The following is a 57,671-nucleotide window of genomic DNA, read 5'->3' on the forward strand; positions in this document are numbered from 1 at the left end:
AATCTGCCCTTTTGAAATGAGTTTTTAGCAGGATAATATAAATGTGTAATATCTAATCTTAAGTTTATGATGTTGAGCTTAGATGGTTCATCTGTCATCAGAACCACATCCGCAGCTTCAATGGCCGCATCTGAACCAAGACCACCCATTGCGATACCAACATCCGCACGAGCAAGGACAGGAGCGTCATTGATACCATCACCAACAAAAGCTAATTTGCTTCCCTGTCTCTTTTTACTGTCCAAAAGCTCAACCTTTTCCACTTTTTGATCAGGAAACAGTTGTGCATAATATTCATCCAACTGCAATTCTTCCGCAACAGCCTTTCCGATTTTTTCATCATCACCAGTAAGCATGACTGTTTTTTCCACACCGATATGTTTCAAATCAGAAATTGCTTTTTTGCTGTCCGGCTTTACTTCATCTGTTATCAAAATGCATCCGGCATATTGACCATCTACTGCTACATAAACCTTTGTACCAACTTTTTCACAGGCTGTGTACTCCACATGCTCTGAATCCATAAGTTTCGTATTGCCAGCATAAACTTTCTTCTTTCCTGCCATGGCACTGATTCCATATCCGGAAATTTCCTTGTAATCAGAGATAACTGATTGGTCAATTTCTTTTCCATAAGCAGAGAGAATGGATTTTGCAATAGGATGGTTAGAAAAGCTCTCTGCCTGGACCGCATACTCCAGAACCTGTTCTTTTGAAAATCCATTTGCAGGCAGAATATCAGTCACATTGAAAACACCCTTTGTAAGTGTTCCAGTTTTATCGAACACAATAATGCTGACATTATTAAGCGCCTCTAAATAATTACTTCCTTTTACAAGAACACCTCGTTTAGATGCCACACCAATACCTCCGAAGAAAGTCAGCGGGATTGAAATGACCAATGCACATGGGCAAGATACCACAAGGAAAACAAATCCTCTGCGAATCCACTCTGTCCAACCTCCACCAAGAAGGATCGGTGGCAGAATTGCCAGAATAGCTGCTAAGATTACAACAACAGGAGTGTAATAACGTGCAAATGTAGTAATGAAATTTTCTGTTGGTGCTTTTCTACTGGACGCATTCTCCACAAGATCAATAATCTTTGAAGCAGTAGATTCACCAAATGCTTTCGTTGTCTTAATCGTTAAAACACCCGTCTGATTCATACAACCGGAAAGTGCTTCGTCTCCTTTATGAACGCTTCTCGGAACCGATTCTCCAGTTAAAGCCCTCGTATCCAGCATAGAATCTCCATCCAATACCACACCGTCTAATGGGATTTTTTCACCAGGCTTTACAATAATAATCTCGCCAATGGCAACACTTTCAGGAGATATGGTAATCAATTCTCCGTTCCTTCTGACTGTAGCACAATCCGGACGTATATCCATTAAATCTGATATAGATTTTCTGGAACGCTCAACAGCCAATGACTGGAAAAATTCACCAACTTGATAGAACAGCATAACAGCAACTGCTTCCGGATATTCACCAATGACAAAAGCACCAATCGTAGAAACGCTCATCAGGAAATGTTCATCAAATACACGTCCCTTTGAAATATTCCTCACAGCTTGCCATACAACATCCCCGCCAAGAATAATATAGGAGACAATGAGAAAAACTAACTCGACAGGCAGTGGCACTTTCACAAAAACTGTCAATGCCATACCAATACCATAGATTGCTGCGCCAATCGCTAAACGAATCGTCAACTTCTTGTCCTCATTGTTATAGGATGTATTGGTATCCTGTTTTTTTGCAGGTATATAGTATTCCTGTGCAATTTCGGAAACTTCTACATCTGGCTCATGGCTGTGGACAATCGTTTCAATCTGACTGGCTATTGTATTTGCGGCAACTGGAGCAACATTGATTGTCAGCGTCTGCTTCATTAAATTTACAACTGAGGATTGTACTCCATCCAATTCTCCGACTTCTTTTTCAATTTTTGCGGAGCAGTTCGGACAGTCCAAGCCCTTTAACAAATAACTCTTTGTAACGGGGATAATTGTTTCTTCCTGAACCTCCACACCCGGCTCATGGCTGTGGACAATCGTTTCAATCTGACTGGCTATTGTATTTGCGGCAGCTGGAGCAACATTGATTGTCAGCGTCTGCTTCATCAAATTTACAACTGAGGATTGTACTCCATCCAATTCTCCGACTTCTTTTTCAATTTTTGCAGAACAATTCGGACAATCCAATCCTTTTAACGAATAACTCTTTGTAACATTCATAACGGTTTCTTCCTGAACTTCCACATCGGGCTCATGACTATGAACAATCGTTTCAATCTGACTGGCTATCGTATCTGCGGCTGTCTGAGTAACATTGATTGTAAGCGTCTGCTTCATCAGATTTACCACTGAGGATTGCACTCCATCCAACTCTCCGACTTCTTTTTCAATTTTTGCGGAACAATTTGGACAGTCCAACCCTTTTAATAGAAATATGCGTTTCATGATAATCTCCTTATAATTTGTTTAATTGTTCAATTACTCAACTATAATATTAAAAAATATTATTTCTGCCAAAGATGCTCAAATCCCTTGTCAATAATCTCTTTCACATGATCATCTGCCAGCGAGTAGTAAACTATCTGTGCTTCTTTACGGAATTTTACCAGATTCGCTAGGCGTAATGCCTTTAACTGATGCGAAATTGCAGATTTTGTTACCCCCAGTAGCACTGCAAGATCACATACACACATCTCACTCTGTTCTAGAGCGTGTAAGATTTGTACTCTAGTTCCATCTCCAAATAGCTTAAACAAAGAAGCCAACTGGATATAATCATCTTTTGGCTGCATCTTGGATTTCACATCATTCACAATATCCTCATGAATTACATCGCAATTACAAATATAAGACGTTTTTGACATATATTCACCTCCAAATAATAGTTGAACAATTACTCAACTATTATTATACTTATTTTTAAATTAATGTCAATAAGCTGATGTTAGTTCCCCATAAATTTTACAATTAAAACCAGCTCTTTATTCTTTTCTTAATCTTTTTTTCCCAGTATACCGTTTTGGCTTTCTTGTCACACTTCCTGTAAATTCCGATTGAGCTTTCCCTTATTGTTTCCCTTGTGTTATATCGTCCCGCCAGTGTTTACGAACTCTGATAAGGGAAAATACAAGACCAAGAAAATTATGTAAAACAGTATAACACAAAATAAAAGTGACATGGTGAACTGATTGAAATGCTTCTGATTTTTGTAGCAAATAATTGATTGAACGATAAGAAGATAAAATACGATGAGAACAATATTTGCAGAATATAATCCCGGACGAAACAGCATTGATGTTTATATCAGTGCAGGCTATATGCTTCGCATTGACTGCTGGAAAGCAGAAAAGAATTTGAGAACCACACCCGGATCAGATTGTGCATTAAACACACTTGCCATTGATGAACCACTAGAATATGCGAGACTGTATCTTGATGGAAATTTACAGATGTGGGGTAGATGCAGAAGATTCCTTGACATTATAGTAATGTTCAAAAAACGCTGAGAATAATTTCTTCTCAGCGTTTCTGACGACTATTCGGACTTATTTTTTCCAGTAATTCTATTGTTTATGTTATTCCTGCTATATTGGAAGAAGATATCAAAGCACTGATTTATTGATTGTAATTATATTTTTTTCACTCTGCAAACCCGGAAGTTATATCATCACTTTGCTGCCAGATACTATAGATCTGATACAACATTGATCGGATTTCCTTCCATAAACTGCTTTATATTATCCGCCAGAATAGAAACCAACCGCTGTCTTGTCTCAAGTCCTTTCCATCCCATATGTGGCGTCAAAAGGACTTGATCCATAGTATAAAGAGGGTTTGTTTCTTCAGGTGGTTCAGTTTCCTGAACATCAAGTCCGGCTCCTGCAATCATACCATTTTCTAATGCTTCTATAAGAGCAGCCTCATCAATAAGCGCACCTCTTGAAGTATTAATAATAAACGCTGATGGCTTCATAAGCGATAGAGTTTCTTTATTGATCATATGTTTTGTACTTTCTGTCAATGGACAGTGCATGGAAACATAATCACTATTCTTAAGCAGCTCCTCAAGCGATACATAGCAGATCCCCTTCTCATCCTCTTTCGGTGTCCTGGCATATACAAGTATGTTCATATCCAAAGCCTGTGCGATCTGGATAACTTTCCTGCCAATGTGTCCTGCACCTATAACACCAAGTGTTTTTCCATTTACCTCAACATGCGGAACCTGAAGATTTCTGGTAAAATTGTCATGATTTCCGCATGCCAGCATCTTCATCTGTACCTGCATTGCAGAACTCAGATTCAATATCATCATGATCGCAGTATGTGCCACACGTTCTGTGCTGTATGCCGGGATATTGCAGACTGTAATCCCCTTCTTTCGTGCTGCTTCAAGATCAATATTATTATATCCTGTACCTGCCTCGCAGATCAGTTTAACAGATTCCGGAAATTTCTGTATCATTTCTGCACTCACAGGCATCTCCTTTGTTACAATGATATCTGCACCCTGAATACGCTCTGACAGCTGCTGTTCTGTTGTATCATCATATACTGTAACATCAGAAGATAAAACGGAAAAATCCAGCTTCCCATCAAAATTCATTTTCTTTGCATTCAATACCACACATTTATCGTTCATACTATAAATTTCTCCTTTTAAATTACTTTAGGCTATCGAGATTGCACCTCTTTATCAGTCGGCCATGATCTCCGAAGAGCCACATAGGATATTAAAAAGTTTGCAAACCAACCTGCTGGTACAGCAAGCCAGACAAACACAATGCCAAAACGCGGTGCACAAATCAAAGCAACCGACAGACGGATCGCCAGATTCACCATATTTGCAATAAGGAACGGGCGCATGATTCCAAGACCACGAAGGACCCCATCGGTTGCCATTTTGATTCCCATAAAGATGAAGAAGTAACCGAGCCATCTCATATAACCCTCGGATACCTGATAAGCCAGGGCAGTTCCATCTTTACCAAGGAATAGTGAGGAAATCTGAGTATGCAATGTTTCAATGACTATAAAAGCAAGAACTGCAAAACATACATCTAACACCAGTGCAGCGTGATATCCTTTTTTGATCCGTTCAATTTTCTTTGCACCAAGATTCTGGGAAACATATGGGGAAACCGCATTGCCAATGGATACAAAAATCAATGAAAAAACATTCTCTACCCGCATCGTCGCCGCATAACCCGCAAGTGCCTGTGTACCGAAAGGATTTACAACAGCCTGTACGATCATCATACCGATGGACACTGTAGACTGCTGAAGAACCGAAGGTACAGCAATTTGAAGCATGGAATATAACTCCTGCCTGTCAAACCAGTCAAAGCGACTTTTATATCGACGCATCCGGCTAAGGAAAAGAAAAAGTGAAAACACCGCAGAAATCCCCTGTGCTATAAGAGTCGCAAGGGCTGCACCAAACACACCGAGACCAAGTCCTGCCACCATCCAAAGATCCATAAAAATATTTAAGATTGACGAGAATACCAGGAGCCCCAGTGGGATTTTTGATTCACCAATGGAAGTGAACATGTTGGAAAGAATGTTATACATAAACAGAAACGGAAAGCCCACAAAATAGACCCGCAGATATAACACTGCATCATTCAGTATATCGCCAGGGGTTTGTAATACTCTCATCATCGAGTGGGAAAAGCAAAAGCCAAAAACACCAAGGACTATGCTTAAAATTAAAAAGCTAAACAAGGACGTTGACACGATGGTCTTCATTTTTCCATACTCCCTGGCACCGAAATAGCGGCTCACGAGCACACCGGCACCGACACCTGCCCCCAGTGCCACACAAATGAAAACATTGGTCAGCGCTGCGCAGGCCCCGACAGCTGCAAGTGCAGAGGAGCCAACAAATTGGCCGACGATGATAGAGTCAGCCATATTGTATATTTGCTGAAAAAAACTGCCCAAAATCATTGGCATTGCAAAAACCGTCAACGCTTTAAGAGGCGTATCTGTGAGCAAATATTCATCTTTTGACATTATCATATTCCTCCAAAGCCTTTATAATTTCGCTTATTCTTTCCTTCACCAGAATCTATTCCATACATTCAAAACGCAAGTTTTAAATTACGTTATGAAACAATTATATGTAGCTACAGCTGCTAAGTCAAGCCCGCGTTTACTTTCAGCTAAATAAATGATATGATATTTAATATCCGGAGGATATTATTTTACAGGAGGGACACTTATGTACCTGAACGGTTTAGATGAACTGGATCAGAAAATCATCCAGTTGCTTATAGAAAATGCACGTATTTCTTACTCTGATATCGGTAAAGAAACCGGTATTTCCAGAGTGGCAGTAAAAGCCCGGATTCAGGCTCTGGAGAAACAAGGCATAATTGAAGAATATACAACTATAATAAACCCTCAAAAGATCAGCGGTGCTGTTTCATGCTATTTTGAAATCGAGATAAAACCAGACCATCTGTCGCAGGTGACAGATATATTACATAATAATGATACTGTCACGCAGATTTACCGTGTCACAGGAAGAGACAAGCTGCATGTACATGCCGTTGCTTCATCAAATGATGAAATGGAACACTTCCTGCACACAGTCATTGATACACTTCCCGGCGTTATCAGCTGCAGCTGCAATACGATCTTATCACGTATTAAAGATATTAAAGGATTACGGCTATAGAAGCCGACATAAAAGGCAATGATTTTTGCTAAGAAAATGCCGGTTTTGACTGGCAAATTTATAAGCTACTTTCATATTTTTAAACACGGACATAACCAGTAGATGGACCTGCACCAACTTTTGCGATATACCCACTCTTAACCAGATTCGTCAAAGTCCTTTCCACGGTAATTTTGCTTATATCAGGACAAAGCTCCATGATTTCTTTCTTTGTAATTTTGCCAACCTTGTTATCAATAACCGCTTTAATTCTATCAGGCTTAGAAAGACTCCGATGCTTCAAATACTCTACACGGCTTTCGAATTCATTGTATGCTTTCAACATGATACCCAGATAATATTTAACAAAAGGCTCATAGCTGTTTTCGCCCTCATGCCAGCCAGTAGAACTTGCTTGAAGGGCTTCATAATATGTTTCTTTTGTCTTTTCAATCAGCATTTCCATACTGACATATTTTCCAACGATGTATCCCGCCTTGTAAAAAAGCAGTAAAGTGAGCAAACGGCTCATCCTACCATTTCCGTCATTGAAAGGATGAATGCACAGAAAGTCCAGAATGAACATGGGAATCAAAACCAGTTTATCAATGCGGTCAGCTTCCCATGCTTCAAGGAAGCGAGCGCAAAGTTCTTCCATCGCTTCAGCAGTCTGAAATGCGGGAACTGGAATAAAACGTGCCTTCTGATGACCCTCGGCATCTGTTTCTGCAATTACATTATCGGAATTCTTATAACTTCCACCAGCAGATCCCTGTGAATAGGAGTACAGATCTCGATGTAACTGCAAAATAATGTTCGGTCTTGGGTTGATATATTCATAACCTTCGTAAATTGTGGAAAGTACTTCACGATAACCAGCAATTTCCTGCTCAGATCGGTTGCGGGGTTCTGCTTTTTGACTTACCAATTCTTCCAAACGCTTATCGCTTGTAAATATACCTTCGATTCGGTTGGATGCTCCCGTACTCTGAACCAATGCAACTTCTAAGAGTGTTTTCAATTCATCTACATTGGCTTCGAGAAATAATTCCTGTTTGCCTTTATGTTCATGAATGCTGCTAACCATCTGAACAATTTCAGGTGTTAACAATTTTTCAGGACTTACAATAAAATCAAAGTCTCTCATAGGAATCTCCTTCACTTCAGATTTATTTCCATCATTCTATCAACAAATGATGGAGATTTCAATAGATTTGATGGAGATAGAATATCCATATACACAATAAATATCCTCATTTCATCCATATATTATATCGTTTTATGGATTGTTTTTTCATTAAAATTACACTATTTTTTCACTATTTTTCATTACTTCATCGTTTTCGCCAACGAATTGAGCAACGCCCGCCTCTCTGGATTCAGATTCTTTTTCTCATAAAATGCTTCTTTAAAAAGCTCTGCATTTTTCCTTTGGTCATCATCCGGAATATGAGAGTACGCATCCGTAATCATATTGACCTGTGCATGGCCGGAATCACCCTGTACTGCTTTGATATCAGATAATGGTACACACAAGCACGGAAAACACTTTATGCAAAATCTTCCACAGTAAAATCTATAAATGATCCGCAAAGGCAAAGGAAACCGACAGTTTACCATGTTTGGAATTATGGCAGTTCTTTTAGGAAGTGGAGATGCATTCCATCTGGTTCCCCGTGCAGTAGCGCTTTGTACAACTGGACTTGAGAACTTTACTGTACAGATGGGGTTAGAAAAGTGGATTACCTCTATCACTATGACTATCCTAAAATCATCCCCGCCTCAGAATTTGCAACAAGTTGTTGCAAATTTTCTATATCCTTTTATTTTACAGAAGTACTTATTTTTAACTTTTTTCCTTCAGATTTTTATATTGCAAAAATCATATCACCATCTGCAGTATATCCTCTATATGTTCTGCATAATAATCAGCCCCATTCAGTTCCCCTTTCTCACCATATCCATACAGGCATCCTATAAAAGGGCTTTTGCAGGACCTGGCACATTCCAGATCCTGTCTCCTGTCTCCGACTACCAGATAAGGGCCACTATATTCCCGGATGATTTCCTGCACAATTTCTGTCTTTGGACGGAATCTGTATGATTCACAGTCATAAAAACGATCAAACCATCGTTCCATCCCAAATTCCTTCCAGTGTGCCTCACGATATGAAGCTTTACAGTTACTTAAGATCACAAGGTGATATCCCCGGTTCTTCAAAGCTGTTAGCATCTCCTCTGCTCCCGGATACCACACTGCCTTATGTTTCCTGATCTGTCTTACCATCAGATCTCCTACCATCCTGCTTGCCTGCTCTTTATAGCTCTGATCCAGTTCCGGCAAAAATGTATTCCACATCTCCTTACTGTTAAGTCCCAGCCAGCCGGCAATTTCCACCGAGCCTATCTCCCGTTCTTCGGTAACCTTCTGTTCTGTCAGCCACTGATAGGTTTCACGAAATGCCGGTTCATAGATTCCAAGGGTATGATGGATCGTTCCATCATAATCGAATATGATCGTTTTTGTCATCATTTATTTTCCTGTCTTTTAGAGCTGCTTCATCAGATTGACCATCTCAATCGCAGATAATGCACAATCATAGCCTTTATTTCCCGCTTTGCTTCCTGCACGCGCAATAGCCTGCTCGATATTTTCAGTCGTGATCACTCCGAATAAAACCGGGATTCCTGTTGCAAGTTCAACCTGTGCGATTCCCTTGGCAGATTCATTACACACCAGATCATAATGTGAAGTATCTCCACGGATGACAGCTCCAACGCAGATAATTGCATCATATTTTCCTGACTGTGCCATCTTCTGTGCTGTAATCGGAATCTCAAATGCTCCCGGTACCCATGCTGCAGTAATGTTCTCTTCTTCTACTCCATGTCTTACCAGTCCGTCGACTGCCCCTCCCAATAATTTATTCACAATAATTTCATTGAATCTCGCTGCCACGATACCAACCTTCATTCCCTCCGGTGCTACTACTTTTCCTTCTACTAAATTGATCTGTCTCATTTTTTCTTCCTCCTGATATTTGCTGTTTTTTATAAATTTATTTCTTTAAAAATATGACCCATCTTTTCCTGCTTCGTCTTCATATACTTCCGGTCATACTTTTGTGCCGGAATCTCCAGAGGTACTCTCTCATTGATCTTCAGTCCGAATTCGCCAAGTCCATAGACTTTATTCGGATTATTTGTCAGTAATCTTAATGATTTCACACCAAGGTCTGACAGTATCTGTGCCCCGACCCAGTACTCTCTGAGATCCGGTGCAAACCCTAACTTCACATTAGCCTCCACAGTATCGTATCCCTGCTCCTGAAGCGCATATGCTTTGATCTTATTGATCAGTCCGATTCCTCGGCCTTCTTGTCTCATATACAGAATAATTCCTCGGCCTTCTGCTTCTACCTGGCGCATCGCTGTCTGCAGCTGCAGGCCACAGTCACATCTGAGCGATCCGAATGCATCCCCTGTCAGACACTCCGAATGTACCCGGCAAAGCACATCCTCACCATCTCCCAGATCACCTTTTACCAGTGCCAGATGATGCTCTCCTGTAATATCATTGATATAACCATACATTTTAAAATCACCGTACTGCGTTGGGAGGTTTGCAACGGCTTCCTCCTTTACATGCTTTTCATGTATTCTTATATAATCCTGCAGATCACGGATCGTAATAAATGTAAGGTTATGCTCTTTTGCCATTTCCCATAGCTGTGATGTACGCATCATAGTTCCATCTTCTTTCATAACTTCACAGCACACGCCGCATTCTTTCAGTCCGGCAAGTCTCATAAGATCTGTTGTTGCCTCTGTATGGCCATTTCGTACCAAAACCCCGCCTTTTCTGGAAATAAGCGGAAACACATGTCCCGGTCTTCTGAAATCCTCCGGTTTTGACTGATCATCCACACACTTCATGATAGTATAGGAGCGCTCTTCCGCAGAGATACCTGTGGTTGTATCTGCGTGATCTACTGCCACGGTAAATGCTGTACTGTGATTGTCCGTGTTCTCCGCAACCATCGGCGGAAAGTTCAATCTCGCCGCAATTTCTGCACTCATCGGTGTACAGATAAGACCCTTTGCATAGGTCGCCATGAAATTAATATTTTCCCTGGTCGCAAACTCTGCCGCACATATCAGATCTCCCTCATTTTCTCTGTCCGGATCATCTGTGACCAGAACTATTTTTCCTTCCTTAAGATCCCTAAGTGCTTCTTCAATTGTGTTGTACTGATAATTTTGTGACATAGTGTATATCCTCCTGTTCTAAAACCCGAATTCTTCAAGAAACTCCATCGTAATTCCGGATTCTTTTTTCTCTTCTTCGTTTTTTCTGATGCCAAGCAGTTTTTCTACGTATTTTCCGATCACATCATTTTCCAGATTAACCAGATCCCCCGGCACCTTTTCCAAAAGAGTGGTTTCTTCTCCTGTATGTGGAATGACCGACACCTGAAAACCAGCTTCATCAACCCTTGCAACTGTCAGGCTGATCCCATCAATACAGACGGATCCTTTTTCCACGATCAGATGCAAAATCTGTGGCGATGTCTCAATTGATACCCAGATGGCATTTTCTTCCCGGAGCATGGAACGTATCACGCCAGTCCCATCAATATGGCCGCTTACTATGTGTCCCCCGAACCTGCCGTCTGCAGCCATTGCACGTTCCAGGTTTACCTGGCTTCCGGCCTTGCAGCTGCCAAGACTGCTTCTTCTGATCGTCTCTGCCATCACATCGGCAGTAAATCCGTCCGGCTGAATCGACGTAACTGTCAGACACACACCATTCACAGCGATACTGTCACCGATCCTTGTCCCTTCCAGGACTTTCCGGGCTTTCACTGCCAGGATCCCTGATTCCCCTGTCAGCTGTATATAACGGACTTTTCCTTTCTCTTCTACGATTCCTGTAAACATGATTCCTCCTGTTTTTTATCACACACCTGACATTTTATCCGGATATCCTTACCGATCTGACAGATATCTGTATATTTCAGTTCCACTGCTTCAGACGGCAGTTCAACTCCAATACCCTCTACCGGTGTCTTCCCAGCCACACCGCCAAACAGCTTTGGTGCCACAAAAGCCTGTACTTCCTTTACAATTCCAGCTCGCAGTGCACTGTCATTTAACGTACCTCCTCCCTCCAGGAGGATGCTGTCAATGCCTCTGTTTCCAAGATCTGCCATCAGCTTCTTAAGGTCTATCTGATTCTTTTCGTCGGGACAGTAAATGGTTTCAACTCCCATGGTATGTAATATTTTTATTTTCTCTTTTGCATTTTTCTGTTCTGCATAAGCCACGATCGTCCGGTACTTTTCCGCACTTTTTACAATCTGACTGCCCGGCGGGATCCTGAGCTTACTGTCACACACAATCCTAACAGGACTTTTCCAGCCTTCTACCCGGACGTTTAACATCGGATCATCTGCAAGCACAGTTCCAATACCAGCCATGATTCCCATGTACTGATGCCGCATATGCTGTACTTCTTTTCGTGCAGATTCTCCGGTGATCCATTTTGATGCTCCTGTTTTCGTTGCGATCTTCCCATCCAGTGTCATGGCATACTTCATTACCACATAAGGGGTCTTCGTAGTAATATAATGGAAAAACACCGGGTTCAGCTGATCACATTCTTCTCTCATAAAATCTTCAACTACTGTTACACCGGCTTCCCTTAACATCTGTACACCTTTTCCTGCCACTTTCGGATTCGGATCTCTGGAACCGATCACCACTTTTCTGATCTTCTGTTCAATGATCGCTTCCGTACATGGAGGTGTTTTACCATGATGACAGCAAGGCTCCAACGTGACATAAATCACCGCACCTTCTGCTGATTCTGTAAGAGAAGCAATTGCATTACGTTCCGCGTGAAGTTCTCCATACTTTTTATGATAGCCTTCCCCGATGATCTTTCCGTCTTTTACGATCACTGCCCCTACCATAGGATTGGGATTCGTCCAGCCTTCTCCTTTTTTGGCCAGTTGAATAGCCCGAAGCATATATTCCTGATCCGTCATTTCTATTCCTTCTTTCTTATTCCTGTTCTTTGCCTGGGCTACGCCGAGGCTTTTAAACATGTGCAATCGGATTCACAGACAAGTGAATGGTATAGTTATTTCGAAAACGATGTACCAGATACAAAAAAGCCTGCAGAAATATCTGCAGGGTGGAATTGATCTGTTACATATGATTGATAAATGAATGTCTGATTTTCCTATATAAAAAGCTCTGAAATGGATCACCATCTCAGAGCTCTGATACTACATTCATTCATACAAAAAATCAACTGTACTATCATCTTCTTCCATCCAGACTGTACTGTCGGCCCCGGAATCTCACCGGATCATGCCTCTCGGCTCGCGGGCTTTACCGCCGGTAGGGAATCTCACCCTGCCCTGAAGATATCTTTTTGTTTATTTTAATACTTTATCTGTTGTTTGTAAAGCAGAATTTTTATTTTACTTAGTTTACTGATGGAGATAGAATATCCATATACACAATAAATATCCTCATTTTATCCATATATTATATCGTTTTATGAATTGTTTTTTTATTAAAATTACACTATTTTTTCACTATTTTTCATTACTTCATCGTTTTCGCCAGTGAATTGAGCAATGCCCACATCTCTGGATTAGCCAATACTTTTGCCAGAAGTTCCGGATCGACTTCATCAGCAACAGAACCGTCACAAGCAACCAAACGATAACGGTTTCTGTATAGAGTTGGTTGAAGCTTCTGGTTAAAGATTTGCAAAAGTTCCCATAGTGCATTATCTTTTAATTTTGCACGCTGGTGATAGAAAGCGGCTTTTGATGGTGTTTCATCAGTGCGTCCGAAAAAATGATAAAGTTCTCTCTCTCTGATATTGTATATCCACTATAGTTTTAGATGTATCATCTTTACCATCTTGAATTGATCAGAAACTGTCATACTGACCTTTGTGGATAGCTTTAAGCCATTTTTAGGGATGTAACGATAGTATGGTTCCTCCGCAATCACCTTCACATTACCCCCGATCTTTGCTGCCAGTTCTTCCGCTGAATCCACATAAAAGAACATTTGTGCATCGGCATGGCCGACCTGTTTCATATATTTTTTCTTCATCATGGTCATTCCTCTTTTGTTCACCGTATCAAAAACAACTTCCATATTTCCAAATTGCCCAATCATACGCAGAAGGGCAATGACCTTATGTTCCTCAAAATAATGAAATAACCCGCCTGCAGTAACGAGAATAGGAGCATCAAGTACATCATTGCGAACTTTTTTGATCCAATCCTTTGCAAAGGCATCCCCGGAAATATATAATTCCCTCTCTGGTTCGGGAAGAAGTCCCCGCCGGTATTCGATTACATGAGGCAGATCCACGGCATACCAGTGTGTCTTCCCGTTATCACATCGGTGATAGGTTGTCTCCAGACCACAGCCCAGTTGGACAATCACACCGTCCGGTCTGCGTTCCAGAAAAGACCGAATAATCCGATCCATATTAGCAGACCGGGAAGCAGAGGCCAAAAGCGTATACTGGTTCTGCATATTCTGTTCAATCAAGTCTAACGGCAGCCTATTTTTCAATTCCAATGCCTTTTTATCATATAAAATTTGCGAGCAATGCTCACTAGCATAAATTCTTCCCAGCATAGGGACAAACAGGGTATCCTCCACGACTCCTAACTTGGACATAGCCAAACCTCCTGTTTTGATACATTACTTTCTGCCGACAAGCAGCCGGGAAGACCCCAGCATCATCATGGCAGCCCGACGGTGGGAGCCAAAAGCTTCCTGTGCAGTGTCAACGAGTCGTACTTCCTCATACCCCATATCCCGCAGTTTCTGCGCAAAATCTTCCATGTCACCGTACATCTTTTGTTTCATATCATCGTTAAGTGCAAAGACGCCGCCTTTTTTCAATACCCGCAGGCTTTCCAGCAGCAGTTTCTGCATATCAGCACCCATAACATTGTGATAGACATAGTTGCTGATGACTACATCAAAACTCTCATCAGGAAAATCCAGCTGCTTCGCATCACCGTGCTGAAATACACAGCGGGAAGCCACGCCCTCACTGGCAGCATTCTTCTCGCAGAGTGCTTTGCTGTAATTGTACACAGCGCCCCAGTAATCAACACCGATCACTTTTGCTTTCGGCCATGTCAGAGCTGAACGGATTGTCAATGCTCCGGAGCCGCAGCCTACTTCCAGAATCTTCCCCTCGCCGTCATAGTCCAGATGAGAAAGAACGACTCGATGAACCTGTTCCATGATTCCGCCACCGCCAAAGGCATACTGCCGCCTGATCCATGTGATCCAGATCAGCAAAACCAAAAGTGCGATTGTGATAACAGTAAACAGAACACCAAGAACAGCGACATGTAATACATAAAAAGAGAGGACAGCCAGCACAGCGGTCAAAACTCCGATTCCGCCAATGATGTAAAAGACAGGGTTGGACATCCAGCTTCCATAGTCTTCTCCGTGGGTACCAAGTCGGATATTTTCCTGCTTACAATGGTTCTTGTTCATTACATTTCCTCCTTCTTTACCCAAGTTTCCAATTCTGGCTTTCTGTCTGCAGTTTTACCATATGGGCATATACACCATTCTTTTCTTCCAGATCCTTTGGTGATCCTTCTTCTGCAACTGTACCATCAGAAAGGACAACGATCTTATCTGCTCCGGCTACGGTACGCATCCTGTGGGCGATAACCAGAACGGTTTTATCTGCGATCAGACGGGAAAGGGCTGTCTGTATCAGAGTTTCATTCTCCACATCCAGGGAAGCAGTAGCTTCATCCAAAAGAATGATCGGCGCATTTTTCAGAAATGCACGGGCAATAGAGATGCGCTGGCGCTCTCCGCCGGAAAGTTCACAGCCATTTTCCCCGATATTGGTATGCCATCCATCTGGTAATTTTTCTGCAAATTCATCTACATTGGCAAGTTTCGCAGCCGCAATGACCTGTTCATCTGTGGCGTCTTTGTTTCCGATTCGGATATTTTCCAGAATCGTATTGTCAAACAGCGTAACATCCTGGAATACGATGGAATACAGAGAAAGCAGTGTTTCCGGGTCTATTCGGGATACATCCATGCCTCCCACGGTAATCTTTCCTCTGTTAATATCCCAGAACCTTGCTGCCAGCCGGGATACGGTTGTTTTTCCGCCGCCGGACGGGCCCACCAGAGCCGTAACCTCTCCCTGCTTTGCCGTAAAGGAGACATCTTTCAATACAGTTTCTCCGGTATTATAGGCAAACCCGACATGGTCAAAGACAATATCATACCCCTGATTGGAAAGCCTATCACTGCCCTGCTGGATGGGATGATCGAGAATTTCATTCATACGGGCAATGTTGGTTCGTGTACTGATGACTGCCGCAAGATTCTGGAGTGCGCCCTGCAGAGGGTCATATAAACGGGATACTACCAGAAGGAACATAAAGAATGTAAGCACGGAGAGGCTCCCTTGCATGAGCAGAACAGCTCCCACCAGTGCAACCGTTGCAATACCAAGCTTCAGCACCAGTGACGCGGAAACCACAAAAGCAGCAAGACCAAATTCATTGAGAATGGAACGATACTCCACAGCACGGATTTTCTTTTCCAGACCTTTTAAATATGCCTGCTCCGCATTGTTCGCTTTCAGGTCACGAACTGTTTCAATACACTCCTGTATCCCGTCTGCGCAGGCCATCTTCACATCCATGGCTTTCTGATTCAGATTTTCCTGAATCTTTGCGGAAAATCCCACAATCGCAAAGGCAACCGGCAGAACCCATAAGGCAGCCAGTGACATTCTCCAGTCCGTAAAGAGCAGACCGATGGAAATCAGGATCGTAGAAATGATTGAACCTGCAAGCTCAGGGATAAAATGTGAAAAACTCTGCTCCAGGAAGGTGCAGTCCGCCATAATGGTACTGGTAAGATCGGCTAAATCCTTTTTCCCGAAAAAAGAAAGGGGGATTTTGCGCAGATGCTCTGCCAGAGTAATACGGCGGATGCCGCTTTCTTTGTAAGTGGCAAAATAGGTGGCATTGTATTGAAAGAAAGTGGTCAGCAGTATCAGGCCGATACACACCACGCAGCCTGCCACATAAAATGGAATTTTCCCACCGGGAACACCCCCGTTCATCAGATCGCTGACCAGGTAATATAAAAGTCCCACCGGGAACATAAAAGACAGATTCTGAAGGACACAGGCCAGGCAGCCTTTGATTAGGTCTTTTGCTCCCTGTTCAGACAGGGCATATTTTTTCTGCAGTTTTTTGATCATATCACTGCACCTCCTTTGTTACCTTCCATTGTACGGAAGTCTGGTAATTTTTCCACATACGGCTGAAAATGCCGTCTTTTGCAAGCAATTCACGGCTGTTCCCGCACTCGGCAACCTGTCCGTCGCAAATGACAAAGATCTGATCCACATTTGTTACGGTAGAAAGCCTGTGGGCAATCATAATCACCGTCTTTCCCTCGGAAAGTCTTGAAAAAGCAGCCTGTACGCGGCTTTCGTTATCCGGGTCAGCAAAGGCAGTGGCTTCATCCAGAATGATGATTGGTGCATTTTTCAGCATTACACGGGCAATGGCAATTCGCTGCTGCTCGCCGCCGGAAAGATAGACACCTTTTGTACCGATGACCGTATCCACACCCTGTGGGAGTTTTTCCAGAATATCATCGCATTGGGCGTGATGAAGGGCAGCCAGAACTTCCTCACGGGTAGCTTCCGGTTTCCCCATACGCACATTTTCCAGAATGGATGCCTTGATCAGACGGCTGTTCTGAAATACGAAAGACACTGTGTTCATGAGTTCCTCTTTCGGGATGTCTTTCACATTAACACCACCGATTTTTACCATTCCGCTCTGTGGATCAAAGAATCGGGAAATCAGGTTGGCAAGGGTTGTTTTTCCACCGCCGGATGGGCCTACAAAAGCTACCGTCTGTCCTGCAGGAATGGTGAGTGAAATATCTTTTAATACTTCTTTTTCTCCATCATAGCTGAAATGAATCGATTTCAGTTCCACGGAAGCATTTTGCGGATGCATAGGATGTCTGGTTTCCTCCAGAGGCTTCAAATGCAAAACGCTGTCAATTCTCTGTAAAGCGTCATCTACGATCATGGCATTTTCACTTTGGAACATGATGCGTGTCAGTGTAACAGAAATAACCGGTGTAATGATAATATAGAAAATGAGATCCAGTAAAAAACTGGAAGTCACACCCTCTTGCGTAAGCAACAGTCCTCCGGCGATCAGTGTGGCAAAAACTCCGTTAATTGCAGCTGTATAGAACATCATCGGTGTCCGAAGCTGCTTAGTATAAGCAATCACCCATACTTTATACCGGTCAATGGAGTCTTTAAACTTCTTAAAGGAAAAGATCGTCTGGCCAAAAGTTTTTACCACCGGAATCCCGCGGACATACTCTACCGCTTCATTGGACATATCATCCAGCGCATTCTGGTATTCTTTCATCTTTTCCTGCATCTGCTTTCCGGTCATTGCCATCATGATCAGAAACCCCAGCACAACCGGAACAAGGCTCAATAGTCCCAGTCTCCAGTCAAACACGAACAACAGCACCAAAAGACCGCAGGGGGTTGCAATGGCATTGGCTCTGTCGGGAAGCTGATGGGCGAGATAGGTTTCGGTGGCTGCGCTGGATTCGTTGACAATCTTGCGCAGTTTTCCGCTGCCAAAACTCTCGGCAAACCCAAGAGGAAGCTTAACAATATGCTCCATGGTCTGGATACGCAGGTTTGTGGCGATACGAAATGCTCCCAAATGGGAACACATCAGCCCTGCTATGTAGACAAGCACCGCTATAACCGCAAACAATACTGCCATCCAGCCATTACCGGTCAGGTTCTGTGCCTGGCCAAAATTCGGTGCCACCTCCAATACTTCCTTGATCATTTTCCAGATGTAATAGAAGGGTACCAGAGCAATCAGGGCACTGATTGCAGAAAGCACCCAGGAAGCATAGGTCAGGTACTTATGGCTGCCTGCAATTTCCAGCAGGCGTGATAAATTGGATTGTTTTTTCAAAAAAATTCCTCCTTTTCTTTGTGTTTATGATAAAGAGAACACGTCTATGTTCTTACAATATCCGAATTTAGGTTAGCAGTAGCTAACTGTCAAACAAAAATTATAAGGCATTACTGCCCCATAATTTTCATCCATCCTGCTGTATAAAAGGCGCGCATTTCTCTAACGTAGTTTTCGGCATCTTTTAGCGGCATTTCATGAATGATCAATTCAAAAAAAGTATGAAACATGCCGGTGATCAGAATATGCTCCAGCGAAGGATCGATATGGGGAGAGGGCCTTCCAAGCTTCCTTAAAACCTCCTGATAGGCATGAGTCCCTTCCACTTCAATCTCCACCATTTCATCAATTAGCCCGGCAAATTTTGTTCCTTCCGAACAGACAAGGATCAGTTTACATTCCTCTAAATGCTCATACGCATAATGAAGAATATCGTACATGCAGATTCCCGAAATATCACTCATGACTTCCGGCTGTCTGGCAGCTGGAAGTTCAGCAAACTCCTGCTGTGCCTTTATAAAACGGTTGCGAATATATTCATAATGCTCACCAACGATGGCTTCAAAAAGTTCTTCTTTACTTTTGTAATATCCGTAAAAGGCTCCGGTAGTCATTCCCACGGATTTCACAATATTCCGCAGGGAAGCGTCTTTATATCCTTTTTCTAAAAATTCTGCTTTCGCTGCCCGATGGATATTTTCTAAAGTCGTTCCATTTCCGTTTATTTTGCACACCTCCTATATAACAGTGCTATATAACACTGTTATAATTTTAATCTTTAAAAAAGATTTTGTCAAGAGCAACAAGAAATAGTTGCATAAAAACAGCAATCCAAACATCATTCTGCACTTTATTACTGATAAAATTTTTAAATACTGGTTTTGACAAAAGTTTTATTTTTTCTAACTAAAATGATAAGCAGGGTGGAGTTTGTTATCACACCCTGCTTTGTGATTATAATGAATTATTCAAAGATCTTCTTCACTTTTTCTTTCAGCCTGTCCATGCGTCTGTAAACCGCCTTTTCGGTAATCTTCAGATACCTGGCAATTTCATGAGTGCTATACCCCTGGATCTTCATCAGAACGATCTGCAGGGTAAGCCTGTCCACTGTGATCAGTACATGATACAATTCCTGATTTTCAATATGATCCAAAAAATCCTGTACTGTTTTCGGTTCTGCCTGATCTGTGGATGCTGCAACAGTATCAAGGTATGTACCTGTTTCCTGCACACGTTCATAATATCGTCTGTCTGAATTAAATGCCTGACGGTCATAAAGACGGATTACTTCAATTATATCTTCAGAAACACCGCTGTCTCTTAAAATCTTTTCTTCTTTCTCTTTCCAGAGCTTCCATTTGCGCTCTGCTTTTCCATGGTTATATGCCATTTTCCTTACCTCCAATCTGATTTGTTTGAACATTCAGATTGGAAAGGGTGGAGAACGGCAGCCAATACCGGAAGAAGCCTTGTCCTTTTTCCCAACAAATATCGACAAACAAAAAACCGCAAAGGCTGTTAAACCTTTGCGGCAGTGAGAAAAATAAGAACTACGTTGTAGATATAAAACTTCTACATTAGGGGCGTGAGAGTGCCACCAACAGCAGAAGATTTTTTTGACAGGCTATCCTCATTCCTGTATGAAATTATGTAGGTAGTTGCTGCTGTGGATAAGCAGCGGGGCGGCTGAAGCAGACCAGCACATAAAAAATCCCTCCAAACTCAAAACGGGTTCAGAGGGAAGATGTGTAATAAGGCATGATGAAGCCGCCCACCGAAACACCGTTTTTTTATTCGGTGGGCTTATCCTTTATCTCTTTTGACCGGGCAGAAATCTCGTTTTCCTGCTTTCTAAAAACCGCCTCTTTCAACCTTTCAAAACTTTCATTACTGATCACATGTTCTATCCGGCAGGCATCGACTTCTACAGTTTCAGGATCAACACTTGCTGCGATAAGCTGTTCCGTAAAGAAGCAATGACGTTCATAAATCTTTTCGGCCACCTCCCGGCCTACATCGGTCAAATGGAGAAAGTGATCTTCATCCATTGTGAGAAAGCCGCCATCCTTCAGAGTGTTGACCGCCACACAAACACTCGGTTTTGACACTCTCATGTGCCGGGCAACATCTACGGAGCGCACCATGCCAAGTTTCTTATGGAGAACAAGGATGGTTTCCAGATAGTCCTCCCCGGACGCATGAAGTTTCATCGCTACCTCCTTTACTGCACCAGTTTCCAGCCGATGGCCTCCTGTCTGGCCGTCACAAAGTCGGCATACAAGCCCTTCTGCTGGATCAGCTCCGCATGAGTGCCGCTCTGGACAATGTGAGCATTGTTTAACACGAGGATTTGATCAGCGCTGCGAACGGTTTTCAGGCGATGGGCAATCATAATAATGGTCTTGTCATGAGTCAGTGCCTCGATAGCCCGCTGCAATTCGTCCTCATTCTCCGGGTCAACGCTGCTAGTTGCCTCGTCCAAAATAATGATAGGCGTATTTTTCAGCATGGCGCGAGCGATGGAGATGCGCTGCTTTTCACCACCAGACAAAGTGCCGCCGCCCTCGCCGATCACAGTATCATAACCCTCCGGCAGAGCAGAAATAAAGTCATGGCAGCAAGCCTTTTTCGCCGCTTCAACCACCTGCTCATGGGTGGCGTCCGGGCAGCCAAACTTGATATTATTTTCAATCGTATCTGCAAACAGGTACACGCTCTGGAACACCATCGAGATATTCTTCATCAGACTGTCCAGTTTGAAATCCCGTACATCTTTGCCGCCAACCGTAATTCTCCCGGCGTCTACATCCCAAAACCGGGCAATCAGGTTGCACATAGTCGTCTTGCCAGAACCGGACGGGCCGACAATGGCAGTGGTCGTTCCGGCAGGGATCGTAAAGCTGACATGATCCAGAATTTTTCGGTCTGCATAGGAAAAGTCCACATTATCAAATATAATTTCCGAGGATGCCGGAACCACATCCGCCCCCTTTTCATCCATGACCGGCGTATCGTCAATAGAGTTTGCCGTATCCATAGAAGCCGCCAGCATTTGCAGCAGGGAGGCCATGTTTCCGGCGTTTTCCAGATCATTGAATACCATAAAGGAAGCGACCACCAAAATCACGCCATAGGCCAATGACAGGGAACCGTTCAGCCAGAAGTAAATGGAGGCCAGGGGCAGCAAAACACTGAACACCCGGACAACAACCTGTTTCAGGGCATCATAGGGGACACTGGCTTTTGTCAGTTTCAAATTGTCCCGGCAGCTTGCCTTGATTGCGCTGTCAATGGACTGTGTGCTGTCCTTCTCCATACCGAAGGCTTTCACGATCCCCATCCCCTGGATATACTCCAGGACGGATTCCACAAGGCTTTCCTGTGTATGCTGCCGTACTCCGCTTAAGCATGCAGATTTACGGAGCGCAAGCTCCGCCGCTGCAAGATAAAGCAGGACGCCGATAGCGGCAATCAGACCGATCCTCCAGTCAAAAACCAGCAGGACGATGACAAGCGCCACCGAATTGAAAAATCCGCCCAACACAGATACCAGCACACGCGCCGCCGAATTTTCCACATCCCCTAACGTGGTGGTAACGATAGCGGTAATGTTCCCGATACTGTTCTTGTTAAAATATCCCATCGGGATGTAACGCAGCCGGTCTCCGATGTGGATACGCTTTTCCGCCACCATACAGTAGCCGGTTTCCGTCTGCTCCATCGTGGAGAAATATGTCGTGATGATCCTTCCAACCAGGGAAACAGCCATGATGCCCAAAGAAATCCAGATAAACCGGCTGTCCCGGTTATCGGATACCAGCGCCTCCACCACGATAAAGAGGGCGGCAAACTGTAAAGCCGCAAACAGGCCGGAGAGGAACGCAAACAGCAGGGATTTTTTCAGCAGTCCCTCTTTGCTGCCAGCAAACGCAATAATTTTTTTCAATGTTCCATACATTTGACACCCCCCCTTACATCTGATCCTTTGCGCCGATATGCGCCTGCCACATATCCCGGTAAAGAGGACAGGTTTCCAGTAACTTATCATGCGTTCCCTGGGCATGGATAGTTCCATCCTTGACCACCACAATATTGTCCGAACCGATAATGGTAGACAGGCGATGGGCAATCACGATCAGCGTTTTACCCACTGTCAGGGCAGAGATTGCTTTCTGCACAACTGCCTCATTCTCTGGATCGATATATGCAGTCGCCTCGTCCAAAATGACCACAGGGGCGTCCTTCAGCATGGCGCGGGCAATGGCAATCCTCTGCCGCTCACCGCCGGAAAGATGGGAACCGGCGCTGCCGACAACGGTATCATACCCTTGATCCAACTTGCGGATAAAGGTGTCACAGCCACTTTGTTTTGCTGCCTGCTCCACCTCCGCATCTGTGGCGTCCGGCCTGCCCATGCGGATATTTTCCCGGATGCTGCGGTTAAACAGGTAATTATCCTGCGATACATAGGAAATCTGGGCGGCAATTTCAGACAGCGGTATCTCCTTCAGTTCATGGCCGCCCAGGGTAATACTGCCAGACGTAACATCCCAATACCCAGCGATCAGCTTCGCCACGGTAGATTTGCCGGAACCGGACGGTCCTACAAGGGCGGTCATGGTTCCCGGCTGGATGGAAAGGCTCACATCATGCAACACTTCGTTTTCCCCATCATAGGAAAAGGAAACATGGTCGAGTCCGATACTGGTATCTGCCAGATTTACCGGCGTATCTTTATGATCCAGTTCTTCCGCGTTCAATAGCTGGCTGATTTCCTCCACATTGGTTCCCAGTACAGCCAGGTCATCCGTAAAAGTAAAGACGGACATGATCGGCCCCACAAGCCCCAGGGAGAAAATCACAATGGAGAGGAACGCAGATAATTCCAGGCTGCCGGACAGCCAGAAGGCAAACCCACAAGGCAGCACACAGATCAGCACTGAGGGAAGGATCGCATTGTAGGCACTCATGGTTTTCTGGTTTTCCCGCATCCATTCCACATAGTAATTCGCATTGTAATTCACGGCGTCCGAATATTTCTTGTATGAACCGGCCGACTGGCTGAACGCCTTGACAACTTCAATCCCGCCGATATATTCCACAATGGCGTTCGCCATATCTTTCCCGGCTTTGACCGCGCCCTCCCATTTCTTTGGGTAACTCATCATACCGACAGACATTACGGCAAGACCGACTACCAGCGTAACAAGGGACAACAGCGCCATGCGCCAGTCCATAATGAAAAGATACACGACAATTACCACCGGAACCAGGATGTTTGCGGTCATCTGCGGGATGAGATGTGCAAACGTGGATTCCATCCCTTCCACCCGGTCAACAATCGTTGTTTTATACTGACCGGACGGAGTATCCAGGATCGTCCCCATCGGAACGCGGGCCATTTTCCCTGTCAGCCTCCCCCGGATATCCCGCAGCGTGTAATAGGCCGCTGTATGGGAAATAGTCGTTGACAGACTGGAAAACAGCACTTTCCCCAGGTAGCCGCAAAGTGCGACCATGCAAGCTGTCACATAACGGGAAAAATCCTGCTCCCCGTCCAACATCATTGTGACGATATGCGCCACACAGAAATAAGGCACCATCTGACAGGCAATGCCCAAAACCGCAAGGACGACGCTGCCGATGAATTTCCCGTGATACGGTTTGCCCCAGCCCAATAAAACACTTATTGGCGACGCTTTCTTTTCTTCCTTCATTTTTCAGATCCCCCCTTTATGAAGTATTCTCTTATTTTTCTGAGGCCATCTTCATCCATTCCGTACTGGTCGATAATCGAACCATCCTCAAGATGAATGATGTCCGTACAGCAATCTAAAATCAGTTCCAGGTCATGGGTAATGACATACACAGTGATTCCGGCATCCCTGACCTGCCGCAATACATTTGCAACCTCTTTCATATGCCTGTAATCAAGGCCGCTGGTCGGTTCATCAAAAAACAGGATCGAGCGTTTTGAAGCGATTACCGAAGCAATCGCAACCCTTTGTTTCTGGCCACCGGACAGGGACATGGGATGCCTGTCCTTAAAATCCAGTAAATCTAACCGACTTAGGATTTCTTCTGCTCGCTTCTGGTTTGCTTCCTCCATACTGATCAGCACTTCATCAAGGACCGACTCGGTGAAAAGCTGATGATTTACCTCCTGCATGACCATATAGCAGGTATTCAGCCGGTCTTTCGGACGGTATTTCTTTCCGTTCCAGACAATCTCCCCACAGCGCTTCTCCAAGCCGCAGAAACAGCGTGAAAAAGTGGATTTCCCGGCGCCGTTATTCCCGATAATTCCAACGATCCGGTTCGTAGGGATTTCACAATCCATGATATGTAAGGTTTCCGGTTCGTTTTTATAGGCAAAGTGGAAATTACGAAGCGCAAGGGCGGTCTTTGCCTGCTGCGGTAAAACCGGAGGCAGGAGACGCCCCAAAGCAAACGTGCGCAGTCCCATATCGGAACGCTGCTGCTCCGTGAGCTGCTCAAATTCTGCCGCAGAATAATCATGACTCACCTGCCCGTCTGCCAGATAGATAAACCGATCCGCTAGACCGCGAAGATAATAAAGCCGATGTTCCGATACAATGATTGTTTTCCCCTGCGATTTCCAAAACGCAAGAATCTTTCTCAGATCAAGGATGGAAGCCGCATCCAGGTTAGATGAGGGTTCGTCCATAACGAGAACATCCGGTTCCATAATGGATACCCCGGCACAGGCAATCTTTTGTTTCTCCCCGCCAGATAAGTGGAAGATATTACGGTCCATCAGCTTCTCCAGCCGGAAGTCCCGAACCGTTTTTGCCAGCCGTTCCCGGATGTCTTTTTCTGGCTGTCCAAGATTTTCGCAGCCAAATGTAATTTCACTGGTGGTATCCACATTGAAAAACTGGGACCGGGGGTTTTGAAACACGCTGCCCACAACTGCAGCTGTATCGTAAAGGGGCTGTTCGGAAACCTTGGCTCCATTTACCCATACTTCTCCCGTCATCTTTCCCTCATAATAATGGGGGATCAGTCCATTAATCAGGCGGGTGACCGTAGTTTTTCCACACCCACTTTCACCGCAAAGGACAACAAACTGACCATCCTCTATATTTAGATCAATATCCCGAACACCGCCGGTATTTTCATTCTCTTCTCCATAAGAAAATGAAATATGGTCAATCTTTATCATAAGCTCACCCCCTTAAAAAGAAAAATACTGTCCCAGCAAAAACAGAGCGAAACATAAAGCACAGAGCAGGATCGCAATCATGTCCTGAACATGAAAACCAATCTGACATACGTTAGTCCGTTTGACCGGAGCGCCAAGCCCCCGCGTCAGTGCAGCGGCGGAAAGTTCATCTCCGATTTTCACAACAGACACCATCAGCGGTACAAGACGGTATTCCACCATCAAAAATGGATTTTTCCCTCCAAACCGGATACCCCTCATTTTCATTGCATCACTGATCGCCTGGTATTCTTCGCTGATCGTAGGGAAAAAACGAAAAATAACAGACAAAGGGATGACGATTTTCTCTGTCAGGTGCATACGTTCCATCGAACCGATAAACTCACTGACTGAGGTGGAGGAAAGCAGCCAGGCCCCCGTCATAATACCAGGGGCAAACCGCGTCATAATGGATGTCATCGCCAAAACCACAAAGGACAGCAGATCGCTTAATGTCGTCAGCGCTATGCGTTCCAGTGCAAAGCAGGCGAGATATAAAAGCAGGTATTTGCCTGCCGTTTTGAAGCGGCGTTCCGACAGGATCAGCACAAAGGGGATTAGGCTTAACACAGGTTTTACAAAATTCATAATCCCTTCGTTGCCGGTGCTGAACATCAATGTAGTAACCGTCAACAGCAAAATCAACTTCGTACGCGGGTCGAGCCGGATTCCTTTCCTTTTGTCCGTTGTGGCGGAAAAGGATACCCCCTCCATTATGCGATGCCCGCTTTCGCAAAATGTTTTTTCAGAAGCGTTTTTCCAAGCAGTCCGCCCAAAATGGCAAAGACAAAAATCCCGGCAACCACAAGGATAATGCTCCACATCGGCATAACCGCCATTACCCGGTCGGCATATTCCTCCCCGAAGCTGGCGGCAAAGCTGGCCCAGGAGTCCTCGACCATAAAATACATCGGAATATATGTACCTACCATCCACAGGCTAAATACAGCATAACCAAGGATGCTTTTCTTTGCACTTTTATAGTCGCCGGATTTCAAAATGAGATCCCCAAGCAGGCCGAAAATCAGTCCCACAGGAACACCCCAAAATCCCATGCCGGTAAGTCCCATCAGCAGGCCGCTCAAAACACCCATGATTGTAACCATGCCGAATTTCTTAACCCTTGTTAGGAACAGCATGAAAGGGATACCGGTAATCAGCGACCACAGGCTTCCGAGAACAGGAAGAAAGATCGGGACAAACCCAATCGGAATGGCGACACAGCAACCAATGACAAAGTAAAGAACCGTGAACAGACCAAGGTTAATGAGGTCTTTTGCTTGTAACTTGTTATTCATGATGAATACCTCCACATTCGTTTTTTAGTTAGCATCTTCTAACCTTTTATAGGATAGCATAGTACCGGCTGATTCTCTACAACCAATCATCTTTTTAGCTCCAAACAGCACCGAGTTTTTCTGTTGACTGACTTTGACTGTGATCTTATAATAGAAGTGCAAGGCTCAAACAGAGCGGTTAACAGACCAAATGACAGGAGTTAGAAAATGAAGATAGATGAAATTATCAAGAAAAGCATTGAAATTCCAGGTATATCTATAAAACGGGGCGAATTTAGCGCAGAACTCATTTTAAAGGAGAGAGACGGGAAAGGTTCCATGACTTTTTTCCCTCTGTTCCCAGGAGTTACATTGGCTTATATTTTTGTGAACTCTCCTGCCTGGACAGCCCCAGACTTTCACGATAATGGCTCCATGGAAACAGGACCTTTGCTCTTAAATTACTGTGTAACAGGACGATGCGAACTCATCCTGAATAACGGAAACTTTGTGTATGTGAAAGATGGGGAGATATCCTTAACCGAACGATTCGCCAGACAGCAATACGTTTATCCCCGCCGAATCTATGAAGGAATTGAGTTTTTTGTGGATATGGATACCGTAAATGCTCAAAGCTCCTGGGTAGAGGCTGAATTTGATATTGATTTCCACAGACTCAGAGATCTTTACTGCCCGGATGGGGGTACTTATATTGCGTCGGTTACGACTGAGATAGAAGAAGTCTTAAAAAAGCTGTGGTCATTACTGGATATTTCTGTTCCGCTGGCAATCCCACAAATGAAAATCTATACCCTTGCCCTGTTTTCACTGCTTCAAAATCTGAAAGAAATACCACCTTCCCAAGCCTGCACATTCTTCACAGAAACACAGGTAGACATTGCAAAACGTGTGGAAAAAATCATCACTTCTGATCTGCGCCAACACCATCCCGCGTGGGAACTGGCTGCACAGTTTTCCGTCAGTGAAACCAGCCTGAAGAACTACTTTCGGGGAGTTTATGGTCAAAATATATCAATTTATTTACGTGAAGTTCGTATGCAACGAGCTGCTGAATTACTCACTACTACAAACCTATCTGTATCGGAAATTGCAGAACAAGTTGGTTATTTGAATCAAAGCAAGTTTTCTTCGGCATTTAAGAAGCAGTTCAACGCTTCGCCATTAGAATTTAAGCGCCGCAAAAATTTAGAGAGAAATACTTCCAACTGACGGGTTCTAACATTTTTCACAATAAATAGTTTTATTAGAAACTCATGACAAATGAAGTCAGAGTCATTTCTTATATTATAGGAAGTGACTCTGATTATTATAATTTACACCACTTTACAACTTTTTCATAAAAAAATATCGCACAGGGCTTTCTGATGTATAATGAATTTGCTGAAAACATTACAAAGGAAAGTGACCCTGTACAACAAAAGCATTATACAACGAAAAAACTCTGATTGGTAGACTTCATCAATATTTTTTGATTTATTTTGAAACTTTTTCTGTTCCGACAGCAGATACCTTATTTTTGCTGATATTATCCATACTGGCCTTAGAATCCGCACATTCCATCCGGTTTCTATATCAGCATTTTTTATCCAGAATAACGGAGAAATCACTGAATGTATTTTATTATGCGTGTTCCTATGCAAAGGTTGATTATTCCAGATTTATGAATACTACTGTCAGGATTGTTTTGAAGCTGATACCGGATTCATTGCAGACGCAGCCTGTATTTCTGTGCGTGGATGATACGATGGTATCTAAATTTGGCACAAAATTTGAAAATGTTTCAAAACTGTTTGACCATGCCGCACACAACGGTTCCAACTATCTGAATGGACACTGCTTTGTGAGTGTCATGCTCTGCGTACCTGTCTGGAATGGGGATAAAGTATATTATCTTTCCGTTCCTCTTGGCTATCGTATATGGCAGAAAAAAGAGTCTAAACTGGAACTGGCAGCCTCCATGATCCGGCAGGTTATGCCTGAATTTCACAGCAAAGATCATGTCATCATCCTTTGTGACAGCTGGTATACAAAACAGAACCTGATATCCATCGTTGATGAATATCCGAATCTGGATCTGATTGGCAGTGCAAGGATTGATTCTGTCATGTATGATCTTGCACCTGCACGGACCGGTCATCGGGGATGTCCTGCCAAACATGGAAAACGTCTTTCTGTTGAAACAGAGTTTACGTTTTCCAATGAAAAGACCGGTGATTATTATACCGGTGTCCGCCGGGTTCTCACTAAGATCTTCGGCAACAAGGAAGTCCTTGCCTATGTCACTGCCACAGAAAAAGAACATGGTACAAAACGACTGTTTTTCAGTACCATTTTCCCGGAAGATCTGCAGATTTTCTGTGCATGGCAGGAAAAAGCACCATTGAATCAGACCGGAAGTGACCGTATGAAATACATTCCACTGTTGCTATATTCGTTTCGCTGGAATATTGAAACAAGCTACTATGAACAGAAAACGTTCTGGTCTTTTTGTAACTATATGGTGAGAAGCTGCAAAGGAATTGAAATGCTGGTCAAATCTGATTAACATCAGTTACTGCGCCATGAAGATTCTACCCTATCAGAACGAACGTGGCGATAAAAATACCTGTCTGGAATTTCATCCTACAAATTCCAAACAGGTATCGTATGTTTTATCTCTTATTATTCTTTAGACTCCATATCATATCCGCCAATCATCAGATCAATGCCACAATTCCCCCGACAATCACTGCCAGCGGCAGACTCATTACCAGACTGAGGAAGAACCACTTCCAGTGGAATGCATAATCATGATACGCTTCTGTCATATCCTCTGTTCCCGGAATCACCCACCATGTTCCATGACAGAACCAGATACTGTCGATCACCAGTGCATCAAACAATGAAAATGCGTTAAAAAATATATAAGACTGTATGAATCCTGCCCCAAATGTATACTGCTTATTCACTCCACAGGTAATCACAATACTCAACACGATCATTCCAATCAGTCCAATAACTTTGTTCCTTTTCGCATTTGCATTCATCTCTTCCTGTGTCGTAATTCCTCTCTCAATTGCACGTTTCTGAATTGCCGGCGGATAATTATAAAGCTACTTCCTTGCCCCCTGCACTTTGAACAACCCCAGCATGAAAACCGAATATACCAGACTATAAACAATTGCTTCTACTACTATCTTTGCTGCCATCTTATTCACTTCTCCCTTCCTTCTCTTTACTTTTCATCCTGTATAACCATATAGTTGTATATACATTCGAATATCATATCGACATTCGTCTCAAACACCTCATCAATGAAAGTATCTCTGTTCTGTGCCATGCTGTAAATGGTTTTGAAAAAATTAATGATAATCCGGATATCAAGGTCCGGGCGGATACCATCTATACAGGCCAGATACTGCTGCACTTCCAGTTCATCGTGTTCCTTGCTGAACAATCCGTCTTTTGTCCTGTGCGATTTTAACCATACCCAGTCATCCAGCGTAAATTCCATTAAAATATTATTTTCTTTCCGGAATGATTCCCGGAAAATCCGGACTGCCTGTTCCAGAGTAAGTTTTCCATAAGATTTCACTCCTGAAATCATCTGCTCCTTCCAGACTTTCTCCTGTTCTTCGATCAAGGCTGACACATATGTTTCCTTTGATTCAAAGAAATGATAAAAGGTTCCTGTTGCAATCTCTGCTCTTTCTGCAATCAGGGATACTTTCATCTTCTTCAATCCTACTTCACGGATCAGATCATAGCCAATCGTAAGCAGACTGTTTCGAATTACTTTTCGCTGTTCTTCTGTAAAATTGGCTGGCATTTTATTCCCCCTATCATATACGCCAGTGAATATTTTATTATTTTATTCACTGCAATAAATATACCACTGGAAAGAACTCCAGACAAGTATTACTATATTTTATGAGAAAAATTATCTTTTTCCTATACATGGTAGAGTAGGCGGATGAAATTTTCATCCGCCCCTCATCAAACCGTGCATGAGGTTCTCCCTCACACGGCTTTCCGACATTCTTCTTTCTACAGCATTACGTCATGCTCTAGCCATTTTCTTTAATCCTTTTTCATAAATGCTATTTCTTACAAATCCCACCTTTGACATACGATTACGTCTCTGGTGTTTCTTGTTATACCATCTTGTAAAAGTGCAAATAATGTACCAGTCTAGAGCCTGCATCCACTTTTCGTTTCTCTTGGTGGAATAATAATTCTTCCATCCTGTGATTTTCGGATTCAGATTCTTTATTAAATCCTCTTCCTTTGCAACTAGCAGACTTCGTCTATTTACATTCCTCTTGACTTCGGCTTTCATTTTCTTCATGGCTTTTCTGTTTGGGTACTGATACGTTTCCTTGTACAGTTGTCCTTTGCGTGTTTCCGTTGTCATTCTTCTGTGGTGCATTCCGAGAAAGTCAAATCCCTCTTTTCCGTCCCACATGCTGACTATCTTTGTTTTCACTGGATGTAGCTTTAAATCCAGTTTTACCATGATATACTGCAATAAATTCAGTGCGTGATTTGCACTTTTCTTATTCTTGCAAATGATTACCGTATAACTGTTATATTTTGTTATCAAATTCTCTGTAAACCCTTGAAAACACTGGATTTGTCGCAGGTGAGATTTCCCTTATTGTTTCCCTTGTGTTATATCTTCCCATATAAGTTTACGAACTCTGATAAGGGAAAATACAAGGGCAAGAAAATTATATAAAACAGTATAACACAAAATAAAAGTGACATGGTGAACTGATTGAAATGCTTCTGATTTTTGAAACTGATGATTGAGCGATAAGGAGATAAGATACGATGAGAACAATATTTGCAGAATACAATCCACAGTGCAACAGTATTGATGTTTATACCAGTGCAGGCTATATGCTTCGCATTGACTGTTGGGAAGCAGAAAAGAATTTAAGAACCACACCCGGATCAGATTGTGCTTTGACGTCTCTTGCAATTGATGAACCATTAGAATATGCAAGGTTATATCTTGATGGAAATTTGCAGATGTGGGTAGATGCAGAAGATTCTTTAGAACTTTAATAGTTAAAAGGCATAGGGTAGATATTCGTAGCAGCAGACATTGTAGGAATATGTATAAACTGGCATGTATGCGGTGCTGTGGGAAAGAATCTGTCCTTATCTGCCTGATAGAGCGAGTCGGTGGCAGTCTTATCCGCTCATCTATGAGCCGTTTTTCATCCTCCGTGACATAAAAATTCATCTAGATATTCCGTTTTCGGTTCGCCATGCACTGTCTCCGTTCTTCATAAGAGTTTGGGATAATCCTAACAAGCATTCTTCATTTTCGGGCAAGAAACCTGAAAATACGAAAAATCGCAAGCGTGTATTCGCTTGCTGTGCTTTCCATCGAAGCCTTACCTTCTATTTTCTATCTACTAAATACTACAATCTGGAAAATGGTAAAATGGCTGTATCCGAAAAGGAAAATAGAAAAATGCCACGACTGAACCTCCGTTATAGAGTGATCTGTCGTGGCATTGCATTGTGAATTTATTTTTGCTGAGCCATTTTCCGATACTCAATGGGCAGGAGTCCCGTACTCTTACGAAACAATTCCGCAAACCGGCTAGAAGTAGAGTAGCCGATCATTTCCGCAATCTGTCCTATCGTGAAATCCGTATCAATCAGCAAATGCTCTGCCTGGCTCATGCGGCGCTGTTGAATATACTCTGTGATTGTGCAGCCCTGCAGCTGCTTAAAAGATGTTTTCAGCTTGGTGGTTCCCATACAGGCGATTTTTGCAAGCCGCTCCAATGGGATATCAAACGCATAGTGGTCATTGAGATAAGCAGTCACATTTTCCAATTGTGCTATATCCTGGTCGGATAGATGTTTCTCCTTGCGGGAGAGAATTTTTTTCTGTTCTTCCACCACAAGGGATACGGCCTCGGCCACTTTCGCTTCATAAAATAGTCCTGCGGCAATCCCATCCCCACGGTAGACCTTTACCTCATGGAGCAGCTTTGCCATAGCCGGGAAGTCTGTGGTCTGATCAACCTGCCGGAAAGCTGCAAGTGGGCTGATATAGTCCCCCGGATATTGTTTTTGCAAATAATCCTCATAGTATGCAGGCATGACTTCGATACCAATAGACCGGATGGGGATTTTTTTATGGATGATTGCCTTGTATGGCTTATAGCCGCCAATAAAGGCTTTGATACATCCGGCAGACATCCGCCGGTAAGGATTTAATTCTTCGCCGGAGATGGATTCATACTGAGTAATACTCAGAGCTTCCGGCAAATGAAATTCCATGAAGAAATCCTCATGGAAATAAAAATCATGGATTTTAATGTCGTACAGATCTTTTTTCGCATAGACCCAGTAAAAGCCTTCTCCAAATTCAGGCAATAACTGCCAGCATTGTCCGGCAGAATTGAAGTGGTTATTGCTATCTACCGGGATAAAATGGTTATCTGTTAAAAGCGGCTCATAGTAATCCGCAATAATGTTATTGTTCAAATGACGGCCTCCTTTGCAACGATTGGACGGAGTTTTGCAACGAAAAGACGAATGTGTCTGTAATGTATTGCAGCCCACCCGTAAAGTTAGTATGATATAGGCCGTGGTTAGCAGCAACTAATCATAATATAACAGATTTCAGACGGTAGGTCAACCGTTCTTGAAAGCAGGAGGAAAAAATATGAGTAATCAAGTAAATGCAAAGGCAGGATTGTCTGTCAAGGACTTAGTAACAACGGGAATTTTTACTGCGCTTCTGTTCGTATTCATCATGGTAGGAGGCGTCTTTTTTGCTACCAACCCGGTGCTGACCTTTTTCATGCCCGCCGGGAGTGCTTTGCTTGCCGGACCAATTTATCTGCTGATGATCGCAAAAGTACATAAACGCTGGAGCGTCACGATCATGGGCGTTATCATGGCCATTATCTGGTTTGTCACTGGTATGCACTGGGCGTTTGCGTTGGGCTATCTCATTATGGCTGTCGTAGCTGATTTTGTTGCCGGTACAAAGCAGTACAAGAGCAAGAAGATCAACAGTCTGTCCTATATCCTTTTCTCCTTGGGCGGAACAGGGTCGTACCTTGTTTTCTTTGCTGATCCCCAGGGGTGGGCGCAGACCATGTTGGGAAATGGAACCGAGCAAAGTTATATCGACACCATGCAGACGACCGCAAATGCGGGAATCTTTATCGCCATGTTTGCCGCTCTCCTTGTAACAGCTTCTATCAGTGCATTTGTAGGCTGCAAAATGTTGAAGAAGCAGTTCGAAAAAGCGGGTATTACAGCATGATGGGTAACACCGTCCAGAAAGGGCTTTGGCTTGACCCGCGGGCCAAGCTCTTTCTTATTTTGATGTGTGTACTGAGTTCCATGTTCGCACCTTCTCTTACCTATCAGTTTGCGCTTGTCCTGCTGATTGCTGTATTAGGAGTGCTTTGTGGAAAGTGGAAATATGCCGTAAAAGGGGTATGCTTTTATGCGTTAGTCTGTGTACTGACAGTCTGGATCATGGCGGCTATGATGGGGACGCTGCAGACCATGTTTGTTGCGTTCCTTGGGCTATTTCACAAGGTTTACGCCTGCGGGATGCTGGCAGGGATAGTCTTGTCTACAACAAAGGTCAGCGAATTTTTATCCGCCATGAACCGAATCCATGCCCCGAAAAAATTTGTCATCACATTTGCGGTCATGCTGCGCTATATTCCAACCGTCCAGGAGGACTGGCATTTTATCAAGGACGCCATGCGGATGCGGGACGTATCGCCCTCCCTAGGCGGATTCCTTTCCCATCCGGGAATGACAGTAGAGTGTATCTATGTTCCGCTGATGATGATGGCCTCCAAGGCAGCGGACGAGCTTTCTATCGCTTCTGTTACCCGCGGGATCGAGAATCCCAATCCCCGGACCTGTCTTGTCCAGATAAAATGCGGGATTGCAGATTGGACGGCGATGTTGATTGCGGTTGCTTTCTTTATTTTTGAATTATGTAAGCGGGGAGGTGTGATCAGGTGATTGAGTTTGAAAATGTATCATTTTCTTATGAGGGACAGGAGCATGACAGTCTGCATGGAATCAGCCTGAAAATTGCAGACGGGGAATGTGTCTTGTTCTGTGGCCGCAGCGGGTGCGGAAAAACAACGGTCACAAGGCTGGTAAACGGTTTGATCCCACAATTTTACCAGGGAGAACTTCAGGGGCGCGTGCTAGTGGACGGACAGGAAATCAGTGACCTGCCCATGTATCAGATCGCTGCAAAGGTGGGGTCTGTGTTTCAAAATCCCCGGACACAGTTTTTCAATGTGGATACGGACAGTGAGATTGCCTTTGGAATTGAAAATGAAGCCAGGCCGGTAAAGGAACTGGAGGAACGGGTAGAACAGACAACAAAAGATTTGCATATTGAAAAGCTACGGAACCGAAATATTTTTGAACTGTCGGGCGGGGAAAAACAGAAAATCGCGTTTGCGTCGGTCTATGCCATGAACCCGGAAATCTATCTGCTGGACGAACCATCCTCAAATCTGGACATGGCTTCCATCCAGGAATTGAAAGAACATCTGCGGCTGATAAAGAGCCAGGGCAAAACCATTTTGATTGCGGAACACAGGCTCTATTATCTGATGGAGCTGGCAGACCACATTGTTTATCTGGAAGATGGGGAAATAGCAAGGATTTTTACGCCAGAGGAATTTCTCCGTTTGACGGAAAACGAACGGGAACACATGGGGCTGCGGGCAGTTGACCTGACAAGGGTTCTTCCTCCAGCCACCCATCCTACGGTTCTCCCTCCTACATTAGCAATCCGTGATGTTAAGCTGCGTTATAAAAAGAGGACGATTCTACACCAAATTGCTCTTTCTGTCGCAAAGGGAGAAGTCATTGGGGTTGTCGGTCATAATGGAGCCGGAAAAACCACGTTTTCCCGTGCTCTGTGCGGGCTTCATAAAGACTGTGAAGGTGAGTTCCTTTGGAATGGTCAGCCGCTAGAACACAAGTTGAGGCTGAAACGCTCTTATATGGTGATGCAGGATGTGAACTATGAATTGTTTGCAGAAAGTGTGGAGGCAGAATGTTCCTTCGGAATTCGAAACCCGGATCAGGATTTAGTAGAAACAACCATGGCGGAACTGGGGCTTACAACCTACCGGGAACGCCATCCCAACACGCTTTCCGGTGGACAGAAGCAGCGGGTGGCTGTGGCAGTCAGCATGATCTGTGGAAAAGATTTGCTGGTGTTCGACGAGCCCACCAGCGGACTGGACTTTGACAGCATGGCGCAGGTGGCGGGATTGATCAAACGGTTATCCGAACAGGGAAAAATCATTTTTATTGTCACCCATGATTTTGAATTTGTCTGCCGTACCTGCTCACGTGTCTTGCATTTTGATGAAGGGGAAATGCCGGATGACATCCCTGTTGTGATGGATTTCCTCCCAAAGATCCGGGAACTGTTCTCTGTTTCAGGGGGAAAGGAGATGTGAAGTGATGAAACAGAAAAAGGAAAACAGGATTACATTGTTGCTTCAATGGGCTGGTGAGCAAAAAATCTGGCTGCTACTGGCAATTCTGCTGGCTATGGCAAGCGGCCTATGCATCATTGTTCCGTATATTGGGATTTACCGTGTGATGGATGCCGCTTTCCAGCATATCTGCACAAACGAGCTTGTCGTACAGACGATCATGATGATTGCCGTTTCTGTGGTTCTGCGCTTTGTTTTATTTGGGTGTTCCGGCGTGGCTGCTCATAAAGGTGCTTACGGCGCTTTGTTCAAGGTACGCTGCATGGTAGCGGAGCATCTGGCAAAAGTTCCTCTTGGTACGCTGAATGAGAGGCGGACCGGGGATATCAAAACAGTACTGAATGAAGATATTGAAAAATTAGAGTTGTTCCTGGCTCATAACCTTCCAGACCTTGTGTGCTATATGGTAGGGCCGGTAGCGATTTTTATCTATTTAATGACAGTAAATATCCCATTGGCACTGGTTTCCCTGTTGCCGTTGATTCTGGCCGTTGTGGTAATGGGGGTTATGTTTCGGAATACGGACGATTTGATGAACCGGGCGAACCGATCTATTACAACGCTCAATTCCGTTATGATCGAGTATATCAGCGGTATGAAACTGATTAAAGCGTACAACATGGGGAGCAAGTCGTTCCAGAAATTTTCCGGCGCGATCCAGGAGGAAAACGCCATGTGGAATGAAACCTCCCGGAGAATGGGACCTCCTTACGCAACTTTTGTGGTTCTGATCGAATGTGGGATGCTGCTGATGGTTCCCTTGGGCGGAATGTTCTTCCTGAAGGGCTCCCTGGCGGCCAGTGCTTTTTTGCTGTTCGTCTATGTCGGCTCCATGTATCTGACAGAGATTCGGCCTTTGCAGGAGTTGGGGACAAACTTTGCGAATGTCCTGGGCGCCATTACCAAAACAAAAGAAATATTGGATGTTCCTGTTTATGAAGGCGGAAAGGACTTCCCGAAAAACTATGAGATTGAACTTAAGAATGTACGTTTTTCCTACGATGGGAAAACGGATGTCCTGCAAGGCGTCAACCTCAAGATCAGGGATGGGGAACGCATGGCACTTGTGGGACAGTCCGGCGCGGGCAAGAGTACCGTGATTGAACTGATCTCCCGGTTTTATGATGTGCAGGAGGGGGAGGTGTTGATTGGCGGTATCAACGTGAATGAACTGAACTACGATACCATTCTGAAGAATATTGCCATTGTATTTCAAAAGACATTCCTTACCCGTGACAGTGTCCTGGAAAACATCCGCATGGGTTCAGACGCCAGCCTGGAGGAAGTACGGGCTGCCGCCAGGGAGGCGCAGATTGATGACTTCATCATGTCACTGCCAGATGGTTATGACACAAAGGTAGGCAGTTTCGGCTCCCGTTTCTCTGGTGGAGAAAAACAGCGGATCGCCATTGCAAGGGCAATTCTGAAAAATGCCCCCATCCTGATCCTGGACGAAGCGACAAGCGCCTCTGACCCGGAAAATCAGATGGAAATTGATAAGGCCATCCAGAACCTCTGTAAAGGCAGGACGGTCATTGTGGTAGCGCACAGGCTGAGCGCCCTGAAAATGTGCGACCGTGTGGCTGTGGTAGAGAACCATACAATTACCAACGTCGGCACCCATGAGAAAGTACGGAAAGAGAACGCTTACTATCAGAAAGCATGGGAGGACTACGAAACAGCGCGGGGAATTACTTATCAACTGGAAGGAGGCGGGCAGAATGAATCCGAATAACGTATGGAAGAAGAACAGGGATTTTTATATTGGTGTTGCCGGGACGGTTCTGGAGGGGGTGCTCTCTGGCAGTTTGTTCATGCTGCTTTATTCCGTCATGCGGTTTTTATGGGATGGTCAGTTTGACATGAATCGTGTACTGGCACTAACGGGTATTATCGCTGTCATCTTCCTGTTCCGCATTTTGATATACAGCTATGGCTATACCAAAGCACAGATCGGCGGTGCCAGAGTCAGTAAAAATATCCGCCTGTTTATGGGCGACCATCTCAAACGTATCCCGCTCTCCCGGTTTACGAGGGGGCAGACTGGCGATTATATCAATACAATTACCAGTGATGTAAATAATTATGAAAAAATTCTGACGCATAAGATTGGGGACATTGCAAAGAATTTTGCCTTGTCGCTGATGCTGATCGTTTTTGTGATGACGATTTACTTTCCTGCCGGATTGATTCTACTGACTGCTGACTTGCTTTTGATTCCAGGATTATGGCTTTCCTTCCGGCAGGTAGCGAAATATGGAAAAGAGAAGAACGATATTTGTGCGGAGAATGTCAGCAGCATTGTGGAGTATGTATCCGGTATCCAGACTTTCCGGGCCTATGGCGTTGGCGGTCTGAAAAACAAAACCGTGATCCATGCCATGCAGGAGTTTAGCAGGATCAGCTTTGTGTATGAAGCAAAGGTTCTCCCGATTGGTGCGGGATTCGGTATTTTGAGCTGGCTGTCCTGTCCGGTTGTGATCTGGACGGTCTATGGCCCCTGGGCAGCCGGAACTTTAGATACCGTGTCCTATCTTTTGATTTGTATGCTGCCTTTGTTCTGTGCAAAGCTGGCAAATTCCATTTTTGTAGACCTCACCAGCTATAAGAATCTGATGATCTCGAAAAATAAAATCATGGCTGTGATGAAGGAACCGGAAGAAACTGGCAGCATGAAGTCGTTGCAGGCAGCCTCCCATGAGATTGTATTTGACCATGTGGACTTTTCTTATGTTCCCGGGGAACCGGTGTTAAAACAGGCTTCCTTTACTGTGCCGAATCAGAAGCTGACCGCCATTGTGGGGGATTCCGGCTCCGGCAAGTCTACCATCCTGAACCTGATTGCAAAATACTATGAAGTATCTGGCGGCACGATTTCCATAGGGGGCAGACCAATCAATCATGTAGCTGCGGAACGGGTATTAGACCAGATTTCTATGGTGGATCAGGATGTGTTCCTGTTTGATGATACAGTGCGGGAGAATATCCGCCATGCCCGCCCGGATGCTACGGACGCAGAAATTGAAGCGGCCTGCCGGGAGGCAAACTGTGACGGCTTTATCCGCAAGATGGAGAAAGGTTATGATACGCCGATTGGGGAAAATGGTAATCTCCTGTCTGGCGGTGAACGTCAGCGCCTTTCCATAGCACGTGCCATTTTGAAAAACAGCCCAATCCTGCTGCTTGACGAGGCAACGGCCTCCCTAGACATTGAGAATGAGCTGGCGGTAAAACAGGCGATTGCAAACCTGCTGAAAGAGAAAAAAACCGTGGTGATGATCGCACATACCCTGTCCATAGTAAAAAATGCCGATCAGATTCTGGTGGTTTCCGATGGTCGGATCACCGAAGCTGGTACGCACAAAGAATTGTTAGCAAAGGACGGAAAGTACGCTGCCATGTGGAATGCAGAACAGCAGCTTTCGCATTTTCGATATGAACAGGTTCACAAATCTTGATGCTAACGGAAATATTCGCTGGAATAAAATAGAGTAAGCGATGAATAACCACCCGTGTACGACTTCCAGGAGACCTCAGATAGGAAGGTCCCCTCGATTTTCCGGCAGTATTTTTTCTGTATCTGTTATTCCTGAACAATTTTCCTTTATGAATTCACTCCACGGCATCAGCTGCTTTATGCCTGCGGGCTCATTTTTATAGTCCGGCATATACAGCAAGAGTGTATAGAGATATTGATAAATGTTCAGGTTGTTTGCCGTGGCTGTTTCAATCAGGCTCATGACGATTGCGCTTGCATTTGCACCGTCAACTGTATCATGAAACAGAAAGTTTTTCCTCGCTGTTGCGTAAGACTTTGCCCTCCGTTCCGCTGCGTTGTTTGAAATCTCACATCTTCCATCAAGAAGATAGTTCATCAGTGTTTCTTTGTGGTTGAAGGCATAGTTTACTGCTTTTTCAAGTTTGCTTCCGCCTGTCGGATTCAGGCTTCCCAGCCATGACCAGAATTCATTCCATATTTCCGGTTCCTTTTCCTGGCGTTTCTGTTTCCGTTCCTCTGCAGGCAGTTCCTTATAGCAGCGTTCCAGGAAAAACAGACGGTTGCAGAAAGCTACTCCTTTTTCTGCCGGAAGAAGGCCGTTGTCATCTGACATTCCGGAAGAAGGCTCTTTTAGTTCCTCTTCTGAATTGATATCCAGAAGCTTCAGCTTTTTCCGACGTCCTGTCGGGACATCTTCATAAAACTTCCTGCGGTAGTGTGCCAGGCAGCATACCAGAACCACATCTTCAATCCTTCCATATGCGGAATAACCGTCACAGTGCAGCAGCCCTTTGAATCCGGACAGGAATTCGATCGGGTTTTCCCCGCCTCTGCCGGGTCGGTAATCGTAAAGCACGATCCCCGGAAGCCCATCGCTTCCACTCAGATAGATCCACATATAAGATTTTGAGGTACCATGCCAGGTCCTTCCCTTCTTCATGAAGGACCTGGCATGGTACCTCATCCGCATGGATCACTTCCCGGTCTAAAAGCTTCTGGTGAAGTGCTTCATATACAGGGGCAAGGTATTCCAGAGCACAGTAGTTGTACCAGTGTGCTCTGGAATACCTTGGAAGAGGGACTCCTTTCTGAGACCAGTCTTTTTCCTGGCGGTAGAAGGGAAGGTACAGACAGCTTTTCTGGTACATGACCATTGCCACCATATCCGGTGATGCAGGACTATGCGCAAGTAGGGCAGCTGGTGTTTTGGTAGCCCTGATCGTTGTATCATCCCCTTCACGGCAAACCGGACAGACCAGGGTTTCCTGAAGATACCTGACACGTTCTACTTTCGCAGGGGTGATCCTCAGTTCCTCACGGACAGTTTTGTACCCCAGGTGTTCCATAGGTGCATCACAGTCCGGGCAAAAACGTTCCGATTCTGGTACGTCACATTTGATATCCCGGATGGGGAGCAAAGCGTACAGATCATCACGTACGGATTTCTTTTTTCTGGTACGTTTATGTTCTTTGACCACGACAGTTTCTTCTGGGTCTGTACCCTGTGCAGACAGATCCACGGATCTTTCCTGCTTTACTTTTTCGCTGGAAGTACCAAAAAAGCTTTCTCTTAAACTCATCCAGGGTTTCATTCAGGTTTGCAATGGTACTTCTAAGATCTGTCACCGTGTTGCGGAGTTCCTCAACAGTGGCACGCAGATCAGAGATCGTCTGGTCCTTTTCTTTCAGGCATTCTTCCTGGTCCGCATTTGTTTTCATAAGCAGCTGGATCATATCCTCAGGATTTACAGGCATTGGCTTTATCCGTCCTTTTCTTTTTTATCTTTATTATAAAGGAAAAGAAAGATAACCGCAAACCAGCCGGATTTTCGCTTCGTCATTATGACGGGGGATAACTTTCCTGAAAAAGGCAAAAAGCTGTAAATATCATGCCACTTTGCTTTTTTTTAGGAAAGTTATCCACAGATAAAAAATCAGAGCCGTACCTGGAGTGGGAACATCCACAAATCCAAAAACCGCAGGAAGAGGACGGTGGATAAATGCCCATTGTCTTTGACCTGAAACAGAAATAAAAATTTATAAAATCTCTGTTTTTCACAAAGGTTAAAAATCCTTCTTCCGCCCACTGACCCTGATTGCCTTTGGCTGGTCGATGGAAAGGCCTTCCATAAGCCACCGGAATTCCTGCCTGGAAAGAAGCCTTGCTTCAGAAGCATTCCTCGGCCACTGGAAACGTCCGATTCCATCCAGCCTTTTCTGCATCAGGACGAATCCTGTTTTGTCAAAGTAAAGGGCTTTGATTTTACGGCTGTCCCTTCCGCAGAACAGATAGACAGCATTGGCGTATGGATCCAACTGATAGATGTTGCGGATGATCGCCATCAAACCATCGAAGCTCTTTCTCATGTCGGTCCTTCCGGTGATCAGGAAAATTTTTGATACACCGGAGATGTCGTCTAACATAATGCCCGCAGCGCAGAGAATGTATTTGCGATCGTTTCCCTGGCTGCCCTGTTTGAGATATCAAGCTGGATTCCGTTCATCCGGATTGTGATGACAGTATCAGGATGAATCCCCTCTCCACCTGCTGTTTAGGTTGGCAGGATACAGAATTTCTGCTCTGCGAAAGAAACCGGAACAACTTCCTGTTTCTGGGGAAGCGTATCCTCCCGTTCCGTGATTTCACATGCCTTGGCCCGCAGGCGGCGTATATGATAATAAAACTTGCTTGGCTGGATATGATGCTCTTCGCACCAGATTTTATCCGAAAGACCGCTGGTACGGCACTCATGAATAATATTTAGCCATTCCTCATCAGATCGGCGCGGATGTCTTTTCAAAGTAAATCACTCCCTAATTATAAGAATTATTTGGAGTGTTTTTTTACACAGGACCTTAATGATGTGAAGTAAAATAGTCCGAATAGTAAAGTCACATAGAAGATGTATAGAAGTTCCACTCCATGAGAGAATTATCTCATGAAAAAAGAAAACTGTCTAAACGGTGGGTTATTCATCGCTTACGTTCTTTTTTCTTGCATTGTTTTGCTTCTCCTATGTGTATTTTTGTGTAAAGGAAAAAGAACAATAAATAAAAAATGTATAGTGCAGTGGAAACACTATACATTTCAAAAATTTCTTTTTCGCTAAACATACTTTGGGATTCTGGAAATATACTGTATGCAATACGTCCGGATAAATAAATTGAGATAATTTTGTCTTAAATCATGGTTGGAAGGTATTTTTTTATTTCTTCCAAGATAAAGCAAGCAGACTCATATTGTTTAGCAGCATCCTCTGCTGATGCGATGTAGAATTCACTGTAATCGCTATCTTCTCGGACTGTTTTAATCCTTCCCAGCCTTTTTCCTACTTCTCTTGATACCTTTCCTGATGCTACGTACATTTTGTTAAAATATGCTACAGCATCTTTATGTCTTTTAAAGTCTACTCCTTCAATGGCCAGCACAGCCTTTACTGCATAAAAGGCAACATAATAAGAACGGTTAATACAGTCCTTATATAGATGATATTCCAGGCACATTTTAGCAGCTGTCAGAGTTTCTTCCGCTTGTTCCATGCGGTATACAGAAAGAGCTTGTCGTTTTTCATTATCCATTAACTACGATCCCCTCCTGTTCTACATTATAATAATAAGGAAGATCATTCTTCCAATAGTTAAAATGATCTATATTTTTTATAACTGGTGAAATATCTACCCTGTATTTCATAAGATATTCGAATGCGCAATCTGAAACCTGATCATAAAATGAGTTTATTTTATCCACAGGAGTATTTACCAAAACCATTACATCTATGTCTGAATTCTGGTTATAATCACCCCTTGCATAAGAGCCATATAAGCGAACCATACGAAAATCATCTTTAAAAATGTTTCTCATATCTCGCTCAAATTCTTTTAATATAGTTGAAAGTTCTCTTCTACGCATATAGTCACCTTCTCCCATTTTTTGGATACTTTAATTATAATCCTTCCCATATAGATTGCAAGACTATAATTTTTGTAAACAAGAAAAAAGGCTACTTAGAATTCAACCTAAATTTTTGCTTCACGTTCAGTGTAACCATATTTTTCTGCAATGTCTCTGTTTGATTCGAAATAAAAATATTTTAGAACGAATATTCTTTGGCTCACCTTTTGTTTCCGAAAAAAAGACTGACCAATTTTCTAATCTCTTCATCGTTTCTGTCAGAAGCATACTTTTCATTCGGCAATATGCTCGTAAATTTATCTAGTGCGATAATTACTTTAGCTGACCGCTTTTTTGCTTTTTAGATACCTTGAGGTATCTATAGAAATCATTTCTGGCAACTTTAGCAACATGAGCCCTAAAATTGACTGACTGTGTAGGTGGATTTTGTTCCATATTCCTAAATATGTGTCATTCAGTCATCGTCCCATTGGAAACTTCAATTATCGTTGTCTCACTCTGTCGAAAAACAACTTTTCCTATCGAAGCTAAGAGTTCGCTATTGATTTCTCCATATTTCTCATACTCACAGCTTCCGATGAATAAATAAGAAATCTTATACTTTTCTATCAAAGATTTTATTTGATCAGCGTTGCTTGAAGTGTATATGGTCTGTACGTCCTCTTTTCTCTGGTTTTCTTCTTCCAGATCATTTCTCCACAGCCATTCATGCACATACCAGCCTAAAACCGTTGGCAGTCCTGTCATTGCAGAAACACGGTTATCATAATCCTGGTAACTGTCACCGCTGGCTTCCAGAATGATAGGCTGGCCCTCGACGTTATCATTCAGCCAGCGGATCGCGGCGGCGTCATCGGAAATTGCAGTTTCCAGATAATTTGTTGCATTTAGTGTCTGATATGCATTTCTTTTCGGGAATCCGGTAAACCAATGGGTGATCGCATTTTCCAGGTAGCCGCAGGTTGAGATCAGAACAAGGATCGCAATGATCCCTGTCAGGGACTGAAGCCTTGGACACCTCAGAAGCCCTTTACACATGACAGTACTGTCAGCGCCATTGCATCTTTTTATCCTGTTTACTGTAAAGAATACCAATATATACGCCATCATAATCCCAAACATGATATACGCCTGATAAGTGAGCTTGAACATAGTGTTAGCTCTTGGGGCTGTTTTTTCATAAATGTCCCGTACATAAACAAACTCAGGAATAAAAATCAGCCCTATAGCACAAAGTACAAGAACCAGACCATACAGATCCGAATACTTTATATTGCTAAAAAAGCTCCGAAATTTTTTCTCTGGAAATGTTCCTATGCGTCTCAGAATCCCGATAACAAATGGCACGCAAACCAGAAGCGGGAATGCCCATAATACAGAAAACTGGTAAAAAGCGGTATGTATTTTTACAATTCCAATTCCCTGGACCATTACATTTTCAAAAGTCAGATGAAATGGGAGAGATGCAAGAAACGCAGCCGCCAGCAGTTCAATCCACTGTATCACACTCCATTTCAAAGCCTGGCTTATACAAGAGCCAGAGGAATAACGTTTCAGATTTCCAAAGAGCAATGTTCCGCAGATTACAACGTAGTAGATCATAAAATCCCATGTATTAGAAAAAAGGAACATTCCAAGAAGCAGCCCAAGGAGTCCGATTTCTCTCTGCCTCCAGCTTTTTCCTGAGTTTGTCTTTATCCAGGAATAAAGGATTCCCAGTACCGTCAGGACCAGAAAGACATTGATCACATGGGCATGAAGATCTCCCAGAACAAAAGAATAAGATGGAAACTCATGGATCGTCTCATCCCCGGTCACAGCCGGATCAAAGCCGATATAGCGGGTAGAACTTGGGAACCAGTAATCTGTTTTTATTTTCAGGAGCCTGAGGATGATCCCATAAATAATATAGTGGAGATTTCCACTCATGGACACTGCCATCCCTGCCAGAATACCGCCAAGACAGAAAGACCATTTTCTCCCAGTCTTTAATTTGTCTTTTAGCATCTGACGCACCAGACTAAAAGGAAGAAGAAAGGCAAAAGCAGCAACCATGGTCCTCATCAGATTATAAGTGACCTCTACATTTGTTCCGGTCAGCTTCGTAAGGAATACGGCAAGATACTGTCCGCCATAATAATAATTAAAGGGCTTTCCGGCATACCACATATCCTGGGCTGGCAGAGTGGTACTTCTCATCATGGCCTGCATGAAACCAAAATCCATATATTTTTCCGTCCCATGGGCTGCTGGATGGAATCCGGCCAGATATGTCCAGAAAAGGAACACCAGGAAAAACAGAATCTCTTCCCGGTAGACCAGGGCTGCCTGTTCCCATGGAAGTGAATCCGGGAACCTGTTCTTACATTTGATTCCATATAAAAGACTTCCAAGGCAGCAGATAACCGTGAGGATCACACAGGTGATTCCTGTAAATGGAGAGATCTTCAGACAAGCCAGTAGCCATTGTACATATCCGCATACCGCAACCGCCAGTACCTTGGAAAACATCCAGCCGTTATTATCAAATCCTCGAAACATCCTGGATGTTACCGGCATAAATACCAGTCCCAACAGAAACAGCATCTCCCACCAGGTTAAAAATGCAAAGAAATCAGAACCCAGGAGCCAGTAAGCAGTGCCTGCCAATAAAACAACCGGGGCAATCTTTATCAAATAAATTCGTTTCGCATTCAAGCCAGTATCCTTCCTTTTCCTGTTTTTATTATTCCTTAGTTAGAATATCATTTTCTTCAAGCGTTCCTGTAAATATGGAATATGCTCCTGTTACCTCGCAGCTACCGGAAATTTCCCCTTCATATTCAACCGCTACAAGATCTCCTGTCTTGATCTCTCCACTTTCAATCCATCTTTTTACCCTTATATCATCTGTATATACCTTATATTCTTTTCCGGCTTTGGGGCTCCTGCATAAAGCTGTATTATCAACGATCATATATCCATCTCCAATTTCCGTGACAGTTCCGGATATGGTTGGCACACTACTGCTGGATTTTGTTTCCGTGGAATGCTTTTGTACGTAACGGATGATTTGTCCTGCTGCTTCTTTTCCAATGAAATAGCTGTATTCATAGTCTAAAATATTGGTTGCGAAATAGCCGTCTTCAGAAATGTAGATCACCCGGTTATAAACACCCAGCGTTTTCGAGGTTGCGGTGAAAGCGAGATAAATACGGTTCTCTCTTTCAAAGAAATCACTTGTATTATCAAGTTTTGCATCACTGCGACCCGCAAGAATCTGCCAGATCTCATCATCATTATCTAGCAAAAGTTCCTCTTTTTCCTCATAATTCTCACATTTTGTCACGTAGTTTAACTCTATATTTTGAGAAAGACCATACAGTTCCAGCAACTTTCCTAAAGTATCTGGAGCAGTGCTTTCATCAGCTGCATAAACATAAAATCCGTCTTCATTCCCTGCAGCAATCATCAGTTCTTCTGATATTCCATGAATCTTCCACACCTCAAATGTTTCCGTATATTTTTTTTCGGTATCAAGATCAAGGCCTTCTGCTATACAGGAGCCAATCTCATCCCCTAGTGTATCTGTGTGGATTGGATTCTGGCTTTTTACGGTAAACTGTTTTCCATTTAACTTAATAGCAGGATACTTTTCAGCTGCAGTCTTGTATTTCCATGACCATTCTATGGCTCGTTCTGTTTTAGAAACATGATATTTATATTTGCTTTCAGCTGTTGCGTCATTCTTTAAAAGATGCGGAATCAAAATACCTGCGATTACAAATAGGGTAAGACAAGCCGCAGCCGTCATCCATTTCATTACAGGATTATGCCTTTTCTTTGGCGGTGCTTCCAGTGTAGCAGTGATAAGCTCATTATCAATATAACCAATGGCATCTGCAATTTTGGGTATGTTCATAGATAGATTTCCTCCTTGATCAGATATTCTTTTAATTGGGCTCCGGTGTGAGCCAGCATATGTGTTACTTTGCGTTCAGTAAAACCACATCTCTCTGCAATAGCTATGTTAGATTCAAAATAAAAATATTTTAGAAGAAACACTCTCCGGACCACTTCTTTTTGTTTATTAAGAAAAATACTGATTGATTTTCCAATCTCTTCGTCATTCCTGCTCGGAGCATACCTTTCATCTGGCAGTATATCTGCAAGTTCATCCAATGCCATAACCATATCAGCGGATCGTTTTTTAGCTTTTTGTTTTCTAAATTTATCTATGGAAATACTTCTGACAATTTTGGAAATATAAGCCTTAAAGTTATCCGGCCTTGTAGGTGGAATTTTGTTCCACACTCCTAAATATGTGTCATTCACACACTCTTCCGAATCCTGGAGGTTATTTAGGATATTATAGGCAATTTTATGACAAAGTTTTCCATATTTTATATCTGTTTCTTTAATTGCCTGCTCGTTTCTTTCAAAATAGAGTTCTATGATTTTTTTATCGTCTATGATATTCCCCTCCTCAAAAATGTTCTCAATTATAAAGTCGTCTTTTTTTGATGAGCGTCTCAAAAAATTTATATTTTTTTGAATTATAGCATAAAAAAAAGAGAACAGCTTTAGCCATTCTCCTTTTGTCATCTGAATCCAATTTTTTTTATCAAGAATACCAATTTTCTACTGCTTTTCTTGATTTCGAATCTCCTTAATCAGCTCTACTGCATTTTCTGCATCATCAGTTTTTACGAATATATCCATTCCATATATTCCAAAGCCATGTGCCCCATGCATCGCAACATTCGCACTTGCCTCCTGTGAAAAAGCCATTATTCCATTTTGTCTTAACATTTCCATGAGTTGTTCCGTTTCTATTATATTTTGTGCATTGTAAATCTTGATATATTCCATCTTAGATAATGGTGAAATTTCTTTTATATTTTGAGTATTTGTTGGATTTTGTTTCTTTTTCCGATTGATAAATGTCAGAATTCTAAGAATAATAAATGCGACAATAGTAATACCGATCCAAAATTCAAAAGCTAATCGTGTTATCTGTGTTTCTGTAGCTCCCATTCTTAACAAGCATACGCCATAGAGGAAAGCAAAAATTCCTGAACATAATACGCTGGTAAGAAAATCCCTCCATACAGTAGTATTTTGGGGCAAACATTTATCCCATATTCCATTGTATATCATAATAGTTGCATACAGGATTCCTCCGGCTAAAACACTTACTGTCTCTCCTAAAATAAAACGAATATTTATTGTCAATAACATTTGAATAATAATTGCCATTACACCAATCACAAACATTGATGCAAAGGCAAGATTTCCAGCCTGTAGTGCTTTTCGTTTTGTCCATTCTTCATACATTGCAACTTTGTCCAAAGTTTCTCTCATCTCTTTATTCATAGCCTGGCTCCTTTCTCCATCCAGGAGCTCTCTCATTTCAACATCGTAATATTCAGCAAGCTCAACAAGTATGCTAAGATCTGGCATATTTGTTCCTGTTTCCCATCTGGAAACTGTTCTTGCAGACACTCTGAATTTCTCAGCAAGCTGCTCTTGTGTCAGATTCTTTTCCTTACGACATTGCTTTAAAAAAGCTCCGATCTTTTTTGTGTCCATGTCTCTACCTCTCTTCCACTTACAGTTTACCAATATGTAACAAAATTACCACGACATAAAATGAGAATCCACGAATTTTCAACCAGACATTGTATGTCTACGATATTCAAAGTTACTTTCAACATCAAAAGTTGCTTTATGGTCATTCAAAATTATCAATCCTTCTTTTCAGCTTTAGGTTTATGATAGGCCATTTATATAAATTATCGTATTTTTTACTCTCCGGTCCAGCATTTTTTTCTGCAAACTGGAGGTATATCAGCCTTTCTTGTGAGTACCAAAGTATTCTTTCAAAACAATCAGTGCTTCCTCTCTCAAAATGCCTGATTACAGTTTTATTATTCTGCTATGATTTTATGTAGTTTTATTAGTATGCAATACCACACTACAGTGCAGACAACCGTTCAAAAATATATTCCTTCTCTGATGACAAGTCTTCTCTAAACCTATAGCCCAGTCTGTTAAATTCTTGTATATCAGCTGGATTTTCAATCCCTCTTTCTGCCATAAATCTGACCATTTCGCCGCGGGCCATTTTTGCATAAGTACCTTTTGTTACCAGCTTTTCTCCGGATAATTCACAAAATGTAATCGTTATATACGTATCTTTTGGTGACAGATATTTTTCTATGCATTTCGAATATTCTTTTGATGCCAGATTAATAATGATCCGGCTGTCATCAATAACGGACTGATATAGCAGATCTCCCCAATAGTCATATAAATTTCGGGTATTTCCTATTGTAACCTTTGCCTGCATTTCCAGGCGATATGGTTTCACACCGTCCAGTGGCTTTAAGCTTCCATAAAATGCGGATAAAATTCTCAGATGCTTTTGGATATACTCAAACTGTCCGTCTTCAAACACTGCTGGTGCCATATACTGGAATGCAATTCCTTCATAAGACAAAATAGCTGGAGTAAGCATGTGATAAAGATCCATATTTTCTAATCTGTCAAAGTTCTGCCTGGCAATCTTGTCATTACATTTCCAGATTGCTTTCAGTTCCTCTTTTTCCAGGCTCTTCATCCAACTCAGTATCTTCGTTGTCTTATCAAGAAAATCCGGCATTCCTACGGGTGCTATGCTGTCCGTATCCGTAATCATCTTTTTTGCCGGTGATAATATAATCTTCATCACGCCAATTCCTTCAGCATATTTTCAGGATCATCTGCTGCTTTCACTTTATCATTTGCCTTTATGATAATTCCATGCTCATCAATCAGATAGGTCGTCCTTACTACTCCCATAGAGACTTTTCCATAATTCTTCTTTTCTTTCCAAACGTCATATGCCTCAATCACTTTGCGCTCCGGATCTGCCAATAAGGTAAATGCCAGTCCGTATTTTTCTTCAAATCTCTTATGAGAAGCTACTGAATCCTTACTAACACCAAGGATAACAGCTCCTTTTTCTGTAAACTGAGGATACCGATCTGAAAAGCCACATGCCTGTTTCGTACAGCCAGCTGTATTATCTTTCGGGTAAAAATATAAAATTACTTTCTTTCCGGCATAATCACTTAATTTATGCATGTTTCCGTTCTGATCCGGCAGTTCAAAATCAGGGGCTTTTGTTCCTGTTTCCAACATTTTTTAATCCTCCGTTTCTGTAGCTTCCGCTTTCTTTCTTGTTTTTTTACTGCCAGAAATCATTTTGTGTCCTGTATAGATAGACATTATCATACAAAGCAGAGAGCTTAGTGCAAAATATTTGTGACTTGATTTTAAGCCTTTATATCCTGTATAAACAGTTCCAATCATGGTAATAAATGCTCCTAACGACCAATATTTGTGTGCTTTCATGTGATTCCTCCATTTTTCAGTGTATTCAATTGTAATTATACTCTACCGCATTCCTATGTCAATTTTATAATAGATCCTTCCTATAAAATTTTTCAGAATATCTGATATGATACCCTCAAGTAGGGCATAAAAATATAAAAACCTACTTGAGGGTATCATATCAGAACTGGCGGTTATGTTTGAGGGAAGCACCGCCAGCGGTACAGAGCAGGCTTACCGGAAAGCGATGGATAAGCTGACAGAGCTTCTGATTGCCGAGGATGCCATCCATGCAGGCCGGCATATTTTTTCATTGCCATCCGATGTTCTTACAAAACATATACTTCTCCCCCCTTGATGCGTCATTCTTGTTCTGAAAACAGGAACAGAATTCTTACAGCGACTGTAAGTGTTATATATTGTGTTTCTGTGCTATCATTTACCTAAAAATGGATAGGAGGTATTCATATGAACCCAATTTTGAATATTGAAAATCTTACCAAAGTCTATGGGACTTTGCCAAACCAGACGAGAGCCCTGAACGGAATCACTTTTCAGGTCATGCCGGGAGAGTTTCTCGGTATTATGGGAAGCAGCGGTTCCGGTAAATCCACGCTTCTCAACTGTATTGCAACTGTGATTCAGCCCACAGGCGGACGCATTCAGGTGGATGGGGATACTTTGCAATCGCTCAAGGGAAAGACTCTTGCAGAGTACCGTAGCAAAAAAGTTGGTTATCTATTTCAGAACTTTGAATTGCTGGACAACCTGACTGGCAGAGAAAACATCCTGCTTCCGACTTCCTTGCATGGGGTATCCGAAGCAGAAAGCAGCCAGAGGCTGAAGCAGTTGACTAACTATCTGGAAATCACTGATGTTCTGGATAAGTTTCCGTCCAAGATGTCCGGCGGTCAACGTCAGCGTGTTGCGGCAGCAAGGGCTCTGATCTTGCATCCTCAAATGATTCTTGCCGATGAGCCGACGGGTGCGCTGGATTCTAAGAACGCAAGAAGTCTTATGGAGAAGCTGTCCGACCTGAATCGTTACGAACAAGCTACGATCCTGATGGTAACCCATGATTCCAATGCCGCCAGCTTCTGTAAGCGAATCCTGTTCATCCAGGATGGCGTGATCTTTCATGAGCTACGACGTGGAGACGAATCCCAGCAGGAGTTCTACGGGCGCATCCTAAAAGTGATGGCGCAAATGGGAGGGGGCGGCGCAAATGTTCTCTAATCTCATTCTTCGGAACAGCCGTCGCAGCCGAAAGGAAAACGGTCTGTTTTTCAGCTCCCTGGTGATTTCTATTGTTGCCTTTTACATGATTCTTTCCATCTCTACTCAGGATGTTATGATCTTTTTGCAGAAGATGGAGAGCGATGCCGTGAACAGGCTCTTGCTTCTGATTCCTGTGTTTTACGGAATGACCTTGGGTATTCTTTTCTTTTTGATCTATTTTGCCTGCAAGTATCAGTTCGAGCGCAGACGGCATGAGTTTGGTGTTTATCTAATGTTGGGGATGCGTAGAAGTAAACTGTTTGGTATGCTTCTGGCGGAAGATTGCCTGACTAGTATTCTTGCCATGCTCATAGGTTTACCTGTGGCTGTGGTGCTTTCAGAAATTGTCAGTCTTGTCACCGCCAAGCTAGTAGGCATGGGAATCATCGGTCATCAGTTTTCTTTATCTTGGTCTGCGATTGAATGGACGTTGGCAGGATTTCTGGCAATTAAGCTGACGGCACTTCTGATTTTGAGTGGACGGATCAGCCGCCAGGAGATCGGTACTTTGCTATCCCAGCCAGCGAACCGTCCCAAAAAGCAAATGCCTTCTATTTTCTATGGGCTGGCTGCTGTATGTGCAAGTGTGATGTTGGCAACGGCTTATTACATGGCAATTCAAGGAATTGCATGGACAAAGGTAAGTATGATGGGACTGACTTTACTGTTAGGTTCGGCTGGTACGATGTTGCTGTTCTACGGAATGCGGGCACTGATTGCTCTGATTGTTAAAAAAGGCAAAGGAAAAAAGCAGCTTCATGTATTTACTTTCCGCCAGATTCAGGAGAATGTCATTCATCAGTCAAGCTCTATGGCTATCAGCTCTCTGCTGATTCTTGCAGCACTGTGTTGCTTTGGTGCAGGCTTAGGAATCGCAGGGACAAACAATCTATCCACCGACCATGTAATTGACTATACCTTTGAAGATTATACCGTTGAAGATTCGGCGCAGGTTCTTTTGAATATACAGAAAACCCTGAACGAAAACGGTTTGGAAAATCAGTTTTCTGAGCTTTTTGAAATGAAGGTTGGGCATATTCGCACCACAGAAGATTACGAGAATGCCTACAGCATGGATGCTGTTATGGAATCTCTTCGGAGCTTGCCCCAGTCGGAAGATCGGGATGTCCTTTTGAACACTCTTGGTTATGCCACAGATCCGTATCTAATTTGTCTGTCAGACTATAATCGTTTACTGGAATTGTCCGGCAAACCTGTCATTAAATTAAGTGAGGATGAAGCCGCTGTTTATATAGGTTCCGACTTCACTACTGTAAATCGCACCGCAATGCTGAACGGCATACTTACTGAACATCCTGAAACGGAACTGGTTGGCAGTCCGATTCATCTTACAGGAGAGGTTCAGTCTGTGAATTTGGTCGCGGACCGTTCTATTACTTTGTCCTTTGCATTGATTCTTCCAGATGAAGCCTTCCTCTATCATACCCAAGGAATGTATGATACGTATGTGAATGCGGTACTCAGTAAGCAGGCTATGGAAGGAAATAGCCTTATGACTGCATATTTAAATTTGAGCGAGAAGCTGGACGAAACTGGCCTTGAATATGAAAGCTATCTTCAGAATATGGGCCGCCAGCTTTTCTACACCGTAGCATCCATCTATATTACCCTCTATCTGGCGATTGTGTTCCTGGTGGTTGCCAACACCATTGTGGGTGTTCAGTTCCTGATGAGCCAGCAGAAAACCGGGCGTAGATACCAGACCCTGATCCGCTTGGGAGCCACTTACGAAAGCCTTTGCCAGTCCGCCAGAAAGCAGATTTCGTGGTTTATGGGACTTCCTGTATTGGTTGCAGCTGTCAGCAGTCTGTTTGGAGTCAGAGCGTTGTTTACAGGGATACTCTCGTCACGAACCCGTGGGACAGTGTCTGAAATGCTACCTGTATCTGCTGCTATGATTTTGCTACTTTGTGTGATAGAATGTGTTTATATGAGTGTGGTCAAGCGCTCCAGTGATCGGTATTTGCTGACACTGATGCAGCCACAGAGAGAAGAATAATTTGGAAGGAGGTGCTGTCGTGAAAAGAATTGCTGTTGTGGAAGATGAAGTCTATATGCGGGAAGAGCTCTGCAATATGCTCCAAAAGGACGGGTATCTTGTGGAGGCAATCACCGAGTTTGAAGATGCCGCTCGGCTCTTGGCAGCCCTCCGTCCTGACCTTGTGATCTTAGACCTGAATTTGCCGGAGATCAGTGGCTTTCAAATCTGTCAGGAGCTAAAGAATAAAACCGCTATCCCCGTCCTGGTGCTGACTTCCAGAGACCAGGTAAAGGATGAACTGCAAGCGTTCCAGTTGGGTGCAGATGAATATTTGACGAAGCCGTGCAGAAAAGACCGGCTTCTTGCCAGGGTATCCAATATTCTCAAAAGGTATGAAGGCCGTACCAACCTCATAGAGGGATTGGATTTCCTGTTGGACCAGCAGACTTACACACTTTATATTCATAACACCTCTGTGGTGCTTCCCAAAAATCAGGGAAAACTGTTGGTTGCTCTTTTGGCCAGTGGTGATGCTCTGGTCACGACGGAGCAGCTTTGCTTAGCACTATGGGGAACCACAGAATACATAGACGAAAATGCCTTGCAGGTTAACCTGACCCGGTTGAAAAAGACGATGTCCGGTCTGGAGATGAAGCAACGAATCGTTGCGGTTCGTGGGATGGGCTATCGTTTGGAAGCGGAGGTATCTCCATGAAGCAGTTTTGGCGCATAATAGAACGGTACTACCCTTGGCTGCTGTTGCTGCTGGGTGTGGATTGCTTTTGTTCTATCATTCTTTGGATTTCTGACATTCAGGCATTTCAGACCTTGATTGGGTTAGTGGTTCTGACAAGCATCCTTCTGTTTTCAGCGATCCTGTTTGTGCTAAACAAGCGGGAGACCACCCGCCGAGAGCTGTTCCGGGATTTCCTCAGTGATCCTACCATCTGCAACAAGGAACGGCTGCTCAGTGCCATCAGCCGGGAAGAAGGAGAATCTATCCAGCTTCTGGCATCCGTTTTACAGGAACACAAAACTGAGAGTAACAGTATGGCAGATGCCCTACAGGACTATGAAGAATATGTGGAGGGCTGGGCACATGAAGCGAAAACGCCCCTATCGCTGTTGACTATGCTCCTGGATAATCGGAGCGACGAAATATCTCCTCCCCTGCAAGCAAAGCTGGATTATGTCCGCAGTCAGCTTCAGGAGGATGTCACTCAAATGTTATACTATGCCCGGTTAAAGAGCAGTACAAAGGATTATCAGTTTGAGGATATCAATTTGAATGACTGCTTGGGGGAAGTTCTGGAGGACTATGCCCCACTTCTGGAAGAAAAGCAGTTTGTAATTCTCAATAAACTGCAATCTGAAACAGTCTATACAGACCGTAGAGGGCTTCAGTTTATGTTGGGACAGATCGTGAGCAATGCCATAAAATATAGCAGCGATAGTCCCATGCTAACGATCTCTATGATACATTCGGAGACCGCAGATGTCCTTTCAGTTGAGGATAACGGCATCGGTGTAAAAAAATATGATCTGCCGTATATTTTTCAGAAGGGCTTTACCGGGGATTTTACTGACAGCAGAAAGAAAGCCACCGGTATAGGGCTTTACCTGGTTAAGAAGATGGCTGACGATCTAAACCTTCGTCTGGAAGCTGCTTCCCAATGGGGAAAGGGCTTTAAGATAGTCATCTTCTTTCCAAAATTGAGATTTAATGGAAAATCATATAAATAGAAAAACGCCCGCAGATTTTCTCCTGCGGGCAGCGTGGTGTCAGCTATCCAAAGGCTTGTATTGTTATTCTTTAATCTTTCTTTAAAAAATATGATAAAAGGTTTGCCCACAGGAAATTCTTACTCAATCTCTTCTCCATCTATATATAGTTGAAATTTATCAGGATTATTGACAACGTCATAGTCCTTTCCGTATTCTATAGGCCTATATTCGGCTGTCATTACCGACTCTCCTTCTTCAATATCCTCTTTCCATAAATAAATGTACATATCAAGGCTCGTCGCATATCCATGGTCTGTTGAGAATTTTGTCGAATGAAAAGAATCATCCTTGTACATCTGCAATAGTTCTCTTGCAAACGCTTCTCTATCTTCAATATTTTCCCGGTTAGCGACCACAGTTATATTTTCATCACGATTTATGGAAAATGTTCCAACTACATCCGGTTCACCTTTCTTATGACCGGATTCAGATTTCATATAAATACTTTTTGCCGCAATTATCAAGATCACTGCTCCTGAGATCACTGCAATGATACTTCTCTTCATATTTCCATTCATTCCCTTCTAACTGTCCTACTGCATAATCTGTTACTTCTTTCAATATCGATTTGTCTCTTTTAAGTGTTACTTTCTTTCGTTCTTTCTGCACAGACAGATTAACATCTTCAAATCCTGCATTTTGCCTATATCTATTTTTAAGAATTATATATAGTTCTTTAGAACTATAATATCATGGTTTTGATTGCGAAAAAAGACATGTTTTACAAATAAATCCATAAAAAAAAGAAGAGCTTTATGCCCTTCAATTTTGCAGTTAATTCTATTAGCCTACAAAAGCTCTGACTGCATTTAAAATTCTTTTCTGTTCGTTCTTTGGTAATTTTTCTATCATTTCAGACAATTCATTGGTAACACCTGTGACAGAATGTGTCACGACATCAATCAGCAGTGCATCTGCCGATATATCAAGTGCATTGGCTATCGCTACAAAGGTATCCAATTTTGTTACTTTTAGTCCTCTCTCTATCACACTGACATGTGTTGTACTTAAATTTACCAGCGCTGCCAGT

Annotated in this window: 58 protein-coding genes, 1 pseudogene and 1 riboswitch (1 of these 60 running past the window's edge); of the genes and pseudogenes, 16 read left to right on the forward strand and 43 right to left on the reverse strand. The window is 43.2% G+C overall.

The window, feature by feature from the left end; genetic code table 11:
* The coding region (locus tag AB5Z12_RS08860; protein ID WP_368357140.1) for a heavy metal translocating P-type ATPase at positions 1-2,468 on the reverse strand (2,468 nt) is incomplete at its 3' end.
* Positions 2,469-2,527: 59 nt separating this feature from the next.
* Entirely contained in the window at positions 2,528-2,887 is a 360-nt protein-coding gene (locus tag AB5Z12_RS08865; RefSeq protein WP_015512809.1) for a helix-turn-helix transcriptional regulator, read from the reverse strand.
* A 384-nt stretch (positions 2,888-3,271) separates the two neighbouring features.
* Between AB5Z12_RS08865 and AB5Z12_RS08870 the strand changes: the two genes are divergently transcribed.
* A complete protein-coding gene (locus AB5Z12_RS08870; RefSeq protein WP_072522455.1) occupies positions 3,272-3,529 on the forward strand; it encodes a DUF6061 family protein in 258 nt (85 codons plus the stop codon).
* Between the two features lie 179 nt (positions 3,530-3,708).
* Here the strand turns inward: AB5Z12_RS08870 and AB5Z12_RS08875 are convergent, their stop codons facing one another.
* Positions 3,709-4,665 (reverse strand): 2-hydroxyacid dehydrogenase, encoded by a 957-nt coding sequence (locus AB5Z12_RS08875; protein ID WP_148462638.1) that lies wholly within the window; start codon positions 4,663-4,665, stop codon positions 3,709-3,711.
* A gap of 32 nt (positions 4,666-4,697) precedes the next feature.
* Positions 4,698-6,041, reverse strand: a complete 1,344-nt coding sequence (locus tag AB5Z12_RS08880; protein ID WP_117855163.1) for an MATE family efflux transporter — start codon at positions 6,039-6,041, stop codon at positions 4,698-4,700.
* Between the two features lie 208 nt (positions 6,042-6,249).
* Between AB5Z12_RS08880 and AB5Z12_RS08885 the strand changes: the two genes are divergently transcribed.
* Entirely contained in the window at positions 6,250-6,708 is a 459-nt protein-coding gene (locus AB5Z12_RS08885) for an Lrp/AsnC family transcriptional regulator (protein WP_148462639.1), read from the forward strand.
* 79 nt (positions 6,709-6,787) lie between these two features.
* Here the strand turns inward: AB5Z12_RS08885 and AB5Z12_RS08890 are convergent, their stop codons facing one another.
* Both AB5Z12_RS08890 and AB5Z12_RS08895 read right to left on the reverse strand, forming a co-directional pair.
* On the reverse strand, positions 6,788-7,834 hold the full coding sequence (locus tag AB5Z12_RS08890) for a Fic family protein (protein WP_117855166.1): 1,047 nt from the start codon (positions 7,832-7,834) through the stop codon (positions 6,788-6,790).
* A gap of 182 nt (positions 7,835-8,016) precedes the next feature.
* On the reverse strand, positions 8,017-8,223 hold the full coding sequence (locus AB5Z12_RS08895; RefSeq protein WP_044929370.1) for a hypothetical protein: 207 nt from the start codon (positions 8,221-8,223) through the stop codon (positions 8,017-8,019).
* 40 nt (positions 8,224-8,263) lie between these two features.
* Between AB5Z12_RS08895 and AB5Z12_RS08900 the strand changes: the two are divergent.
* Positions 8,264-8,452: pseudogene (locus AB5Z12_RS08900) on the forward strand (hypothetical protein); the annotation flags it as partial.
* Positions 8,453-8,569: 117 nt separating this feature from the next.
* Here AB5Z12_RS08900 and AB5Z12_RS08905 read toward each other — a convergent pair.
* The 17 genes from AB5Z12_RS08905 to AB5Z12_RS08985 all read right to left on the reverse strand — a co-directional run bounded on the left by AB5Z12_RS08905 (position 8,570) and on the right by AB5Z12_RS08985 (position 27,296).
* Complete coding sequence (locus AB5Z12_RS08905) at positions 8,570-9,220, reverse strand: HAD family hydrolase (protein ID WP_004844981.1); 651 nt, start codon at positions 9,218-9,220, stop codon at positions 8,570-8,572.
* A 15-nt stretch (positions 9,221-9,235) separates the two neighbouring features.
* Positions 9,236-9,709 (reverse strand): 6,7-dimethyl-8-ribityllumazine synthase, encoded by a 474-nt coding sequence (ribE, locus tag AB5Z12_RS08910; RefSeq protein WP_004844980.1) that lies wholly within the window; start codon positions 9,707-9,709, stop codon positions 9,236-9,238.
* 29 nt (positions 9,710-9,738) lie between these two features.
* A complete protein-coding gene (locus AB5Z12_RS08915) occupies positions 9,739-10,956 on the reverse strand; it encodes a bifunctional 3,4-dihydroxy-2-butanone-4-phosphate synthase/GTP cyclohydrolase II (protein ID WP_368357139.1) in 1,218 nt (405 codons plus the stop codon).
* 18 nt (positions 10,957-10,974) lie between these two features.
* Positions 10,975-11,628, reverse strand: coding sequence for a riboflavin synthase (gene ribE / locus AB5Z12_RS08920; protein WP_004844978.1), 654 nt, complete (start codon positions 11,626-11,628; stop codon positions 10,975-10,977).
* The gene (gene ribD, locus AB5Z12_RS08925) at positions 11,610-12,737 is read right to left on the reverse strand and encodes a bifunctional diaminohydroxyphosphoribosylaminopyrimidine deaminase/5-amino-6-(5-phosphoribosylamino)uracil reductase RibD (protein WP_148462640.1); all 1,128 of its coding nucleotides are present in this window, start codon (positions 12,735-12,737) and stop codon (positions 11,610-11,612) included. Before ribD ends, ribE (AB5Z12_RS08920) begins: the two co-directional genes overlap by 19 nt.
* Positions 12,738-13,012: 275 nt before the next feature.
* Positions 13,013-13,127: riboswitch (FMN riboswitch) on the reverse strand.
* Positions 13,128-13,599: 472 nt separating this feature from the next.
* Positions 13,600-14,406, reverse strand: coding sequence for a class I SAM-dependent methyltransferase (locus tag AB5Z12_RS08930; protein WP_148462642.1), 807 nt, complete (start codon positions 14,404-14,406; stop codon positions 13,600-13,602).
* 24 nt (positions 14,407-14,430) lie between these two features.
* Positions 14,431-15,246 (reverse strand): class I SAM-dependent methyltransferase, encoded by an 816-nt coding sequence (locus tag AB5Z12_RS08935; RefSeq protein WP_148462643.1) that lies wholly within the window; start codon positions 15,244-15,246, stop codon positions 14,431-14,433.
* Between the two features lie 16 nt (positions 15,247-15,262).
* Positions 15,263-16,996: an ABC transporter ATP-binding protein gene (locus AB5Z12_RS08940; protein ID WP_148462644.1), complete on the reverse strand. Its 1,734-nt coding sequence runs from the start codon at positions 16,994-16,996 to the stop codon at positions 15,263-15,265.
* A gap of 1 nt (position 16,997) precedes the next feature.
* Positions 16,998-18,770 (reverse strand): ABC transporter ATP-binding protein, encoded by a 1,773-nt coding sequence (locus tag AB5Z12_RS08945; protein WP_148462645.1) that lies wholly within the window; start codon positions 18,768-18,770, stop codon positions 16,998-17,000.
* 110 nt (positions 18,771-18,880) lie between these two features.
* Positions 18,881-19,495 (reverse strand): TetR/AcrR family transcriptional regulator, encoded by a 615-nt coding sequence (locus tag AB5Z12_RS08950; protein WP_368357142.1) that lies wholly within the window; start codon positions 19,493-19,495, stop codon positions 18,881-18,883.
* Between the two features lie 239 nt (positions 19,496-19,734).
* Positions 19,735-20,163 (reverse strand): ECF-type sigma factor, encoded by a 429-nt coding sequence (locus tag AB5Z12_RS08955; RefSeq protein ID WP_148462647.1) that lies wholly within the window; start codon positions 20,161-20,163, stop codon positions 19,735-19,737.
* Between the two features lie 400 nt (positions 20,164-20,563).
* Positions 20,564-20,983, reverse strand: coding sequence for a metal-dependent transcriptional regulator (locus AB5Z12_RS08960; RefSeq protein ID WP_148462648.1), 420 nt, complete (start codon positions 20,981-20,983; stop codon positions 20,564-20,566).
* A gap of 11 nt (positions 20,984-20,994) precedes the next feature.
* Complete coding sequence (locus tag AB5Z12_RS08965) at positions 20,995-22,731, reverse strand: ABC transporter ATP-binding protein (protein WP_148462649.1); 1,737 nt, start codon at positions 22,729-22,731, stop codon at positions 20,995-20,997.
* 13 nt (positions 22,732-22,744) lie between these two features.
* Complete coding sequence (locus tag AB5Z12_RS08970; protein ID WP_148462650.1) at positions 22,745-24,490, reverse strand: ABC transporter ATP-binding protein; 1,746 nt, start codon at positions 24,488-24,490, stop codon at positions 22,745-22,747.
* Complete coding sequence (locus AB5Z12_RS08975) at positions 24,487-25,959, reverse strand: ABC transporter ATP-binding protein (protein ID WP_148462651.1); 1,473 nt, start codon at positions 25,957-25,959, stop codon at positions 24,487-24,489. The genes AB5Z12_RS08970 and AB5Z12_RS08975 overlap by 4 nt, the downstream gene beginning before the upstream one ends.
* 12 nt (positions 25,960-25,971) lie before the next feature.
* Positions 25,972-26,712 carry an energy-coupling factor transporter transmembrane component T gene (locus AB5Z12_RS08980; protein WP_148462652.1) on the reverse strand — a complete coding sequence of 247 codons (741 nt, stop codon included), beginning with the start codon at positions 26,710-26,712 and terminating at the stop codon, positions 25,972-25,974.
* Positions 26,712-27,296 (reverse strand): MptD family putative ECF transporter S component, encoded by a 585-nt coding sequence (locus AB5Z12_RS08985; protein ID WP_148462653.1) that lies wholly within the window; start codon positions 27,294-27,296, stop codon positions 26,712-26,714. The genes AB5Z12_RS08980 and AB5Z12_RS08985 overlap by 1 nt, the downstream gene beginning before the upstream one ends.
* 207 nt (positions 27,297-27,503) lie before the next feature.
* Here AB5Z12_RS08985 and AB5Z12_RS08990 point away from each other — a divergent pair, with 207 nt between their 5' ends.
* On the forward strand, positions 27,504-28,505 hold the full coding sequence (locus tag AB5Z12_RS08990; protein ID WP_148462654.1) for an AraC family transcriptional regulator: 1,002 nt from the start codon (positions 27,504-27,506) through the stop codon (positions 28,503-28,505).
* 259 nt (positions 28,506-28,764) lie between these two features.
* Positions 28,765-29,841 (forward strand): transposase, encoded by a 1,077-nt coding sequence (locus AB5Z12_RS08995; protein WP_368368614.1) that lies wholly within the window; start codon positions 28,765-28,767, stop codon positions 29,839-29,841.
* A gap of 151 nt (positions 29,842-29,992) precedes the next feature.
* On the opposite strand, the gene AB5Z12_RS09000 is transcribed toward AB5Z12_RS08995, so the two are convergent.
* The 3 genes from AB5Z12_RS09000 to AB5Z12_RS09010 form a co-directional block, all read right to left on the reverse strand.
* Positions 29,993-30,322, reverse strand: coding sequence for a hypothetical protein (locus tag AB5Z12_RS09000; protein ID WP_148462655.1), 330 nt, complete (start codon positions 30,320-30,322; stop codon positions 29,993-29,995).
* 188 nt (positions 30,323-30,510) lie between these two features.
* A complete protein-coding gene (locus tag AB5Z12_RS09005; RefSeq protein WP_148462656.1) occupies positions 30,511-31,104 on the reverse strand; it encodes a TetR/AcrR family transcriptional regulator in 594 nt (197 codons plus the stop codon).
* 231 nt (positions 31,105-31,335) lie between these two features.
* On the reverse strand, positions 31,336-31,878 hold the full coding sequence (locus AB5Z12_RS09010) for a group II intron maturase-specific domain-containing protein (RefSeq protein WP_243284063.1): 543 nt from the start codon (positions 31,876-31,878) through the stop codon (positions 31,336-31,338).
* A gap of 230 nt (positions 31,879-32,108) precedes the next feature.
* On the opposite strand from AB5Z12_RS09010, the gene AB5Z12_RS09015 reads away from it, so the two are divergent.
* Complete coding sequence (locus AB5Z12_RS09015; protein ID WP_173736141.1) at positions 32,109-32,345, forward strand: DUF6061 family protein; 237 nt, start codon at positions 32,109-32,111, stop codon at positions 32,343-32,345.
* Positions 32,346-32,816: 471 nt separating this feature from the next.
* Here the strand turns inward: AB5Z12_RS09015 and AB5Z12_RS09020 are convergent, their stop codons facing one another.
* Complete coding sequence (locus tag AB5Z12_RS09020) at positions 32,817-33,788, reverse strand: AraC family transcriptional regulator (protein ID WP_148462659.1); 972 nt, start codon at positions 33,786-33,788, stop codon at positions 32,817-32,819.
* Positions 33,789-33,969: 181 nt separating this feature from the next.
* Between AB5Z12_RS09020 and AB5Z12_RS09025 the strand changes: the two genes are divergently transcribed.
* From AB5Z12_RS09025 to AB5Z12_RS09045, 5 genes are read left to right on the forward strand one after another with little or no spacing between them, the layout of a single operon-like run.
* Positions 33,970-34,578, forward strand: a complete 609-nt coding sequence (locus AB5Z12_RS09025; RefSeq protein ID WP_008688119.1) for an MptD family putative ECF transporter S component — start codon at positions 33,970-33,972, stop codon at positions 34,576-34,578.
* On the forward strand, positions 34,575-35,300 hold the full coding sequence (locus AB5Z12_RS09030; RefSeq protein ID WP_148462660.1) for an energy-coupling factor transporter transmembrane component T: 726 nt from the start codon (positions 34,575-34,577) through the stop codon (positions 35,298-35,300). Before AB5Z12_RS09025 ends, AB5Z12_RS09030 begins: the two co-directional genes overlap by 4 nt.
* Entirely contained in the window at positions 35,297-36,769 is a 1,473-nt protein-coding gene (locus AB5Z12_RS09035; protein ID WP_148462661.1) for an ABC transporter ATP-binding protein, read from the forward strand. Before AB5Z12_RS09030 ends, AB5Z12_RS09035 begins: the two co-directional genes overlap by 4 nt.
* Positions 36,770-36,773: 4 nt before the next feature.
* Entirely contained in the window at positions 36,774-38,543 is a 1,770-nt protein-coding gene (locus AB5Z12_RS09040; RefSeq protein WP_148462662.1) for an ABC transporter ATP-binding protein, read from the forward strand.
* The gene (locus AB5Z12_RS09045; RefSeq protein WP_148462663.1) at positions 38,530-40,266 is read left to right on the forward strand and encodes an ABC transporter ATP-binding protein; all 1,737 of its coding nucleotides are present in this window, start codon (positions 38,530-38,532) and stop codon (positions 40,264-40,266) included. The genes AB5Z12_RS09040 and AB5Z12_RS09045 overlap by 14 nt, the downstream gene beginning before the upstream one ends.
* 75 nt (positions 40,267-40,341) lie before the next feature.
* Here the strand turns inward: AB5Z12_RS09045 and AB5Z12_RS09050 are convergent, their stop codons facing one another.
* The 14 genes from AB5Z12_RS09050 to AB5Z12_RS09115 form a co-directional block, all read right to left on the reverse strand.
* On the reverse strand, positions 40,342-41,199 hold the full coding sequence (locus tag AB5Z12_RS09050; protein WP_368366368.1) for an IS66 family transposase: 858 nt from the start codon (positions 41,197-41,199) through the stop codon (positions 40,342-40,344).
* Positions 41,081-41,827 (reverse strand): transposase, encoded by a 747-nt coding sequence (locus tag AB5Z12_RS09055; RefSeq protein WP_272092323.1) that lies wholly within the window; start codon positions 41,825-41,827, stop codon positions 41,081-41,083. Before AB5Z12_RS09055 ends, AB5Z12_RS09050 begins: the two co-directional genes overlap by 119 nt.
* Positions 41,769-42,062, reverse strand: a complete 294-nt coding sequence (locus tag AB5Z12_RS09060) for a hypothetical protein (RefSeq protein ID WP_243271375.1) — start codon at positions 42,060-42,062, stop codon at positions 41,769-41,771. The genes AB5Z12_RS09055 and AB5Z12_RS09060 overlap by 59 nt, the downstream gene beginning before the upstream one ends.
* A gap of 309 nt (positions 42,063-42,371) precedes the next feature.
* Complete coding sequence (tnpB, locus tag AB5Z12_RS09065; protein ID WP_148462664.1) at positions 42,372-42,731, reverse strand: IS66 family insertion sequence element accessory protein TnpB; 360 nt, start codon at positions 42,729-42,731, stop codon at positions 42,372-42,374.
* Positions 42,732-42,859: 128 nt separating this feature from the next.
* Positions 42,860-43,108, reverse strand: a complete 249-nt coding sequence (locus tag AB5Z12_RS09070) for a hypothetical protein (RefSeq protein ID WP_243243702.1) — start codon at positions 43,106-43,108, stop codon at positions 42,860-42,862.
* Positions 43,109-43,487: 379 nt separating this feature from the next.
* A complete protein-coding gene (locus AB5Z12_RS09075) occupies positions 43,488-43,886 on the reverse strand; it encodes a HEPN domain-containing protein (protein WP_148462665.1) in 399 nt (132 codons plus the stop codon).
* The gene (locus tag AB5Z12_RS09080) at positions 43,879-44,217 is read right to left on the reverse strand and encodes a nucleotidyltransferase family protein (RefSeq protein ID WP_173736142.1); all 339 of its coding nucleotides are present in this window, start codon (positions 44,215-44,217) and stop codon (positions 43,879-43,881) included. Before AB5Z12_RS09080 ends, AB5Z12_RS09075 begins: the two co-directional genes overlap by 8 nt.
* Positions 44,218-44,670: 453 nt before the next feature.
* Positions 44,671-46,917 carry a DUF2298 domain-containing protein gene (locus tag AB5Z12_RS09085; RefSeq protein ID WP_368357138.1) on the reverse strand — a complete coding sequence of 749 codons (2,247 nt, stop codon included), beginning with the start codon at positions 46,915-46,917 and terminating at the stop codon, positions 44,671-44,673.
* Between the two features lie 28 nt (positions 46,918-46,945).
* Entirely contained in the window at positions 46,946-48,121 is a 1,176-nt protein-coding gene (locus tag AB5Z12_RS09090) for a hypothetical protein (RefSeq protein ID WP_148462668.1), read from the reverse strand.
* A complete protein-coding gene (locus tag AB5Z12_RS09095) occupies positions 48,118-48,804 on the reverse strand; it encodes an RNA polymerase sigma factor (protein ID WP_148462669.1) in 687 nt (228 codons plus the stop codon). Before AB5Z12_RS09095 ends, AB5Z12_RS09090 begins: the two co-directional genes overlap by 4 nt.
* Positions 48,805-48,840: 36 nt before the next feature.
* Complete coding sequence (locus AB5Z12_RS09100) at positions 48,841-49,791, reverse strand: helix-turn-helix domain-containing protein (protein ID WP_148462670.1); 951 nt, start codon at positions 49,789-49,791, stop codon at positions 48,841-48,843.
* 385 nt (positions 49,792-50,176) lie between these two features.
* Positions 50,177-50,929: a peroxide stress protein YaaA gene (gene yaaA, locus AB5Z12_RS09105; RefSeq protein ID WP_148462671.1), complete on the reverse strand. Its 753-nt coding sequence runs from the start codon at positions 50,927-50,929 to the stop codon at positions 50,177-50,179.
* Positions 50,929-51,384, reverse strand: a complete 456-nt coding sequence (gene bcp, locus AB5Z12_RS09110) for a thioredoxin-dependent thiol peroxidase (protein ID WP_148462672.1) — start codon at positions 51,382-51,384, stop codon at positions 50,929-50,931. The genes yaaA and bcp overlap by 1 nt, the downstream gene beginning before the upstream one ends.
* Before the next feature lie 3 nt (positions 51,385-51,387).
* Entirely contained in the window at positions 51,388-51,597 is a 210-nt protein-coding gene (locus AB5Z12_RS09115; protein WP_148462673.1) for a DUF6219 family protein, read from the reverse strand.
* Positions 51,598-51,772: 175 nt separating this feature from the next.
* Between AB5Z12_RS09115 and AB5Z12_RS09120 the strand changes: the two genes are divergently transcribed.
* From AB5Z12_RS09120 to AB5Z12_RS09140, 5 genes are all read left to right on the forward strand, one after another.
* The gene (locus AB5Z12_RS09120) at positions 51,773-51,934 is read left to right on the forward strand and encodes a hypothetical protein (RefSeq protein WP_173719094.1); all 162 of its coding nucleotides are present in this window, start codon (positions 51,773-51,775) and stop codon (positions 51,932-51,934) included.
* 110 nt (positions 51,935-52,044) lie between these two features.
* A complete protein-coding gene (locus tag AB5Z12_RS09125; protein WP_148462674.1) occupies positions 52,045-52,812 on the forward strand; it encodes an ABC transporter ATP-binding protein in 768 nt (255 codons plus the stop codon).
* Positions 52,802-54,874, forward strand: coding sequence for an FtsX-like permease family protein (locus AB5Z12_RS09130; protein ID WP_173736143.1), 2,073 nt, complete (start codon positions 52,802-52,804; stop codon positions 54,872-54,874). Before AB5Z12_RS09125 ends, AB5Z12_RS09130 begins: the two co-directional genes overlap by 11 nt.
* A 19-nt stretch (positions 54,875-54,893) precedes the next feature.
* The gene (locus AB5Z12_RS09135) at positions 54,894-55,571 is read left to right on the forward strand and encodes a response regulator transcription factor (RefSeq protein ID WP_023922618.1); all 678 of its coding nucleotides are present in this window, start codon (positions 54,894-54,896) and stop codon (positions 55,569-55,571) included.
* The gene (locus tag AB5Z12_RS09140) at positions 55,568-56,599 is read left to right on the forward strand and encodes a HAMP domain-containing sensor histidine kinase (protein WP_148462676.1); all 1,032 of its coding nucleotides are present in this window, start codon (positions 55,568-55,570) and stop codon (positions 56,597-56,599) included. The genes AB5Z12_RS09135 and AB5Z12_RS09140 overlap by 4 nt, the downstream gene beginning before the upstream one ends.
* Before the next feature lie 119 nt (positions 56,600-56,718).
* Here the strand turns inward: AB5Z12_RS09140 and AB5Z12_RS09145 are convergent, their stop codons facing one another.
* Both AB5Z12_RS09145 and AB5Z12_RS09150 read right to left on the reverse strand, forming a co-directional pair.
* On the reverse strand, positions 56,719-57,147 hold the full coding sequence (locus AB5Z12_RS09145) for a hypothetical protein (protein ID WP_148462677.1): 429 nt from the start codon (positions 57,145-57,147) through the stop codon (positions 56,719-56,721).
* 277 nt (positions 57,148-57,424) lie between these two features.
* Positions 57,425-57,671: the 3' portion of a helix-turn-helix domain-containing protein gene (locus AB5Z12_RS09150; protein WP_148462678.1), read on the reverse strand. It continues 68 nt past the right edge of the window; the window shows 247 of its 315 coding nt (coding positions 69-315); its start codon lies beyond the right edge, outside the window — the gene reads right to left on this strand; it ends in the stop codon at positions 57,425-57,427.

The organism is Ruminococcus sp. RTP21358st1_G6_RTP21358_211008 (genome assembly GCF_040908885.1).
GTDB classification, from domain to species: Bacteria; Bacillota; Clostridia; order Lachnospirales; family Lachnospiraceae; genus Blautia_A; species Blautia_A faecis.

Coding starts and splice junctions, on each gene's coding strand:
- AB5Z12_RS09095 (WP_148462669.1), bottom strand. CDS start 48,804: ATGACAAAAGGAGAATGGCTAAAGCTGTTCTCTTTTTTTTATGCTATA.
- AB5Z12_RS08955 (WP_148462647.1), bottom strand. CDS start 20,163: ATGGCATATAACCATGGAAAAGCAGAGCGCAAATGGAAGCTCTGGAAA.
- AB5Z12_RS08875 (WP_148462638.1), bottom strand. CDS start 4,665: ATGAACGATAAATGTGTGGTATTGAATGCAAAGAAAATGAATTTTGAT.
- AB5Z12_RS08905 (WP_004844981.1), bottom strand. CDS start 9,220: ATGATGACAAAAACGATCATATTCGATTATGATGGAACGATCCATCAT.
- AB5Z12_RS09045 (WP_148462663.1), top strand. CDS start 38,530: ATGAATCCGAATAACGTATGGAAGAAGAACAGGGATTTTTATATTGGT.
- yaaA (WP_148462671.1), bottom strand. CDS start 50,929: ATGAAGATTATATTATCACCGGCAAAAAAGATGATTACGGATACGGAC.
- AB5Z12_RS08975 (WP_148462651.1), bottom strand. CDS start 25,959: ATGATAAAGATTGACCATATTTCATTTTCTTATGGAGAAGAGAATGAA.
- AB5Z12_RS09145 (WP_148462677.1), bottom strand. CDS start 57,147: ATGAAGAGAAGTATCATTGCAGTGATCTCAGGAGCAGTGATCTTGATA.
- AB5Z12_RS08960 (WP_148462648.1), bottom strand. CDS start 20,983: ATGAAACTTCATGCGTCCGGGGAGGACTATCTGGAAACCATCCTTGTT.
- AB5Z12_RS09025 (WP_008688119.1), top strand. CDS start 33,970: ATGAGTAATCAAGTAAATGCAAAGGCAGGATTGTCTGTCAAGGACTTA.
- AB5Z12_RS09000 (WP_148462655.1), bottom strand. CDS start 30,322: ATGAATGCAAATGCGAAAAGGAACAAAGTTATTGGACTGATTGGAATG.
- ribE (WP_004844978.1), bottom strand. CDS start 11,628: ATGTTTACAGGAATCGTAGAAGAGAAAGGAAAAGTCCGTTATATACAG.
- AB5Z12_RS09015 (WP_173736141.1), top strand. CDS start 32,109: ATGAGAACAATATTTGCAGAATACAATCCACAGTGCAACAGTATTGAT.
- AB5Z12_RS08935 (WP_148462643.1), bottom strand. CDS start 15,246: ATGAACAAGAACCATTGTAAGCAGGAAAATATCCGACTTGGTACCCAC.
- AB5Z12_RS09075 (WP_148462665.1), bottom strand. CDS start 43,886: ATGGATAATGAAAAACGACAAGCTCTTTCTGTATACCGCATGGAACAA.
- AB5Z12_RS08915 (WP_368357139.1), bottom strand. CDS start 10,956: ATGTCACAAAATTATCAGTACAACACAATTGAAGAAGCACTTAGGGAT.
- AB5Z12_RS08980 (WP_148462652.1), bottom strand. CDS start 26,712: ATGGAGGGGGTATCCTTTTCCGCCACAACGGACAAAAGGAAAGGAATC.
- AB5Z12_RS09090 (WP_148462668.1), bottom strand. CDS start 48,121: ATGAACATACCCAAAATTGCAGATGCCATTGGTTATATTGATAATGAG.
- AB5Z12_RS08930 (WP_148462642.1), bottom strand. CDS start 14,406: ATGTCCAAGTTAGGAGTCGTGGAGGATACCCTGTTTGTCCCTATGCTG.
- bcp (WP_148462672.1), bottom strand. CDS start 51,384: ATGTTGGAAACAGGAACAAAAGCCCCTGATTTTGAACTGCCGGATCAG.
- AB5Z12_RS09115 (WP_148462673.1), bottom strand. CDS start 51,597: ATGAAAGCACACAAATATTGGTCGTTAGGAGCATTTATTACCATGATT.
- AB5Z12_RS09040 (WP_148462662.1), top strand. CDS start 36,774: ATGAAACAGAAAAAGGAAAACAGGATTACATTGTTGCTTCAATGGGCT.
- AB5Z12_RS09005 (WP_148462656.1), bottom strand. CDS start 31,104: ATGCCAGCCAATTTTACAGAAGAACAGCGAAAAGTAATTCGAAACAGT.
- tnpB (WP_148462664.1), bottom strand. CDS start 42,731: ATGTTAGACGACATCTCCGGTGTATCAAAAATTTTCCTGATCACCGGA.
- AB5Z12_RS09130 (WP_173736143.1), top strand. CDS start 52,802: ATGTTCTCTAATCTCATTCTTCGGAACAGCCGTCGCAGCCGAAAGGAA.
- AB5Z12_RS09120 (WP_173719094.1), top strand. CDS start 51,773: ATGTTTGAGGGAAGCACCGCCAGCGGTACAGAGCAGGCTTACCGGAAA.
- AB5Z12_RS09100 (WP_148462670.1), bottom strand. CDS start 49,791: ATGGACACAAAAAAGATCGGAGCTTTTTTAAAGCAATGTCGTAAGGAA.
- AB5Z12_RS09080 (WP_173736142.1), bottom strand. CDS start 44,217: ATGCGTAGAAGAGAACTTTCAACTATATTAAAAGAATTTGAGCGAGAT.
- ribD (WP_148462640.1), bottom strand. CDS start 12,737: ATGACGGATCAGGAATATATGCTTCGGGCTATTCAACTGGCCAAAAAA.
- AB5Z12_RS08970 (WP_148462650.1), bottom strand. CDS start 24,490: ATGAAGGAAGAAAAGAAAGCGTCGCCAATAAGTGTTTTATTGGGCTGG.
- AB5Z12_RS08885 (WP_148462639.1), top strand. CDS start 6,250: ATGTACCTGAACGGTTTAGATGAACTGGATCAGAAAATCATCCAGTTG.
- AB5Z12_RS08880 (WP_117855163.1), bottom strand. CDS start 6,041: ATGTCAAAAGATGAATATTTGCTCACAGATACGCCTCTTAAAGCGTTG.
- AB5Z12_RS09030 (WP_148462660.1), top strand. CDS start 34,575: ATGATGGGTAACACCGTCCAGAAAGGGCTTTGGCTTGACCCGCGGGCC.
- AB5Z12_RS08965 (WP_148462649.1), bottom strand. CDS start 22,731: ATGTATGGAACATTGAAAAAAATTATTGCGTTTGCTGGCAGCAAAGAG.
- AB5Z12_RS09060 (WP_243271375.1), bottom strand. CDS start 42,062: ATGCCTGTAAATCCTGAGGATATGATCCAGCTGCTTATGAAAACAAAT.
- AB5Z12_RS08940 (WP_148462644.1), bottom strand. CDS start 16,996: ATGATCAAAAAACTGCAGAAAAAATATGCCCTGTCTGAACAGGGAGCA.
- AB5Z12_RS09140 (WP_148462676.1), top strand. CDS start 55,568: ATGAAGCAGTTTTGGCGCATAATAGAACGGTACTACCCTTGGCTGCTG.
- ribE (WP_004844980.1), bottom strand. CDS start 9,709: ATGAGACAGATCAATTTAGTAGAAGGAAAAGTAGTAGCACCGGAGGGA.
- AB5Z12_RS08990 (WP_148462654.1), top strand. CDS start 27,504: ATGAAGATAGATGAAATTATCAAGAAAAGCATTGAAATTCCAGGTATA.
- AB5Z12_RS08870 (WP_072522455.1), top strand. CDS start 3,272: ATGAGAACAATATTTGCAGAATATAATCCCGGACGAAACAGCATTGAT.
- AB5Z12_RS08890 (WP_117855166.1), bottom strand. CDS start 7,834: ATGAGAGACTTTGATTTTATTGTAAGTCCTGAAAAATTGTTAACACCT.
- AB5Z12_RS09125 (WP_148462674.1), top strand. CDS start 52,045: ATGAACCCAATTTTGAATATTGAAAATCTTACCAAAGTCTATGGGACT.
- AB5Z12_RS08865 (WP_015512809.1), bottom strand. CDS start 2,887: ATGTCAAAAACGTCTTATATTTGTAATTGCGATGTAATTCATGAGGAT.
- AB5Z12_RS08985 (WP_148462653.1), bottom strand. CDS start 27,296: ATGAATAACAAGTTACAAGCAAAAGACCTCATTAACCTTGGTCTGTTC.